Consider the following 57,671-nt stretch of genomic DNA (forward strand, 5'->3'; position numbering starts at 1 on the left):
TGATTATACGGCAGCCTATATACTAGGTATTACTCCACAGCTTAGACTTTCTGATCATATAGCTTTGTATGCCGATGTAAGTTTTACTGGCCATACACACCAAGATTTTACTTGGGATGGAACTACTGACCGGAATAAGGATCGTAACTTCGATGGCGGTATAGCGACCATAAGCGCTGGTCTTCAAATTTATCTAGGTAAAAATGAAAAGCACGCAGATTGGATAGATATGACTTCTGGAGAAGATTTCAACAAATTAGACAGCATCCAAAAAAGAGTTGCTAAGATTGAAGATGATATGTTAGATTCAGATATGGATGGTGTACCAAATTATTTGGATCGTGAGCCTAACACAATGAATGGTGTAACTGTTGACTCAAAAGGAGTTGCTGTTGATAAAAACAACAACGGTATTCCAGATGAAATTGAAGGTTCTTTGGATGAAAGATACGTAATGGCTAGTTCTGATGACGCAAATAGTGCAGGAGGTGGAATGATTAAAGACCTAATCAATAAAGGTTATGTAAATGTTTATTTTGAATTTAACAGTGCAAAACCTGAAACCTATTCTCTACAATCTATTAATTACTTAGTGAAGTATATGAATAGTAATTCTTCAGCTAACGCGGAATTAGTTGGATATGCTGATGAGATTGGAAATGCAGATTACAATATGCAACTTTCTGAGAAACGTGCTAAGAAAGTATATGATATCTTAATTGCTTCAGGTGTATCCGAAAATCGCTTAGAGTATAGAGGTGAAGGTAGTGATGATTCTGTTGACAAATCTTCTAAGGAAGCTCGTCAATTGGTAAGAAGAGTTACTTTTAAATTGAAATAATTTCAATTAGATAAAATTATAAAAGGCTATCAAAATTTGATAGCCTTTTTTTATGCTGAATAAATTACAACTAAATTTGAAAATCTTTATGCGAGAATAAAATTAAGCATGCTCTTTCAGCAATCTATATTTGAAAACTTTAAGATATAAACATTTCGGTCTATAAAATCTAGAATAGTTAAGGAGAATGTTTGCTTGAAGATATGAAACAAACAATTTTAGGTATGTCTGGGATAAAGAAAAAATGAAATATCAGATGAAAAATGAGCCTTACTATTTATTCGATATAAGCGGAAATATTAAACACCAGAATTTTAAATTTAAACTTTCAGAAAAAAAACTTTCCCAATTGATTTGGTAATTATTCCTGAGATAATGCTGCAGCTTCGTGGTCTAATACATATTCCACTTGTGGAAGGGTTTGTAGTATAGAAGCTGGAACTTGCGTAGTGATTTTGCCTTGAAGTGATTTTCGCATTACCTCTGACTTTCTTTCTCCTAATGCTAATAATACTATTTTCTTCGCCTGAGTAATAGTTTGTATCCCGATGCTTATAGCGTGATTAGGCACATTATCTATTGTTCCAAAATCACTTGCAGCATCCTCTCTAGTAAGCTCGTGTAAATTAACGAGGCGAGTCACCGAATCAAAACTAGAGCCTGGTTCATTAAATCCAATATGACCATTACGACCAATTCCCAATAGTTGAAAATCTAGACCTCCATACTTTGCTATTTTACTTTCGTAGTCTTTGCAATATTTCGCTATTCCATCTAAAGAGCAGTCGGTATAAGGTATATAAATATTCTGCGGTTCTATATCTATATGATCAAATAAATTCTCGCGCATGAAATGCGTGTAGCTCTGTTCGTCTTCTGGATAAATTGGATAATACTCATCTAAATTAAAACTGATTACATTTTTGAAACTTAAGCTTTCTTCCTTATGCAAGCGAATTAGCTCTTTATAAACTCTTTTAGGCGTATTACCAGTTGCCAAACCTAACACTGTAGGTTTAGATTGTTTTTGTTGCTCCCTTATGAGCTCCGCTATTTGCTTTGCCACGTAGAGAGATGCATGTTCTGGAGTAGCAAATAAATTGAGTTTCTTAGCTCGATTGGCTGTATGCAAATCTTTTGACATATTTATAGTAAAGAATTCATTTTTAGATATTGATTCTCAGGCAAAAAAAATCAGATATTAGCCAGAGTAAATAAGGAGTGATTATTTCAAGAAATATCAGGCTCAATTTTAATCCAATTCTTTTTACATAAAAGAAGCTTTCTCACAAAATTAAAATCAATTAAAAGCTTCAAATATATTATACTTTGTATTAGATAGCAACAAATTTTTAAACTGTGCTTAGGTTTCCCTAGAAAAATAGTGAGCTATGAAACAATTAATTTTCGTTATAACTTTTAAATGTTCTTCTTAATCCTCCCATCAATGTACTACTCGTCTCTATATCTTCCCCAATTAAGAAGGATTTCTCAAAAGGAAACATTTGTACTAGTAGATTCCAAGAACCATCTATTTTTTTTTAGAAGATGAATAAACTTTTGATCTTTTATTTCCGAAAAATCACCACTTTTATTTCCTTCCTAACTTAAATTATTTTTTTACTCCTGCGCTAGCAAAAACCTTATAATACGCTCACAAGCTTTTCCATCTCCGTAAGGATTATGCTTCCCGCTCATTTCATTATAATGTGCAACATCATTTAACAAAGAAAGCGTTTCGTCTACAATCTTTCGCGTATCCGTTCCTACTAAAATTACAGTACCAGCATCGACAGCTTCTGGACGCTCTGTGTTATTCCGCATGACTAAAACGGGCTTCCCAAGACTAGGGGCTTCTTCCTGCACGCCTCCACTATCTGTGATAATGAGTTTTGATTGATTCATCAACCATACAAATGCCGGATACCCTAAAGGGTCTATCAAATGAATATTAGTTATTTCTCCCAAAATTTCATTGACGGGCTCTTTTACTTTAGGATTTAAATGCACGGGATATACAATCTGTATATTTGGTTTTTCTAAAGCAATTTCTTTTAAAGCCGCACAAATATGTATAAAACCTTGCCCGTGATTTTCTCTTCTATGCCCCGTTACTAAAATAAGTTCTTTCTGTTCTGAAAGTATACTTTTTAAGTTAGATATTTCTTTATTCTGAATGTGTTTCACTCGCTCTGAACTTTCTAAAAGCGCGTCAATTACCGTATTCCCCGTAACTACAATTGCAGACTCTTGAATATTCTCTTTCAATAAATTGCTTTTTGATTTTGTAGTAGGAGCAAAATGAAAATCAGTTACTCTACCCGTAATTTGTCGGTTCATCTCTTCTGGGAATGGAGAGTCTTTTTTCCAAGTTCTCAATCCCGCTTCAATATGGCATATTTTAGCTCCGCTATAAAAGCTTGCAATAGCAGTAGCCATAGTAGTAGTAGTATCCCCATGCACAAAAACATAATCGGGTTGGAATTCTTCCAAAACCACTTTTAATTCCGTAATAATATCTGCGGTTAATTGGTGTAAGTTTTGATTTGGCTTCATTAAATCTAAGTCAAAATCTGGCGTGATATCAAAAAACTCTAACACCTGATCCAGCATTTCTCTATGCTGAGCGGTGACGCAAACTTTGGTCTCAAAACTATTTGTGTGTTTTTCTAATTCTTTTACCAAAGGTGCCATTTTGATAGCCTCAGGACGAGTTCCAAACACCAATAAGTTCTTTTTTTTCATGCTCATATTTAAAAAAAGTGAAGATACTTATTTTATTCGTATTATACAGGAAGAGACTTCGATACAAATTTCTTGTAGGAAAACTTCACCTTCTTTTTAATTTCTTCGCAATAGCTCTAAGAATTAATGTGCAAAGAAAACGTAAAAATGAGGTTGAAGTTGATATCTAAAATGCTAGGTTGCGAAAGTCCTAAATAAAATTTTCAAATCTAAAGCAAAAGAATAATTCTCGACATACTGTTTATTCAACCGTATTTTTTGTGGCCAAATTACTTCTCTGTTATAGGAAATAGGATTTTCCTGTTGAGCTAACAAAACTTCTTCCTCTTTGAACTTTAAAGTTGCCAACCCAGTAATGCCTGGTTTTACGCTTAGTATGATGCGGTCTTCGCCCTTTAATTCATCAGCAAAACCTTGTACATCTGGTCGTGGACCTACGAGACTCATATCGCCTTTTACGACATTCCAGAGTTGTGGAAGCTCATCGATCTTAAATTTTCTTAACCATCGTCCTGCCTTTGTAATGCGAGGATCGTTTAAAGTAGTTACCGTATTTTTATTAGAGACGCTCAAGTGCATACTCCGCAATTTATATATTTTGAATGGAATACCATTCTGCCCAATACGATATGGCGCATAAACTCCTGAAGCTTTGGTACTTGCCGTGGCCACAAAAAAACCGATGAGGATTATGGGTAATAATGAGATGATGGCCATCACGGAAATGATGATATCAAAACTTCTCTTAAAAAAACGTTCTTGCGTAGTCAATATTAGAATAATGCGATGAGTTATTCTTCAAAAGTAAACAATTTTAATTAGCTGTCCCCAGTAGATACATAGCAACACTTCACTATAAAACAGCAAGCGTAAGACTTAAAAAAAAGAAAAAATAGACTCACGATGCCTAGCCTCATTAAAATTTTAAATTGGATTGTCACCCTGGAAGAATGAGATGGAAAAAACGATTGTATTCTGAATCTCGAATGATGTCATTTTCTGTCATGTAGTGTAAATCGCAGCGAAACCAAGCAACTTTAGGTTATGGAAGCAAAAGATTTCTCAGTCATAAACACTTGAATCCTTTCATTCATAATGAAGTGAAACGGAATGAAGAATTTGTCCATTTTGGAAGCATGAGATTTCTCCATTCGTAGAAATGACAAATGATTACTGTCATACGTCTAGTTTCTAGCCTCTATATTCTAAGCTCTAATTTATAAGACACTATTTCCGCATCTCCTTTGCAGCTTCATGATCTAACACATACTCTACTTGGGCTAAGCTTTGCAAAAACGAAGCTGGAATCTCGGGCGTTATTTTACCTTCAAGCGCCTTACGCACAATTTCTGATTTTCGTTTCCCTAAGGCCAATAAGAAGATTTTTTTAGCTTGAAGAATGGTGTTTACTCCCATACTTATCGCTTGTTGAGGTACCCGGTCTAAACCACCAAAATCTGCTTGGGCATCTTCCCTAGTCACCAAATCTAAAGTAACTAAGCGCGTCTTAGATTCAAAGCTAGAGCCAGATTCATTAAAACCAATATGACCGTTACGACCAATTCCTAACAACTGCAGGTCCAAGCCCCCCAAAGCTCGCTATTTTATCTTCATAGTCTTTGCAATACTGCACAATTCCGTTTGCAGAATCCTCCACATGAGGGATGTGAATGTGTTGCGGTTTCATATCTATATGTCGAAATAAATTCTCACGCATAAAGTAAGTGTAGCTCTGGTTATCTTCTGGAAAAATAGGGTAGTATTCATCCAGATTAAAACTGATGACGTTAGCGAAACTTAGATTTTCAATTAGATGCAAACGAATGAGTTCTTGATATACCCTTTTGGGCGTATTTCCAGTTGCCAATCCCAAAAATGCCGGCTTGCCTTGCTTTTGTTGCTTCCAGATCAATTCTGCTATCTGATGCGCAACGTATATAGAAGCCTGCTCGGCATCAGCAAACAAACTAAGGTTATTAGAGCTAGCAGGTTTTTGAAAATTCTGTGACATATCTATTTATAGTTAATTTATAAAAGGTACTTGTAGTAATTGGAATTCACCTATGGAAAACGAATTTTTTTTCTGATTGGATGTAACTTATTTACCTAATCTTATCTAGCAGAATAGAAAACACCTTGCTTGATTTGTTACGAATAGAAAAAATGTAATAAACCAGAGCGAGGTGGGCCGTTAACTTACTTGCTTATTCTGGCATTACACTGTTAAAACCTATTATCACGGAATTTGGAACTTAGACGACAGCTTAAAAATCATCGTAAGTTAGACTCCACTTTCAAAATTTTCTAAATGTATTTTTACATATCCTTTTATTGTCCAGTTTAATCAAATAATAGTTTCAATGTAATATCGAGCCTATCGTCTTCTCTCAAAACAGGCTAAAAGTCGAGATACTTTTTTTAAGCTTTCGACTCCGCTCAAGGTGACAAAACTAGTTTTGGGAATGAAAGCGAATATATAATTACCTTTTACTCTAATTCAACAATTTTATCTTTACCGCTCTTTTTTTAAGTGCATTAAAAGCTACAGCAGCCAATATAAAAATTACGATCATAGCTAGTGTTAAGCCGATGCTCTTAAGAAATAATTGACTTAATATAATATAGAGACCAATCACCAATAAGTTTATTCCCCCTAACAAGAAGCTGGCTTGTTTATGTGTACGCCCATTATCCAGCAACACGTGATGCATATGGTTACGGTCGGCTTCAAAAGGAGTCTTTCCACTTCTCAAACGAATGATAATTACTCGCAGGGTATCAAAAATGGGAATAAATAGTACTGCCAAGACAAATAAGAGTCTATTTTCGGGAATAAAACCTTGTTCTGACAGCGGTTCAAAAGGCTCCATGGCTAGAAACTTTAAGCTTAAAAAAGCAATCATAAATCCCATCACCAAACTTCCCCCATCTCCCATAAACATTTTTCTGCCACCCCGAGAAAAATTAAAACGAAGAAAGGCTCCCAAAATTCCAACTACCATTAGACTCACCAACACGTAATAAGGGTGGCCAGTAGCATAAAAAACCGTAGCGTAAGTAAGAGAGATGATAATTCCGGCTATACTCGCTAGACCATCTATTCCATCTATTAGGTTATAGGCATTTATCAAAGCCACTACGATTAACGCCTTTAGAGTATAACCAAAAGCTGCAGGAATCAAGAAAATTCCCAAAAACCCGTGCAGATTGGTCAATTGCATTTCTGGAGAAAAAATGATAAAAGCAGACGCAAACAATTGACTCATAAACTTAAGTTTAGCAGTAGAAATTACCAGATCATCTTTTAAACCAGCCATAAACAAAAAGGTAATACCTATGATTAAGTGGTTTCCTGTTGCAGTGGTTCTAAGGGACTGGAGTAAGCTTAAAATAAGCACTAATACCAAAAAAAAGGCAACTCCTCCAAAAGGAGGAACAGCATCTTTGTGCGAGCTGCGCTCATTCACCTCTTTCATCAGGTTTTTTTCCCGGCTTACCCAAAGTACCTTTGGGGTAAAATACCATGTTAAAACAAAAGCCAGTAAAAACACACCACCAGTAAAGAATAGGTAATATCTATGGAATATATCCAAAAGGACTTCCTGATCTAATATATTCATAATTTATAAGTTTCTGGGTTTTGGTTTCTATTTCAGTGGTTTTGTAGACTTTTACTTTTTAGGACAGTGCTAAATTAGAAAATATTATTCATTTAGACGTTGATTTTGGTTCAAATGGATTTTAGCAAAGACTATTGGAGGAAGATTTTTTAAGCTATCGTGTGGCCTAAAATTATTGTAATCCTCCACCCAAACTGCTGTGATTTCTCTCATTTGATGTATGGTTTTAAAAATATGAGCATCTAAAACAACTTTACGGAATGAACCATTAAAACGCTCTATAAAAGCATTTTGTGTGGGTTTGCCAGGCTGTATATATTTAAAAACTATTCCGTAGGCCTCACTCCAATCTTTTGTTATCATTGCAATAAACTCCGGCCCGTTATCCATCCGAATATTTTTTGGTTTCCTTCGTTGTTTGATCAGGTGAGTTAACACCCAAAGCACTCGTTTACTAGCTAAAGAATAGTCAGACTCTACGAACAATACTTCGCGATTGGCATCATCAATCACATTAAAACTTCGGAACTTCTTTCCGTTTTCAAGACGGTCTTCTGTAAAATCAATTGACCAACATTGATTGAGACTTGTAGGCACCTCCAGAGGCTCTTTAATTCTAGCTGGAAGTCTTTTCTTGGTCTTGCGTCGCAACGGAAGGTCAAGTTTGGTATTAACACGATGAACGCGTTTATGATTCCATGGATTACCTTCTAAACGCAATCTGTGGTAAGCCTTCCAAAAGCCCTCAGATGGATGCTGCTCTACTTTTTCTTGGAGAGCCAGCTCTATTTTGTTGTCATCCTTTTTCTTGGGTTTGTAATAAAATAAAGAGCGAGCACATCCGAGTATACGACACACCTTGCTGATGCCGTAACGTTTTTTATGTCTGTGAGCTAAAGAACGTTTTTCGCAAGGTTTTAAGGCTTTTTTCCAATAATCTCTTTAGCTAGTTCGTGATCAAGAGCTAAGTCAGCATACTTTCGTTTAAGTCGCTGATTCTCTTTCTCCAAAGACTTTAAACGTTTAAGTTCTTCGGCCTCTAAGCCACCGTATTTCTTGCGCCAGTTGTATATTGTTCCTTGACTAACATTATACTTACGGCATAAGTCGCTCATTGAGGTGCCATCGCTAAACTCTTTTAGGATTTTTACAATCTGTTATAGACTAAATTTACTTTGTTTCATAGTTGACAAATTTAAAATTAATTATAACTTCTATTTGTCCTAATTTTGGGGAAGCTTACGTTTCGAATATCTATTAGCAAGCCCGTCAGATTAATATCTACTAAAAAAATGAAAAACGGCAATATTGAGGTATTGGATACAAATTTTAAGCCTTAAAAAAGTCAGCACGAATTCAAGGACATTTTAATTCTCCAGACTTAGAAAACCTGATTTTAAATTGATTAAATTTCCCGAATTTTTTCTTATATCAACCCTTCCGACTCCTTCCGCTTTCGCAGAAGAAGCCACCTTCCCTTCAAAGGGAAGGAGCGCTTTTAATTCACCTAATTAACCAGAAAAGCCTGCTCCCATCCTTGGCAAGGAGGGATGAATTCAGCTTTGCTGAAGAAGGGGTGGTTGCGTTTGTTTTTCGTCAAATGCAGTTTAAAATTAGCACATTACAAGTTTCGTAAATGCTAGCATGCCCAAGCCCTTAACAGTACTTTGTTTTTACTAATACAATAATAACTTCTAATTTAATGGATTGTAAAAAATATATTATTGTTGATTAAGCTAGCCTTCGACAGGTCTGTGGAGCTAAAATAACGTTAATTTGTAGCTGGAATTTTTAATTAATATATTCTTTCCAATTCATCCATAAATTTTCATCAAACCTAAATTGATCATTTTTTGCTGATTCCAAACCCTTATCGGAAAACACCAAAAGTTGAGCATCTGCATCCAGAGCTTTAAAACCATTGGCGTACCCTGCGGGTATTTGCAATACTTCGGTATTCTTAGCGTCTAACATAAATGTTTTTGCCTGAAGCTTTTTAGAAGGATTTTCCCAATTATCAATAGCCACGGCTGCTATTAAAAAGCGACCTTTGATGCATTTAAAATATTTCGACTCCATTTTATGGGCTTGCCATGCTCTCACAATAGAGGTTGAAGGATGCGTTATGGTATACATCCGCTTAATAGAAGACATATTAAAATCATTTATAAAACACAACGTGCCACGGTGATCGGTATGCTCGTTTCCTTTAATTAACTGTAATTTTTTATTGTCCATAATAGTTTTCTGCCGAAATAATTTAATCGAGAATGTATTAATCAGGTTAATTGTGCTTTTTCTAGACTTTTTTAGAATTGAAGAACTCTATGTTAGTCATTGCCGGATTTCTCAAACTTAGGAAAGGGTGCAAATCAAGCTAAAATTGTTTCAATGCATGATTGCACTGAAAATTTATCCTGTAACAATCTATTGGAATTTAAGCCTAGTTGCTTTCGTTCAGTATTATTTTGAAGTAACTTGAGTGCATTATCCTTAAACACCTCATCATCGCCGTTTAAACAAACATAACCGGCCTGAGCATTTTCAATAACTTCCAAAACATCGTTACCTTTATTCACGCTACCTAAAATAGGCAGGCCTTGTGCCATATATCCTAACAATTTACCAGGAAAATTATGCGTAGAATGACTTTTATGCAAGCTGAACAAGCCAATATCAAACTCACTTAGCATTTCGCGATATATTTTCTGGGAAACAGGCTTCAGGAGCGTTAGGTTAGATAATTCAAAAGTTTTTATGGCTTCTTCTACCAAATGAAACTCATTTCCCGAACCGGCAAAAACAAAATGAGCTTTATCTTCATTTTTAAGGTTTCTTGCAAGCCGCACCAAATTCATCATATCCTGTGCTTCGCCCATATTGCCTCCATAAAAGAAAACTACTTTATCCCCTAAATTGTTTTTTCTTTTAAAAGAGTCGGACGGGATATTTATTGGAGTTTCACTACTCCAATTAAAAAGAACTTCCGTCTTTTTTTGCAGCCCAAACTTCGCATTGAACCACTCAAGATTTTTTGGAGACTGCAATCCTATTCTATCCGCAGCTGCATAGTTTATCTTTTCAAATTTCCGAAAATAAGTTACCACAGGAGACTTCTCCTTAACAATTCCTTGATCAATAACCCATTGCGGAAAAATATCCCGCAGAATAAGATAGCTTTTGGCGTTCCATTTTTTCTTTAATTTTTTTATTAATGGCCCAAAAAATATGGAAGGGGAATATGCAACTATTTTGTCAAATTGTATGGAATTAAAAACCGGTCTTAGATTCCTATATGCGTTGAAGGAAAGTGCAGTTTCATTTAATGCACGTTTTACCTTAGATTCATGTTTAACATTGGGTGATCTAAACCTATAAACCCGAACACCATCTATCTTTTCTTCCTGGTATCCAGATTTTATCCTAAAATCTGGAGTAGCCACGGCGACTTCATGACCACGTTCAAGCAATCCCATAGCTAATTCATGCATCATTTTTGCACCAATTTTAGTACTATGTGGTAAATAATCGTCAACTAAAAGCAAGACTTTCATGCTATCCTAAGTTGTAATTTTTATATAAAGTTGGGTTCTCTTTCATAAATTGCACCATCTCCTGAACCATAATTGCATAGGATGGTATAATTCTTTTCAAATCTCTTTGGGTATCTACAAATGATTTATTTACAGCTTTTCCTTCAACTTCATTAATTTTAACCGCTTTACCGGTTTCTTTTTTAAACAGTTTTAAAAGCTCAAATTTATTAATAGACTTACTATTAGTAACGTGATATAAACCTTGCAGCTCTTGTTTTATACTTTGTTCTATTACTTTAGCAAGTTCTGTAGTCGTTACCCCACTCCATATTGCTTGGGTAAAACCATTGGTTTCTCCCTCCTGTTCCATAAACCAGTGAAAAAGACCTTCTCCATTCTCTTTCAATTCGGGGCCAATAATAGACGTTCTAAGGGTAAGATGTTTTGTGTTTTCCACTTCACCAAGCGCCTTTGTTTTAGCGTAAATATCTTTCCCGTCTTTCTCATCTTTCTCTGTATAGCCTCCTTTATCACCCGAGAACACACAATCTGTAGAAATATGAATTAATTTCGCATTGATGTCGTCACAAACCTGAGCCAGGAAATGAGGCAGATAAGAATTTAAATAAATAGCATTGGCCGGATTAGAATTCGCTCCTTTTATTAATACTCCAACACAATTTATTACATAAGTTGGTTTCTCATCTTTTAGCAAATCTTCAAGTTTAGATTTATTATTTAAATCCAGAATTATTGTATTGGAGTTTAGTTTATTTCTATAAGACACATTTACTACTTCAAAATCTGGATTATTATCCAAACGATACACTACCTGGTGTCCCAACATGCCGGTTGCTCCTAAAACTAAAACTTTCTTCTTCATTACATTTATTTTTTCCAAACTGTTCGGTTAATATAATCGGTATATGATAGGATGATTCGCAAAACTTTTTTTGAAACATTCTGGGTATCGTAATCTGCAACCAGTTTAATATTACGTTCTCCCTCGGTAAATTGTGAGATCACTACGGAAATACTTTCAAGAATACGTTCCTTTTTTAAGCCCGTCATGATTAAAGTACCTTCATCCATACCTTCAGGGCGTTCATGTGCCTGGCGAATAGTAATAGCCGGTAAATTTAAGATCGAAGACTCTTCGGTTATGGTACCACTGTCTGAAATGACACAAAACGCATTCTTTTGCAAATGGATATAGTCGTGAAAACCGAAGGGCTTTGAAAAGACTAAATTGGGGTTCTTGCTTACAAAACCTATTTCTTCTAACTTTTTCCGGGTTCTGGGATGCGTAGAGATAATCACCTTTTTATTAAAGTGTTCGCTTATCGCATTTAGAGATTCCATTAAATCATTAAAATTCTCTTCGGAATCTACATTTTCCTCGCGGTGAATGCTAACAATAAAATACCCTCTTTTTTCTAATTGCTCTCTATTCAAAACATCAGACGCGTTGATGGCCTTCATTTGTTTTTGCAAGACTTCCATCATTGGAGAGCCGGTTTTAATAACCGTTTCTGCAGGTAAGCCTTCAGCTACCAGGTATCTACGTGCGTGTTCTGAAAGTGGCATATTAATATCACTTAAATGATCTACAATCTTACGGTTTATTTCTTCCGGCACACGTTGGTCAAAACAACGATTTCCCGCTTCCATATGGAAAATTGGAATTTTCCTGCGTTTAGCAGAGATTACCGATAAACAAGAATTGGTATCGCCATATAGCAAAACGGCATCCGGTTTTTGCTCCTCCAGGATAGCATCAGACTTTGTGATCACATTTCCAATAGTTTCTGCAGCATTAGCACCCGCAGCTTCTAAAAAAAAGTCCGGCTTTCGCAGACCGAGATCTTTAAAGAAAACCTCATTTAATTCATAATCATAGTTTTGTCCAGAATGCACAAGAATATGTTCGGTGTGGGCATCGAGCTCTTTTATTACTTCACTTAACTTAATGATCTCGGGCCGCGTGCCCACAATGGTCATTACTTTTATCATATTTTTAATTTTTTGTTTTGAATTGTCGCCAGGTCGAGTGATTTTGTGAAACGATAGTGAAACAAAATTGTATCGAGACCTCTGGTTTTGTGTTTCACTCGGTTCTCGATACATTTTCTCTTCGTTATCACTCATAGAAAACACTCGAACTGACGGACGAGGATTTAATTCTTCAACTCCTCTTGAATATAACCAAGATTCAGCAAAGATTCTTCAATCTCTTGTACATTTAATCTTTTGGTGTTATGCGAGTTATAATCCTCGAATTCAGAAATTCCTTTTTGGCCTTTGTCAAAATACTTTCCGTAGTTCAAATCGCGATTATCTGCAGGGATACGGTAATAACCCCCAAGATCCTCTGCCTTTAACATTTCTTCACGGGTACAGAGCGTTTCAAAAAGTTTTTCCCCGTGCCGTGTACCAATAACTTGTACTTCATTATCGGCTTTAAAAACATTGCGCACCGCTTTGGCCAAATCTTCAATGGTGCTGGCAGGGGCTTTATGTACAAACAAATCGCCCTGATTGCCATTTTTGAAAGCGAAAATTACCAATTCTACCGCTTCTTCAAGAGACATTAAAAACCGCGTCATCTCAGGATCGGTAACGGTTAAATCTTTTCCTTCTTTAATTTGTTTGGCAAACAACGGAATTACAGAGCCTCGCGATGCCATAACGTTACCATACCGGGTAAGGCAAATGGTGGTGTCTTCTTTAGGTACATTTCGTGAAGCCGCGACAATAACCTTTTCCATTAATGCCTTGGTAATCCCCATGGCGTTTATAGGATAGGCCGCTTTATCTGTACTTAAACAAATTACTTTTTTTACTTTGTGTGCTATAGCTGCCTGTACCACATTCTCTGAACCTATTACATTGGTCTTGGTAGCCTCTAAAGGAAAAAACTCACAAGAGGGGACTTGTTTTAAAGCGGCGGCGTGAAATACGTAATCTACACCACGCATCGCATTATCTACACTACTTTTATTACGTACATCGCCTATATAAAACTTGATTTTATCATTTTTATACAGGTTACGCATATCGTCCTGTTTTTTTTCATCTCTGGAAAAAATCCTGATTTCCCCAATTTCTGAATCCAGAAAGCGGTCTAATACGGCATTACCAAAAGAACCGGTACCTCCGGTAATTAAAAGGGTTTTGTTTTTGAACATGGCTTTTTAATTTATTTCTTTATAAAAATCTGCCCAAACATTGCTATTTGAACCTATATCAAATTTTTCACTACAAAGTCTGTAAGCATTTTTACGGATTTCTTTATATTCAGCATCGCTCATATCCAAGAATCCTACTATTGTTTTAGACAATTCATCTACGCTAGGCAATACCCAAAATCCAGAATTCGTCTTTTCCAAACTTTCCCAGGGAGTGTTTTTAGAAGCGATTACAGGGGTTCCTTGCGCTAGGGCTTCTAAAACAACATTGCCGAAATTTTCGGATTCTGATGGTAGAACGAGGGCATACGAACGCGCTATTAATTTGTCTTTGTCTTCTCCCTGGACATGCCCTAAAAAAGTGACTGACTTTTGAAGCTCCAGATCTTTAACCAAGTGTTTTAACTTATTTTCGTATGCTATTTCATACGGCAATCGCGCCGAACCCGCTATAACTAATTTAACTTCCCTGCCTAAAGTTTTCTGTGCTTTGTCAATAGCTTTTATTAAAACATCTATATTCTTTATGGGATTAATCCTTCCTATAAACAATAGTTGATTCTCAACAATATCCAGCGGTTGTTTCTTAGGCATTTTAATGTAATTGGGAATTAATGCCACCCCGGCGGCCTTTGGAAAATATTTCTGAATAATTCCTTTTTCAAACTCATTGGTGGCGTGAAAATGAATTTTAGACTGAAAAACCTTTATAAGCTGTAACCATATTTTTTTCTTTTTAGATTTTATGGAAAGTGCTGCAGAATAAAGTTCTCCACGGGGCGAAATGATTACCTTTTTCTTCTGGATTACTGCTTTAACCAACAAAGGTAATGTGGGCGGAAAAAACAAGCTGGAAAATTGAATGATATCACTTTGCTTTACCGCGGTCAACCCTTTTTTTACAAAAGCAGTTCCGCCACTATCTAAAAATTGCACTTTATGGTGGGCAGTACTAATGTTTTGCCCAATGGCCTCTAAAGAAGCTTTATTCTCTAAGCCAAAATTGCTGCTTATTACTTTGGTTTCAAATTGTGCTTTATCTAAAGCCGTATTTAACCAATACAAGGTATTAGCAGGGCCACCAGCCTGCGAGGGATAATAACATAAAAGAGGATGGAAAATTTTCATTGAATGTCGCTGATCACAAATCTATTTTTACCTGCCGAATTATTGTTAATCTCTTCCACCTCATTAACCCTCAATGAAACAATATTATTGGTCTTCTGATTTATAATAGATTTGATATTTTTAATTATTTTATTGTTTAATTCACCTTTTGATTTAATATTAATGTCTATGCTATAATCAGTTTTCTGATGTACTTGAAATCCATCAACCTCATCAGGGTAATCGTCAAATATTGTAGTAAAATAATCTCCTGCAATAAATCCTCCATTAGGTAACTTCACTAAATCTGTAGTCCTACCATATATTTTTTCTAAAAGTGGATATGGCTTTCCACATCCACAATTTTCTTTTTTTATTAGCGATAAGTCACCATTTTTATATTTAATAATTGGAAATAAATAGTTATCCAGATCCGTTATCGCTAAATTCCCCAAAGTGCTATTTTTTACGCTATTATCCTTATCGTCTATTATGTCAACATGTCTTATGTCCGAATGAACATGTAATCCGTCATGATGGTCACATTCTGTTGCAATCCAATAAACCTCCCCAGACCCATATTGATCATAAACTTCAGCATCAAATGCTGATTTTAAATTGTTTCGAATTTTTTTTGTTAACGGTGAGGAGGTACACCAAACAGCCTGAATCCCTCCGACTTTAATCCTATTCTTTAACACATAATTAGCTACTTCATTCAATGCTCCAGTATAGCCTTGTAAAACAATAGTTTTATTCTCGATTAGTTGAGATATAAATTTTTCAATTTTTTTATCATTGACGCTACTGGCATCTAAAAAAATTCTTTTAGTGGGGAACCACATTAATTTATTTAGCAAAATGTTCATTTTCGAGCTTCGAGTTAATCTAAATACAAAGGCAATATTAGGACTTATAGATAAATTCCACCATTTCATTACCCGCCATCCATTTACATCATTGTAATTATTTTTATCATGCAACACTTTTAAAGGAGCACCAGAAGTTCCTCCTGTGCTCGAAACGATATGTCGCTTTTGATCAAAATTGGGGTTTATAATTTTATTATAGTTATCTCTAATATCTTCTTTAGTTATGATTGGAACCAAATCCCAATCATTTTGAACTTTTAATTGGTCTGGATGAAAATTGTGTTTATTATACCATTCCTTATAAAACGGGATATTTTCATAAGCATAATAAACTATATTCTTTCGCTTTTCCCAGTTTAATAATTCTAAATCTTTTTTAGACTTTAGATCATTCTCTTTGAATACTTTATATTTCTGAATTGCCTTATTCCGAAGTAAAGTATTTTTAAGAATAAATGAAAAGCTAGATAAGTGGCTCATAATTATAAACCAGTTTTTTTTGTTGATTTATCCCCATAATTTTTTAAAACATTTGTAAGCATTTCCCTATGCGATTCACAACGAATCAAGTTAAGCAAGAGCAACCTATTTCTTTCTTTGGTAAAGAAAATTTTAGGTAAAATTTTTCTATTCTGAAAAGCTTTCACGATTCGAGATGTTGGTTGAATAAGGGTTAGATATTGATCTATATTGAAATCAACGAACTTTTGCCATTCGTTCATTAATAATTCCTCCGATTGGATTACATCGTTAATTTTATTTAATTCTTTTAAAAATCTCTTTTTTTCCTCAGCTTTTAATAAACGTACCCCTGGCTCTGTATCTCCTTGTTTATAAGGAATAATCTCATAATTAATACTATTGTCCTGTTCAATATTCAATTTTACTGCGTACCCATCATTCCAGCCACTTTTTTTCATCTCTGGCCAGTCAAAACTGAAGTTACCTAAACTATAAAAAATTAATCCATTATTATATTTTTCAAAGCCACTGTGACAATGCGGATGATGACCTACAACGGCATCGACGCCAAATTCAATAAGCAACCGATATCTTTTTACTATTTCGGGACTCGGATATTTATAAAACTCATGTCCTCCATGAGCTATTACTATAATAACATCTACTTTTCCTTTTAGATCTGTAATAGTTTTATATACAACCGAAATATCGAAAGGGTTTGCTCCATAGTCTCCAGTGGATACTACAGAAAATTCCTCTTCAGCAATATTAATCAAACCAATTTTTTTTTGGTTTTTAATCAAAATCAAGGGCTTACTAACCTCATTCTTGCTTAATCCCCCACCAACGGTTTTTATCCCATTTTTTTTACAAGTTTCTATAGTTGTTTTTAAACCATCAAAACCATAATCCAAAATGTGATTATTAGCTAAAGTTACAATATCGAATTTACCTTCCTTTAAAATATTTATGCTTTCAACAGGAGCTTTTAAATATGGTCCTGTTTTTTGTATTTTTTCAGCTTTCGAAACTAATGGGCACTCTAAGTTTGTAATATTTATATCGGATGAACAAAGATAATCTTGGAAATCATTGAAAATTCCTTGGGCTTTTTCTTTCTGTATTGATTCTAATACTCTGCCTTGGGGAGCAAAATCGCCAGTAATAAGAATTGAAGTTGAATTCATTTTTAATTTGAATTAAAGTTTACTAAAAATTTCGATAGAACAAGAAAAGCTCCAATTCGAATTTGCAAATTATTGAAGCAATCTAAAAGTCACCTCTTGATTTCATGATACCTTTTATTTAAGGGAATTATTTTGCGATTAAATTTGCATTTAATCTATTCCTAACAAAAATTTAGAGTTTCATGTCTTCTGCTGTATTAATATTTCTTACTAACAAGTCTTCATGAGTTAAAAGGGAGCCATCAATAATTTTTTCTAGGGTTTTTTGCCCATTCCTACCAATTTCTTCCAACATCTTTTCATCAGTTAAATAATCGCTGATTATCGCTCCTGCCCCATTTGCATTCTTTACAGGAATTTCTATACAATTTTCAAGATGTTTCATCCTACCCGAAATGCCCCCAACAAAGGTGGTGAATATTGGCAGCCCACTGGCCATGGCTTCATAAAGCACCCTGGGAAAACCTTCATCATGCGAGGTAAATACAAAGGCATGAGCTTTGTCATATAGCTCCTTTAATTGATTCTTATCTGAAATCAAACCGTGGACAATAATTTCTTCCTGAAGATTTGAATTTATTATTTTTTTATTTACTTCCACAAATAAATCTCCTCCCCCAACAATATTTAGGGTAAAGTCAATAGAATTTGCTTTTAGGTCTTCTGCTATTTCTATCAGTTCATAAATTCCTTTTCGCTCTTCTACCCTGCCTACAAAAAGAAGGTTCCATTTTTCAGGAAGGCTATAAGCACGGTTCCGTTTAAAATCTCTTAAATCTATATCTATCATGGGTTTTATAACCTCTACCCTTCGACAAAACTTATACATGTCCTGTGCAAAGGACGGCGAAATAGTCAGTATGAATTTTGTTCTTTTAAGAATATATCGATCTGTTTTATTTTGATTATAATATTGTCCACGAATATAAAGACCAAAAGGTTTATTCAGAATAACCGCCATCATCCCCACCATTCTACTTAAAGTTGCCGGATAAAATAAATAAATATAATCAACTCTTGAAATCAAATAGATAAGCTTGAAATAAGAAAGTGGATTTCTTTTGTTGCCGAAAACAGCATGGCTAATTTCATTACTATTTAAATCAAAATTTAAAATATTATTATTATTATCATATTTACTTTGGAAGTCTAAAAAGTGTATATCGAATTTTGTTTTTAGTCTTTTTAGAAACTTACCAGTATTTTTAGTTATGTAAGCGGTGTTATTCTCATTGGAGACTCCAATGGAACCATTGCCGACTATAAGTGTTTTCATTGTTTTAAATTAAAAGTTAATCTTCAAAAGTTTAGGAAATTTAAACTGCTAAATTAAAGTTCTGGAGATTGTTGTTTTGATCGTATTGCTTGGAATTTTGGGTAAAACTCGCCGCAAACTCCTTATCCGGTTTTTGTAAAATACCGGTATGATTATTAATATAAAAATTGGTATTCCTATGGAACCGTTACCGACAATAAGTGTTTTCATATGATCTCTTTTATCTCACAACAAGATTTAGCCTTAGATAAAAGGCATAAAAAATAAAGAAAAGGAATGGTATGGTTCTAGAGTGAGAGGCATAGAAATGGGTGAAAAGCCCTAACATGGGAATACTAATTAAACAGAATAAAAATAACATTTCGTAAAATTGGTAATAAACTTTGTTTTTAAAATGTAATATTTTTTTTGAAAAGATAAATAAACAAAAACAGTATATAATCGCTGCCAATTTACCTGAAGCCACCATAATATCTCCAATAAAAGTAGAAAAAACACCAACATATGTGCCAGTTTTGCCCAATATTGCAGAATTTAATTCTACTGTACTGTTTATCCCATTATCAATAAATAAATTATAAAACCAAGGAAAAATTCTTTGCAACGAAAATTGTCCATAATCTACATTGTCAAAAAAGTAACAAAAATAAATATACGATTGACCAGCGTAAGAAATAATAGAATCTTGACTCCCATTTTCTCCTTCACCAAATCGGGAAAATGTAACCATTAAAAAATAGGAACCTATAAGACCTAATATAATACCCGTAATTTTAAAAATCTTTCTATGTTGTCTTTTAGTCATATGTGACCAAAAAATAACCAGCATCAATCCATAAGAAATTAACCAATAAATTGATTTTGATCGGTCTACTCCCAAAATTCCAATTATAATAATGGACATAGATGATAATAAAATAATAGTGTTGAATAATTTAGATTTATTTAAAAAGCAAATACTATAAAAGTAGAAAAGCAGCATTATGATTGAGAAACCTCCAAAAGAATTCGCTAAAACCATTACAGAATGAAATGGCCCACCGGTCGCAACATCTTCAGAAATGGCCTCCCCACGGGATTTTGCAATTCTAAGTGCTCCCAAATCCCCTTTTAGAATTTGAACAATATTGCCAGCCGCTGAAACTACTATTAACAAAAAACAACCAAAATAAAAATAAACAATTTTATTAAATGATTTAGGTTTATTAAGTCCTATTGTTAAGATTCTTTCACCTCTAAAATTGTAAAAAGGCCAAATTGTCAATGTTAACAAAAAACAATATAATACAGTAGGAACAACACCTATTTCGTAATTTTTTAGAACATAAGGACGAAGACTACTAATCTCCATCAATAAGGCAAAAAAGCTCGTAAGCGAATAAATAGAAACAACATACGCACCAATGTTAAACCCTCGTCTTTTATAGATAAATATTAATAAGAGAGTAAAGTATATAAAAGGAAGCACTACCATATATGCGAATTTGCGACTTTAATTTGATTACTATAAATACAATTTGGAACTTTCCTGTTTATTATTTCGCGAGTGTTAATTCTAATAAATCCTTTAGAAAGTAAAATGAAATTTTAAACTGTAGTTCCTAATACCTCCAACTCCCTATTCTTTGCTATGGTAGTCCTAAATATGTTATAGTCTTTCCAAAAAACAAACCCATAGTATCCAATGAGCACAAAGGAAATTAGTATTTTAAACCATATGTTTGGCAATTGGTACATGGAATAGATGGCTAGAAAAAACGCTGGTAAGGCTAACATTATAAACTTTGGTATCTTAAAAGGGATATAGTATAATTTATTGGATACAAACCAGCTTAAAGCCACTAAAACCGTATTGGTAATCAACATAGAATAGACCACTCCATATAACCCAAAGGAGCGTATTAAGAAATATAATGTTGAAATATTAATAATTACTGATACAAAAAATGTATAAGATAAAAATTTTGTTTTTTCTAAAACTTTGGGTCCTATATCTACAATTTCTTTAATAATAAATAAAGAAAAATATAGTGACAAGCCGCCTACAAAATGGTGTGATTCATAAAATTCTTGAGAAGCCACTAAAACAACTAGCTCTTTCGAGAACAGAGATATTAAAGACACCAAGAGAAAAAGTGGTCCTGAAGCTAGCCCTAAGGTATGTGCGAAAGTGGTTTTATGGTCTGGCTTTTTTAACTGTTCAAACATAAAAGGAGCCCAGGCCATAATAAAGGCTGAATAAATTAACTGGATAGCCGAAGCCAATTTTAACGATAATGAATATACACCTATTGAAGCGACGGTTAAGAAGCTTACCATAAAGAATCGGTTTGCATAAGATAGGGATACACTTCCCACACGAGCCGGAATTTGAGGCATGGCATATTTCCACGCTTTCTTAAAAAGTGGAATTGACATTTTTAATGCCAGATAATCTCTTACAGCGAGAAATATAAGTATTGAGGATACAGCGAGACTTACCAATTGCGCATAAAAAACACCTTCTATGCCTATTTTTAACCAAACTACCAAAACCAATACCAAAGCAAGCATTAAAAGTACCTTAGCTAACATAAGAAAAACAAAACTCTTATTTTTTTTCTCATACCTTAAAAGAATAAAAGCCAACATAGAAAAATTGGTGAACGGTAATTGAAAGGAAGCTAGCTCTATTAATCCTGAATATTCTACCGTTTTAAAAATAAGTGATGAAATTTGTGCCGAAAAAAAGAAGAGAACAAGGGTTAAAAAGATTGAAAAAGATACTATTACAATAAAAATAGTCGAAATAAATATTTTCTTTAATTTTCCCTTTAATTCGTAGTAATAACGCTGCATGGCCGTTTCTAGCTGTAAAATTGCAAATATGGAAGCGATACCCAAAATTACTTGAATGAGATCTATTACTCCAAATTCTACCGTTGTAAAATACCGCGTATAAACCGGTAATAATAAAAAGGCCATCATCTTTTGAATAGAGGTCGCCAAACCAAAAGAAAAGAAAGATTTAATAAACTCCTTCATATAAATTAACCTTATTTATTGTAATTCTCGTTAAAACGTTCTATCCAATAATCAACATCGTATCTTCTTGTAATTGACGCATCAAGAGAGACATATGGGGAATTTAAAAATTCTTTTAGGTTATTTAAGTCATCAACTCCCAGGATAAATACGTTTGAGGGGTTATAAAAATCTTCTTGTTTTACTGTTTCATCATTAGTTACTAATTTCTTTTTAAAGAAAATAGACTCCATCGGTCTAAGTGTTAACCCATTTTGGCCTTCTTGTACATAATCTAAAATAGCTTTACTTTGTCCTACGAGCTTTAAATAATCAGGATAATTAATTGGCGGATAATCACCTCTGTAGTTTCGGCTATTCCAATTATCATCAACAATATAAAAGTGGGGCTTTAAACCGCGCTCTTCCATTTTATCGCCTATTTTATCTAAGGCCGCTTTTCTTCCTTTGTTTACACCTACAAAAAATAGGTCAAAAAGAATCTCAGATTCTGGAATTTCAATGGTGTCAAAGTAAAACGTGGTATTGTGCTCCATGGAATAGTTGAGGCAATCTTCACGATCAAAAGACCATTTTTCACATAATTTATCTGGAATTGTATTAGGATGCACACATTTTTCAACTGGATTCCAGTACCAGTAGATGATCCTAATGTTTGGATTAGTTTCATTAATAAATTTAACTGGAGAAGGATGCTGAGAAGCAAAAATTATAACAGTATCAATTTCTGTAAGATTTTTTCTCCAATCATCAAACCAATAATTCTTAAATACCCCAAGTTTTAGTGAAATTTTCCGTGCTACTTTTTGCAATGTATCAATATCCCTAAGTGTTTTGTAGGTTGGGTAACCTTTGCCTCTAAAAAACGGGGCAAAATATTGAAAAGAATCGTAAATAATAAGTGTTTTATTTTTCTTGCTTAGCATCTTTGAAGTTTAAACTTTCACTTGAATCAATTTGGATTTTTTCTATGCATTTTTTTAAACTGCTTTTCCAATAAGGAATATCAATATTATAATCTTCTTTTATTTTGCTCTTATCTAAAAGCGAATAAAAAGGTCTTTGTGCAGGGGTGGGATAAGCAGAAGTAGGAATAGGCTTTACCTTACATTCCTTTTCTCCTAAACTCATGATCTCCAAGGCAAAATCATACCATGAACAAACCCCTTCATTGGTAAAGTGATAAACCATTGCTTCTTTATTTGTGGGATCCAATAAGTTTTGAAGAATACAAGATGCTAAATCACGAGCATAAGTTGGTGCTCCAACTTGATCGCAGATTACATTTAACTCCATTTTGTCTTCCCCCAGACGCAACATAGTTTTAACAAAGTTATTTCCAAAAGAAGAATACACCCATGATGTGCGAACAATTACTGCTCCTTCCGGGTTTATTTCCAGTAAAGCTTTTTCACCCTCCAATTTTGTTTTACCATAAACATTTAATGGGTTTTTATCGTCTTCATCGGTGTACGGTTTAAAACCCTTCCCGTCAAACACATAATCTGTTGAAATATGTATTAATTGTACGTGCTTTGCTTTGGCTACCTCTGCAAGATATTTTACTGCAAAATGATTTATTTCATCGGCTAACTGCTTTTCAGACTCCGCTTTGTCTACTGCTGTATAAGCTGCACAGTTAATAATAATATGTATTTTATTAGCAATTATAAAACTTTCTATATCTTGTTTATTAGTAATATCAAGTTCATCTACATCGGTAAACGTGAAGTGATAGTTCGATAAACTCTCAGAAAGTTGCTTTATTTCAGAGCCTAGTTGTCCGTTTGCTCCTGTAACCAGTATGTTCTTAATCATATAGATTTTTATTTATATCGAATACTTCCGCTTGAGAAAACGGTGGTTGTTTTTTATCTTTTTCGGATAATAGCAAATCGTTTTCAGGCACCTGCCAATCTATATTCAGACTCTCATCATTATATAGAAAACCGGTATCATAATTAGGAGCATAATAGTTATCGCATTTATAGGCAAAAGTAGCCGTAGCAGAAAGCACTATAAAACCATGAGCAAAACCTCTAGGAACAAATAATTGGTTTCCATCTTTAGCATTGAGTTCTATCGCCACACTTTTGCCAAAATGGGGAGATCCTTTTCTCATATCTACAGCAACATCTAGAACGCGTCCTTCTATAACCCTCACTAATTTTGACTGGGTAAACGGAGGTTTTTGATAATGCATCCCCCTCAAAACACCATAAGATGACTTGGATTCATTGTCCTGACAAAAGTTAACTTTATAACCTAAAAATTCTTCCAATTTATCCTTCCGATAAGTTTCTGTAAAATAACCTCGATGATCTCCAAAAATTTGTGGTTTACAAATAACCACGTCCGGGATTTCAGTTCTTATAAATTCCATTCTATTATCTTTTATCAGCACGCTTTAACAAATATTGACCGTAACCATTTTTCTTTAATGGTTCGGCCAATTTCAATAATTGTTCCCTTGAAATATATCCTTTCTCAAAAGCAATTTCTTCAAGACAACTAACCTTCAATCCTTGTCTTTTTTCTATAGTGTGTATGAAATTTGAGGCTTCAAGCATAGACTCGTGCGTACCGGTATCTAACCAGGCATATCCGCGACCCATCAACTCTACTTTTAAATTTTCTTGTTTTAGATAAGCTTCGTTAACCGAAGTAATCTCTAATTCCCCACGGTTACTAGGTTTTACATTTTTTGCTACCTCAACCACATCGTTCGGATAAAAATAAAGCCCTACCACTGCGTAATTGCTTTTTGGGTCATCAGGTTTTTCCTCTATACTTATAACATTTCCTTTTTCATCAAACTCCGCAACACCATATCGATTAGGATCATTTACGTAATATCCAAAAACAGTTGCCTTGTTATTCTCCTCAACATTTTTTACCGATTGTTTTAACAAATTGCTAAACCCATGGCCATAAAAAATATTATCTCCTAAAACTAAACACACATCGTCATCCCCTATAAAATCCTCCCCTAAGATAAAAGCCTGTGCTAAGCCATCTGGACTAGGTTGTTCCTTATACTGAAAATTCATTCCTAGATCGTTTCCATCACCCAATAATTTCTCAAAGTTTGGCAAATCATTAGGCGTTGAAATAATAAGAACTTCTTTGATTCCCGCTAACATCAAAACCGATAAAGGGTAATAGATCATCGGTTTATCGTATATATTCAAAAGTTGCTTAGAGACTCCTTTTGTTATGGGATATAAACGTGTGCCAGATCCTCCGGCTAAAATAATTCCTTTCATTTTGAATATTGTTTTTTATAATAATCCTGGTAATCGCCAGAAATTACATGGCTTAACCATTTCTCATTTTCCAGGTACCAATCGATAGTTTTTGATAAACCTTCTTCAAAAGTTACAGAAGGTTTCCAACCGAGTTGTTCGTTAATTTTTGTAGCATCTATAGCATACCGCTTATCATGGCCTGGCCTGTCTTTAACGTAAGTTATTAATTTGGCAGAACTCCCCTTTTTCTTCCCTAACTTTTCATCCATCAACTCACATAGAAGTTGGATTAGTTCAATATTTTGCCATTCATTAAAACCGCCAATATTATAAGTTTCCTTTAATTTTCCTTCACGAAAGATTAAATCTATTGCGATGGCGTGATCTAAAACATATAACCAGTCTCTGGTATATTTGCCGTCACCATAAACTGGAAGTGCTTCTTCTGTAAGAATATTATTGATAAAAAGTGGAATTAATTTTTCCAGAAATTGATTTGGGCCATAATTATTAGAGCAGTTTGAAATAATATACGGCAATCCGTAAGTTTCTCCATAAGCTCGCACAAAATGATCGCTACTTGCCTTGGAGGCAGAATATGGGGAATTTGGATCGTAGGAAGTTGTTTCGGTAAACAAGCCTGTTTCACCCAAGGTTCCATAAACTTCATCGGTACTGATATGGTAGAATAATTTATCAGAGAAATCTTCTTTCCATATTTCCAATGCTGCATTCAACAAGTTCATAGTCCCCATCACATTGGTTCGAACAAAAGCGAGGGGATCTGTTATAGAACGATCTACATGCGATTCAGCTGCCAAGTGAATTACGGTATCAAACTTATGTTTTTGAAATAGCTCAAAAATTCTATCTTCATCTGTGATATCTTCTTTTAGAAAGCTATAATTTTTTCTATTTTCTACATCCTTTAAATTCTCCATATTCCCCGCATAGGTAAGAGAATCTAAATTGTAAATATGGCAATCAGGATAATTATTCGCAAATAATCTAACGACATGCGAACCTATAAACCCGGCTCCGCCGGTTATTAATATCTTCTTATTCATAATAAAATCTTTCTTATTTACAATTACAAATTCTCCCAATACCAATCTACAGCTTCACCAATTCCCGCCTCTATTTTAAACTGCGGGTCATAGCCTAATTTTTCTTTTGCTTTTTCTATAGAAGCCAACGAATGCGGGATATCGCCGGCGCGGTTGGGGCCGTGTTTAATTTCAACCTCGGCAATTTTGGCGTCGTATTTAGCCAGGTTCTTTTTGAGCAATTGGGTAAGTTCTACTATAGTAGTTCGATCGCCAACTGCCGTGTTATAGACCTGGTTTACGGCTTCCTTGTTTTCGGCAGTCAGCGCCAAAAGGTTCATCTGAATCACGTTATCGATATACGTAAAATCACGCGAGTAGGTACCGTCACCATTAATCACTGGGCTTTCATGGTTCATAAGTTGGATCACAAATTTTGGGATCACTGCGGCATAGGCCCCATTTGGATCTTGCTTGCGGCCAAATACATTAAAATAGCGCAAGCCAATAGTATTTAAGCCATACGCATTATTAAAAATGTCGGCGTAGAGCTCATTTACATATTTGGTAATGGCATAGGGCGACAAGGGTTTTCCTATTACGTGCTCTACCTTGGGCAGGTTTTCTGAATCGCCATAAGTAGAGGAGCTTGCGGCATAAACAAAGCGCTTCACTTCCGCATCGCGGGCAGCTACCAACATATTTAGAAAGCCATTAACATTCACCTCGTTACTGGTAATAGGATCATTTATAGAACGTGGCACCGAGCCTAAAGCGGCTTCGTGCAACACATAATCCTGGTCTTTACAAGCCTTGTGACAAGTGTCCAAATCGCGAATATCACCTTCAATTAAGGTAAAGTCGGCGTTGTCGATAATCGCATCTAGGTTGTGTTTATGTCCTGTAGCAAAATTATCGAGACAGGTAACTTTGGCATGTTGGTTTAAAAGTTCTTCACATAAGTTGGAACCTATGAAGCCTGCACCTCCTGTTACTAGGACTTTTTTGTTTTTTAGACTGGTATAATTCATTTGTTGTGTTTTGTGTTCTCGTTCTCGATACAATTCTAAAATTTCTTGGGAAATTTTAGAATCACTCGAACTGACGCTGTTGATGTTCTGTTCAGACGTCAGGTCGAGTGATCCCGATTTTTCATCGGGATTGTATCGAGACCTAGAATTTCTTTTTAGCCAAATTGGGTAAATCTTCGTAACGACCTTCTATTAAGGCCTCTTTTTTGGCTTTGCCCCATTTCTTAATTTGTTTCTCTTTCAAAAAAGCAATATTTATATCGGTGAATTCAGCATAAAAAACCAATTCCAGAGGCCTTCTTTTATAAGTGTAACTGTCTTTATAAAATCCAGAATGATGTTTTTCCAAACGCTTCTCAAGGTTAGAAGTCACACCTGTATAATAAGTATCATCAGAACATTTTAAAATATATACGAATGATAGTTTCAGGTTTCAGGTTTCTGGTGTTCTAGTTCTCGTTCTCGATACAAAACTTAAAACCTCAGAACTTTATGTTTCTAATCGAACTGATGATGATGTGGTTTTGTGAAACGCTAGTGGAGCAAATTTAACATGGCTTCGCCTTTTCAGTCCCAGAGACCAAATTAAAATCAGGTTGCTAAACAGAAGAAAACTAAGTTGTTCTTCCTATTTTATTTTTGGCCAAAGTCACTTTAAAACAACAACCCAATACAGGCAAGCTTAAGATGACTTTGGTTTTATCATTTTTAAGTACCACTGCTTTCCGGTGTTGCAGTTTTCCTTTTTCAATATATACTTCTTCTCCTACTGCAAATGTTTCGTACTCTATGTTAGCACTCTTGTTTGTACTAAAAAACTGTATCACCTCCTGCATTTCTTTTTCATAGATCACTGCTGGTTTAGACAGCCAAAACAGCCTGCGAACGACACCTGCGGTAGCTAAAACTGTTGAGGCTTGTTTCTCCTCACATCGAATAAAAATATAGGATTTGAAATAAGGGACTTCTACTTTTCTAATTCGATCTGACCACTTGCGTTTCTCTATTTTTATGGGACAAAAAACCATAAAACCCTGCTCGTTTAATCGAGCGGCTACTTTTTTTTCTGCTCTGCTCTTTACATACAATACAAACCAGCTCATGAATGCTTACTATTGCTTTAAATTGCAAAGTTACACAAAAAAATGCCTTTGCAACTTTTAACTTACAATAGTTGCCTTCTTTTCTTTTTTAAAATTCATTTAATTTTTTAGAATAAAGACGTATTGCCCATAGTTCCTCTTTGAATCCAGAGTAACATATTTGTCTAGAATATTTTGATATGCAAAAATCTTAAAAGAAAACGGTACTATTTTGAAAAGAATAAAGAGTCTCGTTTAATTTATTATTTCAACGTCGTCTTTCCCCTTTCCCAAATTTCTTTCAAATCGTATTCGATTGCTTCTTTGGTCTGTAATTTCTCAAAATTGAGTTTTAAAACTGCTTTCGGGATACGATGCCAACGAAAGCGTCCTACTCAAGATAAGATTTTAAATCAAGTTTCGAATAAACTGTACTTAAAGAAATGAAAGATCTTTTTATAATGAAAAAATTAGACCGACAACGGTTTCAGCTAGAACTTATGGAAAAAAAGTGGAAGCTGGAAGTTAGAAATGGAGTTAAAAATTTCTCTTGTTTTATAGGGTTCAAAACAGCTTGAAACGACAGAATGAAAATCAAATTGAGGATGAAGAGGGAAAGGTAGTATTTGTCAATCCTGCTTATTTATTAAGATGGCAAGCCCTTTTTGGAAATCATAGAAGAGGTTTTTTAAATCCTATATTTAATCTAAATTTGTCCAATTATAGTTGAGTGTTTTTAATTAATTTTCATAGTCAAATATAAAAATTAATTTCGGAAAACTGAATTCAAACGTTTTTATGAGATAACCTAAAATTCTTTCTCGATCTAGTCCAGCTAATATTAAGAGCTTCTATCACCAGTACTATTTTAATCAAATTTATACTTATAAGTGAAACTACTTAAAGCTAATTATTATTTCGAATAATCTTAGCAGGATTCCCTATTACGATCACATTATCTTTAAAATTCCTAGTTATCACCGCTCCAGCACCTACTACCACCCTTTTTCCTATGGCGATACATTGCAGACTATTTGAACCTATTCCCAATTCAGTTAGCTCATTTATCGTTGTGTTACCTCCTAAAGAAACATTGGGAGCGAGACTCACATAATCTTTTAATACACAATCGTGGCCTACAGCACAGTTCATATTCATAACCACAAAATTTTCTATGATTGAATTATAGTTTACAGAAGTGCCAGGGTAAATTATACACCCTTCTCCAATACGCACTAAATTAGATATCCAAGCATTTTTTGAAATAAAATTCGGAAAATTATAATAGCCTTTTAATTTCAAGTTTTTGATGATTTCCGATTTAATGAATGGAAAAGCGATCCCTACGGCAATTTGAACTGTTGAATCATAATTAGTAATTGAATTTAAGTCTCCCAGCACCGGAAATCCTACAAACTCATTTCCAATCTTTTCTTTATCATCATCTAAAAACCCTAATACTTCAAAGCGATCATTATAATTTTTTAAATTAACGGCCAAATGCCCCCCCACACTTCCGGCTCCTATAATTAAAAGTTTATTTTTATTTTTATTTTTCATCTTCACTATTCACTATTCACTATTCAGCTTTTTTTAATTCCTTCCATTAAAAGGCTGCATGGGTCTTGAATCGCTTTGATTTACCCCTTCTTTTTTGAAAACTTTTATAAAAGTTAAATAAACAATTTTCAAATCTAGTAGAAAATTGACATTGTTTACATACTCTATATCTAACTCAAACTTTTTCGTCCAAGAAATCGAGTTTCTGCCGTTAACTTGCGCCCAGCCTGTAATACCAGGTTTAACTTCGTGCCGCCTGCGTTGTTCTTTTGAGAATAAAGAAATATATTTAAATAATAGCGGCCTAGGCCCTACCAAACTCATATCTCCCTTTATCACATTAAAAAGCTGCGGTAATTCATCTAAAGATAATTTTCTTACTGTCTTTCCTAACTTGGTTAACCTGTCTACATCAGGCAACAAATTGCCCCTCGCATCCTTCTCGTTAGTCATGGTTTTAAATTTAATGATTTTAAATGCTTTTTCGTTTTTTCCAGGACGAGTTTGATAAAAAAAAGGTGTTCCTTTATTCTGAAAAGCTATAGCTACAGCTATAAAAATAAGCAAGGGACTTAAACACAAAACTCCTACTAAAGCTACTAAAAGGTCTATAATAGTTTTAAAAAAATGCTTATACATCCAATCTATTTTTCAAACCCTTATTAATGGGTAATTGCCAAACCAATTTACACCAATCATGATTTCCTTCTATCAAACCCGGTCCTTGATCTGTAAGTACTACATCCCAACCAATAGATCGATTTTGTGAATGTTTTAAAGAAGCCTTTTTTACCATTGCTAAAATCTCTTCCCAATAAGGAATTTGAAAACCTACTATAGGGGTTTTGGTAATGGGATGAATTACTTCTGAAGCTTTAGTAACATTAGAGTAAATACCAGGACCATTAATCTTTCCTGTCTTCTCATTAATAGGAGCGGCCAAATTTCCTGCTGCCAAATTATCTACCTCACAGTTTACCGAAATACGCATACGGCAACCCAAAACTTCATAATCTCCGTTTTTACGTATTTGAGTAAAAATTCTTATAGTATTGACTGCAGATGGAGATAGTTCTTGAATTGCAGAATGCTGTTTTATATAGGTTTCTAAAATATCGAATTTTTCTTGCTCCATCATTTCTATGAGGCGTTGATGAGTTAAATCTATTGTACTACATATTTTAACTCCTACACCACATTTTCCACTGGCTTCTTTTAAAACTACTTTGTTCTCTTCAACCAGGAGCGAATCGATAAGTTCTGGCCTCTTTTTCAACTCTTCTAAAGTGTACATTTTATGAACAAAAAACTCCTTATACTTTATATAAAACAAGCGTTTATCATCTAAAATATTACGTTCTTTTATGGGATTAGCGATTTTTTGAAACTCATACATGGTACCCGTTCCTGCCCACTTATTTTTTTCTTCTTTAGTTTTATTATAAAAACCAAATTGAAAATACTCAAGAATAGAAATATTATATTGATATACAGATTGAATACTTTCTTTCATCAAAAAAGCTTTAGATTTCCCTGTATCTTTTGAAGCGTAGGCGAGGAATTCTTTTAATAAAGACCATTTCATCTTTTTTAAATAATATCCTAAATATGCGGTTCTTTTTAACATCATCGAACTAATTTGTTTTTCAGCAAAAAATTATACTCCTTTAGAAGTGCATCCCATATAATCGATTGTTTAAATTTTTTTTCTATGTTATTTCTTATCTCAATCCCAAACCTAATTCTGGTTTCTGAGTTTTCATAGAGAAATCTCATTTTTTCACACAAAGATTCTTCATCTTTTGAAGGTATTAAAAATCCTGTTTTATTATTTTCAATAATCTCATTGCATCCATTTATATTTGTTGCAATCAGCGGTAAACTCATTGCTCCTGCTTGTAGTAATGCATTGGGGAATCCTTCACGATAAGATGGAAAAACAAAAACATCTGCCAATCTTAAAAAGCCTCTTACATTATCCGTTCTTCCTGGATATATAATAGCTTCGGTATTTTTTATAACACTCAGAGTATCTTCAGGTAAAGAACTATTTTCTTGCTCTAAAGGTCCCACCAAAAGAAGTTTTAGATTCGAATCTTTTTTACTCAGCCTATTAAAAGCCGAAACAAGCTCTATTAATCCTTTATCTTTGGCTAATCTACCCAAGAATACAAACACAAAATCAGACGTTCTAATACCCAATTGTTGCTTTAATATACGAGTTTCTTCTTCGGCTCCAGCATAATCATTTTTGAAAAAATTAGTATCCACTCCATTAGAGCTTCCATTTCCCAAAACCTTGATTTTCTTCTCGTTTGTAAATTTACTTTGTACTATAAAGTCTTTTAGACCAAAAGAATTTGGAAAAATTCTATGTGCATATCTATAGGTTAGTTTCTCTGTATTTTCTAAAATTTTTAATTTTGTCCCTTTTACTCCCATTAATGGCATACCTCCTACGGTATGTAGCCTTACTGGAACCTTTGTTATTTTTGCAGCAATCATCCCCAAAAGCCCCGCTTTGGGTGTATGTGTATGAACAATATCTGGTTTTTCTTTTTTAAATAACCAAATTAGCTTCAGTAAAGAAATGATATCCTGAAATGGACTAATCGTTCTTCTAAAAGGAACGGCAATCATCTTTATGCCTTCTCGTTCTTTTATTTCCGTAAAGTCTTTTTCAACATATTGAGATACTCCTACCAAATCATAATAATTATTGATATAGGCCATTTGCCCTTCCAAGATCTTGTTCATAGATATAGGCACCGTTGTAATTCGTATAATTTTCTTTTTTTTCAATTGATCAGATTAATGATTTGTTTTGCAGCTTCTTGAAAACCAAAACAATTCCAATGCGCTACATCATTTTTAGAATTTCTCCATTTCAAATTATTTTTTGCATTGAATTTGTAATGCTGCAAGTTAAACTGATCAAATACATCAACAATTTCTTCACGCGTTTCAGGATGTAGGAAAAATAAAATATTCTTTGTATCGTAACTTGATGCTACATATTCTAATAATTTTTGGGCATCTTCTCTAACTTTATCCTCTTTGATACTTTTAGTTTGATTGCCTTTTCTGAAGGGAAGCTTCAAAATATCAATATCTAAAGCAGAACGAAAAAAATAAAGGGTTTTTATACTATATAAAAACTTTTTTAATGCTGGATTTTTTAATTCACCATCTATAATCTTTCTTTCTTTTAAATTAACTTGTGTTACATCTTGTCTGCGCCCTCTTTGCAGTAAACTTTCAGAAAAATCGGATTCTTTTACAAAAACAAATTGCAATTCAGGATTATACTTGGAATATAAGTATTTAGAAATTTCAAGATATTCTATAAAGGTTGCTCCAGATCTTCCTACTTCTAAAAAATTATATCTCATTTCTTCGTTATTCAGTATCGTTCCCAAATTACATTCATTAGGATTCATGAAGTTCTCTATGTGAGAATCTCCAATCAAAGTAATTAAATGATTCATACTTTGTGGTAACTTACCCGGCCAGCCTTCCGCATTTATTTGCCACGTATGTGCTCCTTTAGACCAATAACCTGTTTGGTTTGATTTATAAGCCTGAATACCTTGATCATTAATGGTACGTTGAGGAATATCAATCGTAAGATGGTTCATTCTAATATAAATTTCAACACTTACTAAAGCAATTATTAAAAAAATAAATAGTCTTAGAATAAAATTTTTCATAAGGTTTAAAATTGAAAATATATAAACTCTTGTTCTTCTCCCGCAAAAAATAGAATACTAAGAACTAAAAATGTGTAGAGCACCCATCTTCCAGATGTAAATGGTATGATCTTTTCAAGTTTACTAATCCCAAAGTTTCTTTCTCTATTTATCCATTCAATAAAAAACAAAAATAGGATAAACAAAGTCAACTGAATTGGAATATCAATAGTAACATTACTAAAATCTCCTGTAAACATATTGGTCAAATAACTAATCGCACTACTCATATCCTTAGCTCTAAAGAATACCCAAGCCAAAACAGTAAAACCAAAGGTTATTAAAATAGATGTGAATTCATTAAGACTAGGAAGAATTTTGCCTTGCGCAATAGAATCCAAATTCTTACGGTTATTGTTGGTTAATAATAGTGGTAAGAAATATATGGCGTTTAACGCACCCCAGACAATAAAAGTCCAATTCGCCCCGTGCCAAAAGCCACTGACAATGAATATAATAAAGGTGTTTCTTATTTTTATCCAAATTCCACCTCGACTTCCTCCTAAAGGAATATAGAGGTAATCTCGAAACCAAGTGGATAACGAAATATGCCATCGACGCCAAAACTCTGCGATATCTCTTGAAAAATAGGGATATGCGAAATTTCGCATTAATTTAAAGCCAAAAAGTTTTGAGGTTCCAATAGCTATATCAGAATAGCCAGAAAAATCGCAATAGATTTGAAAAGTAAACATTAATGCGCCTACGAATAATGTTACTCCTGAATATTCTGCTGAATTATTAAAAATAATATTTGCATATTCGGCGCAATTATCTGCAATAACTACTTTCTTAAAGAGTCCCCACAAAATTTGTCTTAAGCCTTCTCTTGCCGCCAAGGAGTTAAAAACTCGCTTTTTATAAAATTGCGGCAGTAAATTGGTAGCTCGTTCAATGGGACCAGCAACCAATTGCGGAAAGAACGAAACAAAAGCAGCAAATTCTATAAATCTTTTGCATGGCGCTAATCGATTCTTATACACATCTATCGTGTAACTCAAGGTTTGAAAAGTGTAAAAGCTTATTCCTACTGGTAAAATAATATTTAGAGAATTTGAATTAATAGGATAACCTAAGAATGTAAAAGCATCGACAAAGTTTTCAAGAAAAAAATTGTAGTATTTAAAAAATCCTAGAAACCCGAGATTAACAAGAATACTAATCCACAGTAAGACCTTTCTTTTAGATTGAACGCTAGTTTTTGAAAGACTAATACCAATGGTATAATCTACCAACGTACTAAAAACTATCAAGGTTAAAAACCTATAATCCCACCACCCATAAAATATATAACTAGCGAAAAGTAATAAGATGTTTTGTGATTTCGTTTTTCCTTTTAGAAAAAACCAATATATGGCAAAGACTATGGGTAGAAATATCGCAAAATCTAATGAATTGAATATCATTTAATAGGAGTTTTTAAGTATTGAAACTTTTTAGAATTCATTTTTCAGCAATGAAATATATTCACATTCTTGAAAAAATGATTTTCTTTAATCTTTCAATACTCAGCAAGAACAATCTCAATATAACTAACATTAGAAATAGTGTAGTTTTATTTTGAAAGTAAATCGGCAAAATACACCTTCAAATTCTTCTGCTAAAAGATCATTTAAGTTTTCATTAGTTTTTTAATTCTTTCTCTAGGTACTTTTTCGCCTAATCTTACCAAATTTAATAACAGAGTAGGAGATTTTAGTTTTAACAAAAGCAAAACGAATTTAGTCTTTTTGGGAACATTTTTCATACGATTCAATAAAAATAAATTCTCTGAAAATTTACTATCATTAAATAATTTTTTCAATAGGTCTCTTTTTTCTATAGGACTCAAATTGTTATTTCTATAAATATTTAAGGGTATAACGAAAGCAAACCATGAGATAAACATATTTAGTAAATAGATGCTATTTTCTTTATTAGGATTTTCTCTAAGAAGCTCTTTTAATTTTTCATATAAATCTATGTGATTATTAATTAAACTACCATCAAATTTACTATTACTATAATGAGAAGAGTGGTAATATAAAACATCTGAAATAACAACAATGTTGTTAGCACGTTTTATATAATCCAACAAAAAAAACATATCCTCGGTTCTTTTTTTTTGAGGAAATTTTATAGTGTTATCTTGTAATAATTCCCTTCTAAAAACCTTATTCCAGACTGACAATCTCGCTTCCATCGCCATTAAACGATGAAAATCATTTAAAATGCTTACTTTATTATTTTGCTGATAATCCAAAAGTTTAGAAGTATAGCTTCCTGTCTTCTCCCCATTTTTAATAATTTTTTTTGTATATCCAAAAACCAATAAGTCCAATTGTTTTTCCTTCTCGGTTTTGAGATATTTAAAAAAGACCTTAATTAAATCATCACTAAACGAATCATCTGCATCCAGAAAATAAATATAGGTACCAGAAGCATTTGAAATACCGTAATTTCTTGCGCTACCAGGCCCCGCATTTTCTGTTGTGAAAAATTTATAATTGTTGAATTTTTCTAAGTAAGAATGTAATTTTTCAATCGTTTTATCTGTAGAGCCATCGTTCACAACAACTATTTCCAATCTAGGATGATCTTGCTTTTTTAAAAGCTGTAGAAGATGTTCAATTTTATCTTCCTCATTATATACAGGAATAACAATTGATATTAATGGCGTATGTTTCATAAATCCATGTTTAAAAAACTTAAAATTTTATCTGCGATAATATTTCTATTTAAATGTTTTCTAATTTCCTTGGCATTATTACTCAAAATTTGTCTCTTTTCAGGCTGCAAAATTAGCAAATCAATTGCTTCTGCTAAAGCTTTAACATTTCTATCTTCAACAATGATTCCATTTTCTCCAGAATTAATCATATCCCGCGGACCTGCGATAAAATCAAACGCAATACAAAGGCAGCCGGCCGCCATCGCCTCTGCTAAAGCATTTGGAAAACCTTCACTTCGCGAGGGGATAACAAATATACTGGCATAAGCATATATTTTATCTATATCTTTTACTTTTCCCAAAAATTTAATTCTATGTATAACTCCCAGTTTAGATGCCAAGGTTTTTACTTCTTGACCGTTCTCGTCACCTCCTGCTATATGCAATTCCCAATTTTTATCTTTTAACAGCGCAAAGCTTTCAATTAATAAATCAAATCCTTTTAGGTAATCTCCCAGTCGTCCTACAGCGAGAATAACCTTCTTTCTCTCAATTTCTGGATAAATACTAACTTCGCGTAATATGTTAGGAATTACTTGAACTTGTGATTTCTTAAAATATTTCTTTTGATATTGAGCAGCTATAGAAGTTTGAGCTATAATCCCTTTGGGCGGTCTCAACTTAAATGCTGTACTATTTATCAAATTCATGGGCTGTCTCCAAACAAATAAAGGACTAGATCTTTCTGATATATACAAAGGTGTTTTATTGCCAATCATCGCTAGAGCCGTTATTGCTCCATAAAACTTACTAAATACCAAAACCCTACAAGGCTTATGATCACTAAGCAATCTCTTGATCCACCGTATGCTTTTAAGCAATGACAACTTATTACTATTAAAACCAACAGGCTCTTCTAATTGAATTCCATTATCTAATTTAAAAAAATGTGTTTTTTTAAACAAGGATATAAATATAACCTCTACTCCCTTTTCATTAAAAGCTTGGGCTGTGTTCACAGAAGCCCGCTCCATACCTCCCATTGCCAAACAAGGAGCTACAATTAATATTTTGTTTTTTGAGTCCAATTTGGTTTTTTAATTCGTTGATATGTTAAGAAACTTCTTTATTATTTGATTTTCATATTCTTCATTAATAATATCTTCTACTATTCTGCCTCCTTTTGCTTCACTGGTATATTTGCCTTCAATTTTCACTTTTGATTTCGCCTTCTGTAAAAACCATTCATATTCCACATCAAGATTCCCTATATCTATAGCTTGAAACCCAAGAAGAGCTAATTCATATGCCAGAGGCTTAGCTGTAGGTCCCATTGCTATTAAAACGAGATGCTTTTTGTATTGTTCTTTTGCAAAATTTAATAAATCATCAAATTGATCAAAAGCATTATGAGCCGGACCTAAAACTCTTTTTACACTTCTAGAATTTTTAAAAAGATCATTACCAACTCCCAATCTACTCTTCTCTCCCTCAATTAAGAGTATATCTTTTTCTTCCCAAATAGATCTTACTTTTCTAAACCAAGCTTCACTATGAGAGGTGTCGTCATAATCCATATATAACCTTGTCATCGATGCATTATAATACTCCTTGTCTTTTCTTAAAAAACCTCTAACTCGAGGATAAGTCCACGAGATAATTGCGCGCCAAGTTCTTTTAGAGTTGGGTTTTAAATTCTCTAAAGAATAGTATCCTATAGGTAAGCCAACTAGAATCTTAGGATTTTCTGAATTTAAAATTTTAATAAAATAATCTCTCAATCTATCATCTTGCCTTTGAAATGGTAAAGATCTTTTCTCGGCAATATATAGCAATTCTCCATCTCCAAACCTGCAAATAGAACAATCGTCATCCAAAATTTTATCTATAGTTTCAGGAATAGATTTTACTTTTGGCAAGGGATATATTTTAATCACTAAAGGATAGCTTACACTTAAAAAATGCTTAAAAGCCTTCCTAGGATACTTAAAAAACTTACCGTACTGTAAATTCATTTTTCATTATTTTAGTTATACCCTCTGAAGTCATAAATTCAATGTTTGGATACTCTTTAATCAATGAAGATAGTAAAAGATGAAATTGTTTAAGATTACTTGACCTATTTTTTTCGCATAAGCCTCCAACAAAATTTAACCTATGCGTAGAAATTATGAGTGGGGTTCTAAGCAAGAATGCAATCTTAGCCTTTCCCATAACTTGTTTTATCCAGTCAGTTTTAGAATTATATGCTGGCTCGAAATGTGCATTTCTTACTGAAAAATACATTTTATTTTTCTTTTCACCTGTATGATGCCATATATCAGTATAGTTACCTAAAGTAGATTTCTTTTGCACTACTGCCGTTTGCATCAAGTTTACTCCATTTTTTTTAAAAATATCTTCAATATCATTATTCCAAACATATCTAGGGGCCACAGTAGTGTCTGAGTCATATCCAAAAAAATTTTTAAAAAGACTTAATCCCTCTACAATACTCTTATCCACAAAAGCTTTACCTTCTTGCATAGTGTAGTCATAAGATGCCATTAAGTTACTTTTATTTTCATCTAAAGTTTTTGAATCGATTGCGTAACAATTTAAATCGAATGCATTTCTAAAATCGAGATTGTTTTTTTTTAATAAATCTAACCAAGTTAAGACATTTATATGCTCTCTCCCGTGAAATTGAGGTTTAATAAAACCATTTTTAATACCATCATAAAGCATTTTTTCCGTTGAATTGTTTCGGTCTTTCTTAGCATAAGTATCACTAAACTGTTCATAATGATATTCTTGAAAACGAGCTTCTTTAATCCGATCAAAGTCGGGGTTTGCCATGATAAAATTTGCTGTTAATACTGGTTTTTTATCTATAAACTCTTGATTAATCTTGTGTAAAACCTCATATAATGCGTTAAAGTCATCTTCTCGTTCTAAGATATCATAACGACTATGCGGATTTTGTTTTATATCAATACCCTTATTCTCTAACTCCTGCTGAACTCTTTTTGAAGGAATTCTTTCGGCTCCCCAGTCATCTGATTCTATAACCACAATCTTTCGTGATGTTTTATATCCTCTAATTTGAGAGTTTAAAAATTTTAGTTTATTCCACATGATTTTACTTTTCTTCTTTTGCTAAATCTTGCAGATTGATAAACTCCACCTCTGGCCATTTTTTCAGAATTTGAGTTAATAAAGTATCTAAGGCTTTTAATCCTTTAATTCTATTTTGTTCCTCTATACCACCAACAAAAGACACGCGATGATTAGATATTATTGCTGGTTGTTTACAATCAAAAGCATCTTGAATATTTTTTAAACAAGAGTCAACTCCATCGCTATCGTTTGAAAGATTACTCTCAAAAACTGCATTCCGCACCAAATACCTAAACCCATAAGATGATTTCTGCCCTAAAATACGGAAGGATTGTTTTGGCTTTTTATGTAAACGTGCTACTTTTTGAGTGCGCGCCACATCCAACCATTTTATATCACGACTGGATAAGATTGGTAAAATACTTTCTGGGTAAAACTGTGCAGGCGGACAAAAATAATCGGATTTATATCCATAAATTTCTTTAAAAGTCTCTAAGGCCGAATTGGTTATTTTTGCTGCAGAAGTAAAATCTTCAGAATATTTTGCTTGCAAACTACCTCCCAAACCGCTTAGTTCTTTATTTACCAAATGATTATTCCGCAAAAAGAAGAATTCTTCCTTAAAAACCTTTCGAGCCATAGAATTCTCTTTTTGTAGTTCTGCCATCCACCAATTTACTTGCAGGTGTTCTCTCGCATGAGACTGCGGCATAAATATCTTAGCAGCTATTCCATCCTTAACTAAACTAAATACGCGATTTGAATTAGGATATCTTTTATAAGTATTTATATTCTTCTCAAAATGATACTGTTTAAAACCGCTATTTTTAATAGCCTCAAAGTTAGGATTCGCTACATTGGTTACTGCCGTAATACAGGGATGATTCCCTAAGTGATCCTTATACTTAGTCAATACTTCAAATAAGTCTTCTACATCTTTATTAGACTCCAAGCAATCAAATTGATCAAATCGATTTGCATCTACATCAATACCCTTATTTCTTATAGCTTGTCTTGCCGCTAAAGATTTTAGTCGCACAGAACCCCAGTCATCAGAAAGGATAAGGATTTGTTTCTTATGGGTTTGATAACCAAACTTGGAAGTTATTTTTTTTATTAATTGCTTCATATACCGCAAACAAATTAATTCAATGCGAAGGCCATTTTATAAATTTCTATAAAAAAATTACTCGTAAAAAAAATAAAAGACACCATGAAGTGCGAAGCTAATAATGTCATAAATCCAGTGAGCAAAACCGTGGGCATCAAGACGTGCAAATATTTATTAAGCCAAGTGTTTGTTATTTCTCCTCTTGTTTTTACGTAAACATTATAAAACAATCCTATGGCCAAAAAACAGTAGATATTTAAAAACCGTTCCCCTTGAGAAATGTTAAGCATCAAATTAGAAATCCCCCAAGTTAATAAAACCAGATTAAAAAGTCTTATAAGATCATATTTGTATAGAATTGTTTTTCGTTTAAAGTATAAAAGAACTAAACCCAGTGGCACTAAAACATAATGAATGCCATCTTTAAAAAAAAATAACGTCTTTAACTTGATATTGGCATTTTGCTCTCCTAGTTCATAACGCTTTTCCATTCTTTCTCGTCCTTTTTCAGAAGCGTAGACTTTATACTTAGACTCGATAATGGTTCCTGAATTACTAGAGGCTATGTTTTCTATGACTTCCACAAAATTTGATTGTCCCAAACCAAACGTAAATAGTAAAAAAATCACGTAGTAGAGAAGTTTATTTTTAAACACAAGCACAAATAAGGGCACCACAACAAAAAGACTCAAGCCTAAATGAAATAATGGAGCTAAAAAAATGAAATATAAATATTTTTTTTGTTGCGTATTGTAATACTTAATTAAACTGTAAATTACAAAGATTCCTCCTGTATAGAAAGCCAAATTAAGAATATTAAAAACGGAGTAATAGAGAGCAAAAGCTATAAACAATAAAAGTCCATATCTGCTATGTTGCTTGATTTTCAGACTTTTAAAAGAGCTAATACTGCCCACTAAAAAATATCCATATATCAAAAAAAGAAGCATAAAATACACATGATGTGAATTAGAAAAGATCCCAACAACTACAGATAAAAAGTCATTATAAAATTTTCCTGTTTGCAAGGAAAAGAGGTCTGCTACAATTAATGAAAAATCTTTACCCGTAAGATCGTAAAATGACGCTTCATAACGTTCTAGATCACCATGACTTAAAGCTGTAAAGCCTAAAAACCCAAACAGTGCGATTAGTAAGTTTTTTCCGAATTTAAAATCAAAATATTTTATCCCTAACCATAAGGCTGAAAACGGCCAAATGAGGTATAAAATGATCGCATATGCTTTACTTTGATTATTCATTAGGAAATTGCATTTGTCCAGGCGAGGTAATAATATTAATATGATCTAAATCTATAAAATTGGATTGATCTATGGCTTTTGCATCACAGTTTTTATAAATAGGGTAATTAAAATAATAGTTACATTTTTTATTCTCTGTTAATAAAACGGTAGACCAACCAGAAAAAACAATACAGTTCTTTAATTTAACTAATATAAGTTCTGCTGGCGCTTTTGAAGATATGATACTCACCCTAGGAAATTCTTTATATAAGTCTATGGTGGTTTGCGGCGTCAAAGGATGCAATTTAATAAACATCATATTGTCTTTAAAAGCCTCTAGAGTATCTTTTAAAAACCTCATCTCTCTGTCAATTAATTTCTCTGTCCAAAACGGTTGATTAAAGTAATAAATTACATTTTGAGTCTCCATATCAAATTGAAAATGAAAGATTTTCTCTAATGTTTTTATGGTTTCCTTCGTAAAAGTTGGCAACTTAAGTAAGTTAACTTTATTAGAAGTAGTGTGTGTGTATTGTTCGGGATGGGAAAGCCATAGATTATCTATAAAAGAATAACTTCCATACCTATAATAACGTATCTTATAAAACTTTCTTAGAAAAAGACCTTCTCTAAAAAGTTTCTTATAGTTTGAAAATGAATCTTTTAGCATACTTAAAAACTCATGCTTTTTTTTATAGATCACATACGATACATAGCCATCTGGTCCCAAAGATATTTCAGCGCCTCGTTTTTTTAATAGATGACAGAGGTAAATATTAAAAATCGAGATGGCTTGGAAAAATATAAACCGGTGTACGTTCAAAGAAAGGATTTTTTCTACATATTCTTTGGAAGTACTATCTTCTAGAATAATCAAATCTACGTTGCCATAAGTCCTAGTATCATCTACGGAAAAATTTGACAACCGCGTATTATTTTTAACAAAATACACTGTATTTTGATTCTCCTGAGAAGAATAATTGTTGAATGCTATATTTAAACTTTGCATTAAATGATATTCTGTGTGAGCGAGAAATACATTTCTACTTATTTTCATCCTCGTTGTTTTATTAACTCAATCATATCACTTAATGTTCTTAACTTTGCAACATAGGAGATAGCACCATATAAGATGAAGGCACTTGCTCCTATTATTAGTAAAATAAGCATATCGCTCATATCATACAACACGTTTTTGTAAAATATAAATGTAAAAAACGCCACAATTATATTGACGGCAAAAATAGGAATTAAGTCTTTTACTTGCTGACCAATACCATAGTTTATTAAATTACCCGAAATAGAAGCATTCGTGCCCGTTACTATTATGTTTATTACTAGCAAGCTGTATAACAATCCATAGATTCCAAACCAGATTGCAGACAAGGCTCCTATAACCAATAATCCATTTTGAAAAATGGATAGTTTTAATACCAAATCACTTCTTCCTTTTAATTGACAAATATTCAAATTATATTTATAAATAGGGTAAAAAACACCAGACAGAATTAAAATTTGAAAATATGGTACAGCTGGCAGCCACTTTTCAGTCAAAAGCCATCTAAAAAAAGGTTCTGCCACTACACCTAAATAAACAAGGATGGGTGTCACCAAGAATACCACAAGCCTCATCAATTTGGCATAAGTTTCTTTTAACTGTTTTTCGTTCTCTATTTTTGCTAATAATGGATAGGCTACTCGATTAAAAGCATTGTAAAAAAAACTAGAAGGTAATTGCTCTAAAGATCTTGCTCTAGTATAGTAACCAAGCTGTGCTGCGGAAAAGAATTTTCCAATCACTACTTTATACAAATTGTCAAAAGTAGTATTAACAATTTGTGTAAGGGATAATTTATAACCGAAATTAAAATGGTACTTAAATTTTTCTTTATCAAAAACCATCGAGGGCGTCCATTTACTGTATAACCACAATTGTAAAGTAGTTAATAGCGCATAAATTAAATCTTTAGCTACCAAACTCCAAACTCCGTAATTATTGTAGGCCATCCAAATAGATATAACCGCACTTATGATTAAGGAAGGTAGTTGTAGTTTAAATTGAGTTTTAAATAACAGTGCTTTGTTCAATTTGGTTGATTGCACTAAAGAAAAGGCATTAATAATTAAGATTAGCCCAAGGATTCTAAGAATAGAGATTAAAATCTCTTGATTATAAAAATTTGCGATATATGGAGCTGTGAAAAATAAAACTCCGTAAAGTATAATTGCACTCACCATATTGGTGAAAAATACCGTAGAGTAATCTATATTATCTACTTCTTTAGTCCTGATTAAACTGGACACAAATCCTCCATCTACCAATGCTCTAGCAATAGCAATAAAAATGGCAATCATTCCTATTAATCCAAACTCTTCAGGCAATAAGAGCCGAGCGAGTAATATAGTTACTATAAAGTTTATTGCCTGAGTACCTCCTTGAATCATAAAAGACCAGCCAAAGCTGGAGGCAGAACTAACTCTTGGCTTTTTAGTCATCTCATTTCAAATTCTTTATTAAAACCTCAGCGATTTGCCAATCTAAAATTGAATCTATATCATGCGATGATATTTCATCCATCTCATATTTTTTCACGTATTTAAACTGGCTCATTGGCTTAGCTTTAAGAGATTTAGTATTTATAATATAAATAGCTCCATTCAACTCCCAAACTTTTGGCACATCTTGTCTTCTAGTTACAGAGGATGTTTTGCTAGGAATTAAAAAACCATTTTTATCTTCTTCTCTTAAAACATAATAAGGATTTGCCTTTGTCTCTTTTACCGAAACTACCATATCTAACGTATCATTATACTCCTGCAAGGCTTCTTGGATGTGATGTACTTTACGCAAAGGAGACGTAGGTTGTAATAAAATGAAATATTCAAAAGATCTATTTTGTCTCTCCACTTTTTCAATTTCATACGAAAGCACCTCGTAGGTTCCTGCCGTATCAGTAGCCAATTCTGTAGGTCTCAGTTCTGGCACTGATATACCCAAACTTTCTACTACATCTTTTATTTCTTTACTATCTGTACTTACAATAATATTTTCTTTTTTAGTTATAGCGAGAGCAGCCTCAATGCTATATTGTATAAGAGGCTTACCTCCAAGCAACTTAATATTTTTACCAGGCACCCCTTTAGATCCTCCTCTTGCAGTTATAATAATTAAGGGCTTCATACTAAAGCTTTACGTGTTTAATATCTTCCTGTGCTTTTATAAAATCTTCATGCTTTCCTATGTCTAACCAATAGCCGTTAATGGGGTAAGTTATTAACTTTAGCTTCATCGCTAGAACTTTATCCATCAAATCAGTGATATCATAAAATTGGTTCCTAGGGATCATTTTTAAAAGTCTTCTATTTAAAATATAGATGCCAGCGTTAGAATAATAAGTATATTTTGGTTTTTCCTTTAGAGAGGTAACCTGATAGTCTTGATTGGTTTCTAAGACTGCATAGGGTATATCTACCTGATAAGAAGTTGCAGCTACAGCCATATCTGCTCCAGATTTTTTGTAAGACTCATAAAAATCCTTAAAATCAATATTTGTCAATAAATCACTATTCATTACCACAATATCTTCGTGTTCAAACTCTTCACAAAGTAATATCGCTCCAATGGTTCCCAAAGGCTGGTCTTCTTTTATGTATTTTATATGGAGTTTTTTAGCGCTTCCGTCACCAAAATAATCTTCCAATTGCTCTCCTAAATACCTAATGCTAAGATTAATATTCTTAACACCCACCTGTTTTAAACGATCAATGTTGTATTCTATAATAGGTTTACCACCCACTTTTAGTAAGGGCTTAGGGGTGTTAGCCGTGAGCGGGCGTAAACGTTTTCCTTCTCCTCCCGCCATAATTACCGCATCTACCGGAATAATGGTGGTTTGTTCTTTGAAATTTAGAATCTCTACTATGCGATGTTCGTCATCTAAAATGGGAATGATTTTAAAATTTTTAGCTTTAAAATCTTCTAGCTTTTCCATCGTAAACTCCTCTCCTCTTCTCACATAAGAGGGATTCTTCTGAATAAAATCTTCTATTTTATCTTCAAATCCAAGACCTTTAATAAACCCTCTTCGCAGATCACCATCAGTCAAAGACCCTTTCAAGCCATTCTTATGGTCTACCACAAATAAAATAGCGTCTGCAGCCAAAACATCCAATTTCTTCAAGGCTTCACGAACTCTTACGTCTTTTAAAATGGTATGTTTATCTAATCTGTCCATTTATTTATCTATCCATTTAATTAGTTGAAATGCTTCTGCATACTCTACACCTACACTTGCGCCACGAAAGGTAGCTAATGCTTCTATATTGCGTTCGGACCTGGGGAAAGGATGTTCCCCCAATTCCGATTCATAAATTCTCATTATCTCTATTTTTTTATTTAAAAAATTGGAGATATCTACGTAATAATTTGGTAAAAATGCTTTCTCTGCTAATACTGGTGCAAATTCTGTTTCTGAGATACATTCATACATTAGTACCTTTTTTATGAAAGGATAACGAAATGACTTAGTACAAGCCATAACGGCATCAAAGGTAATGCGATGATCTGAGTGGGCATCAGATCTATTTAGACAATATATAATTTCAGGTTTAACTTCATTAAAAATAGAAGATATTTCTGGCACCATAGTTTGCAAAGAGGAAGTCGATAATACCATTGTAGAATAATTAAGCCTAAATACTTTCTCTATCTCTAATTCTTTTGCCACGTTATTAATTTCTTCTTCTCGTGATTCTACACGTTCTTTACTAAAGCCGTCTTTTTCATATATATTTGTTGTGATTAACCAAAAGATGGTATCACCGTTTTTTGCATGCTTTAATAAAGTTCCTCCAACCCCCAATATTTCATCATCAGGATGAGCAGATATAACTATTACATTTTTACTCATAAGTATGTATTTATCTCAGGGATCTCTAAAAATTCGTGATTTGTTAAAATTATTGCCCCATCGTAAGTCTTTACAACAATTTTATTTTTATCTAATATATCTAAAACTTTTCCAGGTTCAAAATTTATAGGATATTCCATCTCTGCAGTAGAGACTTCCCAAACCTTTATATCACCCTGTTCTGTTTCTATATGAGCACCCACATAAGGATGAGTTAAAGCTCTCACCAAATTATAAATTGCTATTGTGCACATTCTAAAATCTATCCTACCATCAATCAAGCCTCTTTTTCTCCAACTGTTTCCCGTATTCTTATCTTGACTCCTTTTTTGAGCTATCTTTCCCTCTTTTTCGTAGCGCATAGAAAACTCTATTATTTGCTCTAGAGCTGTAGTTTTTATTTTAGCATATAAACTAGAAGCGTCATCTTGTGTGGTTATTTTTATCTCTCGTTGAGAGATAATATCACCTGTATCAGCCCCTTCATCCATTTCAAAAAATGTAGAACCCGTATTCTCTAAACCTAGAAATATAGCCCATATAATAGGATGTCTGCCTCTATTATTTGGTAAAAGTGCAGGATGAAATCCAATTACGCCGTATTTTGCACCTTTAAGAACACTTTGGGGAAGTAAGTAAGACCAACCGAAACAATAAATTATATCTGGACTATTATTGGCAATAAATTCTTCTTTGGTTTGTTTATTCGCCTTTTCGTCAAAAAAATATGGAATGTTGTTTTTCTCGCAAAGCGGAGTTAAATCTTTAAAATCTGAATTAAACTTTGATTGCTTTTTTGTGATTACTCCACATAATTTAAAGTTATGTTTTATTAAGTGCTCCAAGCAAGAGTAAGAAAAATCTACCGTACCAATAAATAGGATTTTCATTTTATTTAAGGTCATAAAACCTCTTTTTAATCAAATTATCCAATTCTACGTTTCGCAATACTTCAACTATACATTCAGAGGAGTTTTCTTGCGCATATGGATTTTTAACTTCCTTAAGAGATTCTTGAAAATCTAAAGAAACCGCTTTTTCTATAGCGCTATTTATACTCTCCTTTTCAGGAAGACAATCAATGACACTTTTAGCTTTCATTCTTCCCATTTGTCTATCCCCTATGTTTACGGTTGCCGTATTAAAGGAAGGTACTTCTATTAAGCCGCTAGAAGAATTCCCTATTACTGCGTCTACAAATTGAAGTGCAGATAAGTATCTGAGTTGACCTAAAGAGGTAAAAACTATAGATTTCTTAGGGTTCTTTTTTACGAACTCGTCTATTTTGCTATTTATTATTCTTCCGTCTGTATCTGAATTCGCTTTGGTGAATATTACTTTAATATCATCTCTTTCTTCCAATGCTTTTAATAACTGCTGAATTTGCATCTTAGCAGATGAATTCTCAAGGGTTACGGGATGAAACGTAACTAAAAAAGTAAATTTAGCATCAAGTTTCATTTTTATAGATTCTTCAAACTCTTCTTTGTTAAGAAGTGTCAATTTTCTAATATTCTCAATTCCTAAAGCTCCTACATTGAAAACACTTGAAGGATTTTCGCCCAATTGAATTATTCTATTTTTATAAGTTTCAGTAGAAGCGAAATGTATATGTGACATCTTTGTTATAGAATGTCTAATAGGCTCATCAATGAGACCCTGAGTCGTTTCTCCACCATGACAGTGCGCAACAGGTATTCGTGCAATCATAGCCGCACTTATAGCCGAAAATATTTCAAATCTATCTCCTAAAACAAGTACAATATCTGGCTTTAAGTCTTCAAAAACTTCTGAAAAAGAAATCATCGCTAAGCCCATACTCTTAGAAATCCCAATGGTCGAATCGGAAGATAAGAGCATTTCTACTTTCTTATCAATAACAAAACCGTCTTTCTCAATTTCTTTGTACGTGTATCCAAATTCAGGAGACAAATGCATCCCTGTCACTATGATTTGTAATTCTAAATCTATAGCATCTTCTATAGCTTTCATCGTACAGTTTAAAAGACCATATTCTGCTCGCGTTCCCGTAATTACACAAATTTTTCTCATTTAAGGCTTATTAATTGATCAACATCAAAATTCCTAATTGCAGGCGTACCTATTACTTTCTCATAGAGCATAGGAGATAAACCAGTTCCTGGTCTTTTTATAGTTATATTCTCTTCTCTAAAGACTTCTCCCTTTACGATAGCTCTAGATGCCACAATACTCTTTCTTACGATTTCCTTGTTCTTTAATTCAGAAGCAGAAGGTTCTTTTTTACCGCTTCCGCCTATCGCTTTCTCTATATTCCGAATAGCGGTTACCATCGCTTTTAATTCTAGTGGCTCTAAAGATGCTTTATGATCTGGTCCTGGCAAATTCCTATCTAAAGTAAAATGCTTTTCAATTAGCACAGCTCCCAAAGCCACAGCCGCTATAGGCACTTCAATACCCAAAGTATGGTCTGAATAGCCTACAGAAACTCCCAACTCATCTTGGATATGTTTCATTGCTTTTAGATTTACATCTATCATGGGAGTAGGATACTCTGTATTGCAATGAAGTATGCTGATGTTTTCTTGTTTTGCGCCATTGTTTATTAATACTCTAAAAGCATCTTTAATCTCTTGCATGTTAGCCATTCCTGTAGACATTACAATCTTAGGAAACAAACCTGCTAATTTTTTTAAATAAGGATAATTGGTAATCTCACCAGAAGGTATTTTCGCTAGATCAATTCCTATTTCTTTTAAATAATCTAAACTCTCTAAATCAAATGCAGTAGAAAGAAACTTTACTCCTCTTTTAGTGGCATAGCTCTTTAGTTCTTGATGATTTTCATGGCTCAATTCTAACTTTTTCAACATCTCATATTGAGAATCTCCATCACCAGTATTTTGATCTTGATATTTAGCGCGTTTGGCAGTTTTAGTAACTATTTTGTCTGCAATAAAGGTTTGAAACTTCACATAATCTACCTGAGCTTCCGCAGCAGCATCTATTAACTCTTTAGCTCTTGCTAGATCTCCATTATGATTCACTCCAGCTTCTGCTATAATAATTACTTTTTCTGCCATTACTTAATTCTTTTTGCGGGATTACCCACCCATATACTATTTTCTTCTTTAATATCTTTAATTACCACTGCTCCAGCACCTATAACTACGTGAGCCGCGATAGACACACCTTCTTTTACTACTGCTCTTGCACCAATGAAGGTACTTTCACCTACACTTACATTACCCGCAAGAACAGCTCCAGGGGCAATATGCACGAAATCTTGAAGTTTATTATCGTGCTCAACTATCGCGCCTGTATTAATTATACAAGCATCTCCGATATATGTGCCACTATTAATTACCGCATGCTGTGAAATAAAATTGCAAGTTCCTAATTGAATTTTTGGACTTACATAAGCGGTATCTGCTATGAGATTAATTTTTGGAAAAAGATTTTTAATAAATTGTGTAAATAACTTTTCTCTTAACCCATTATCTCCCACAGTTGGAAATAAAAATCCTGTTTCTTTTAAATGACTTAAATCTTCCTCCTGCTCAAATCCCAAGTAACTTAGATTATATTCATTGCTTTGAGCTTTTTGTTTATCAAAATATCCTTTAACAGCATATCCGCTTTCCATGGCCACATCGACAACGACTTTGGAATGTCCTGAATATCCTAAAATATAAAGTTCTTTAGACAACACTACTCGGTATATTTATAACACGTTCTGCCAAATATTCGGCATTTTTTAAATCGGTTTTTGGGCAATCTTTAAACATGGGCAAAGTATTCATTAACTTCCAAATAGGTCGGGTCATAACACCCGCCTCGTTGGTTGTCTTTAAAATAATATCCCGTTCTTCTTTATTTTTTGTAATGATCGCATTAAGCCAAAAATTACATTTTTCATCAGGACGCTCCATAAAAAAATCTATTCCTAATTCTTGAAATTTAACAGCATAATTTTGAGCCAATTGTCTTTTCTTTTCTAAGAAATTATCCAATTGTTCCAATTGTGCTAATCCTAAAGCTGCATTTAAGTTAGGCATTCTATAGTTATAGCCTATCTGGTCGTGTTCATACTCCCATGCGTGAGGTATTTTAGCTTGTGTACTCAAGTGTTTCGCTTTCTTGGCCAAGTTTGCGTCTTGTGTTAAGATGACTCCACCACCACCAGTGGTCATGATTTTATTTCCATTAAAACTAATGGCAGCCAATCTTCCAAAAGTCCCCAAATGCTTTCCGTTAAGACGAGACCCCATAGCTTCTGCAGCGTCTTCAATCACCTCAATTTCATAGGCTTTACAAATAGCCAAAATTTCTTCTATACGACAAGCATGTCCAAAGGTATGCATGGGCAAACAAGCTTTGATCCTACGACCCGTAATTTTGTTATAACATACTCCTTTTTTAAGATGAGCATTCTCCCTTAAAAATTCTTCTAAAGAATCTGGAGATAAGCCCAAAGTGTCCTTATCTACATCTATAAAAATAGGAATCCCTCCTGCATATGCAATAGCATTGGTGGTAGCGATAAAAGTAAGCGGTTGAGTAAGCACTTCATCTCCTGTTTGCACACCTGCAAGCTCCAAGCACAAATGAATAGCATTCGTACCATTTACACACACTACGGCATAAGCCGATCTCGTATATGCAGCAAGAGCCTGCTCGAAATCATCTACAAATTTACCTACGCTCGAAACAAAAGTAGAATCTATACATTCATTTAAATACTCTTTTTCATTTCCTAGAAAAGTGGGAACATGTAAAGGAATAAAAGCTTCCTCTTCGTTAAAAAGCTTACGTACGTTATGTATGAGACAATTCACATCTTTCATTACATCTTACTATCTAAGTATTTACCAGTTTCTTTATGCATAAAATTAGGAATCATCTTTTGAAATAAACTCACAATAGAAGTTTTATCCCAAAGTTTAGCTTCTCTCCAATTTTTAATCTCTTTTTCAAAATTTTGTAATTTCTCTTGCTCTATATTTAATTCATTTTTAATAATCCCCAACTTATTAAAGCGGGTCGTATCCAATGTTTCATCATCGGTATAAAACTCTTCAAAATCCTTTTCTCCTGTAGTATCACTTTTAGTAAATAAACACGGCCATTTTCCTTCTTGCGGCACCGTGTTCATAAGCGTTCTAGCTTCCTCTTCATCCTTGCATAAGTGTGGCTGGTACCCTAAATGCTTCAGATACTTTACAGCAATATCTGCAAATGAAATAAGATGCAAGCCTTCCTCCAGTTTCGGAAAAAAAATGTCTCTATTCTCTCCAAATATGCAGGACATTAGACAAAGTTGACCAGCTTCTTTTGGAATTACGAAATAACGCTTAATATCATGAGGCGCAACAATAGGTTGCTTTTTTTGTATTCGTTGATTAAACCCATGCAATAAAGAACCATCAGAAAAAGCTACATTAGCGAAACGAGCTGTAGAAATACAAATCTCCTGACTTCTACGCATCAAAAACATCTCCATAATACGCTTAGAGGCTCCCATCATATTTACGGGATTGGCTGCTTTGTCTGTAGAAACACAAAAATATTTCTTTGTTCCTTTGGCTATCGATTGCTGAATGGTTTTATCTGTATTCGTAATGTTTACGTCAATCATCCTCATGAGCGTAAAAGGATCTTTTTCACTACGGACATGTTTTAAGGCCGAAAGATTAAGCACATAATCATAGTTTCCATCCTGCTGAATAAAAGTATCGTATTCTATAGAACCTATATCTAAAGCATAGGTTTTAAAGTCTCCTGAAATATATCCAAAAGAACTCCTAATATCTCGTACCAGTTCTACTAAATTATTCTCGCTAATATCTACCACGTGCAGTTTCTGCGGCTTGCGCTTAAAAATTTCTTTAACCACAGCTTGCCCTATAGATCCCGCGCCACCCAAAACCAAAAAAGAGGAACTAGATACTCGCTGAGATAATTCTTCTGCTGAATTATTTATATCAGTATCAAACAATTCTCTACTTCTTCCTATAAGTGATAAAATATCCATATGTCTTATTTACCCTACTTATTCCTCACTCCGCAAAAATCTATCACCAATTGATCTTTACCGAAGCTTAGATCCTTAAACTCATTATGCGCCACTAGAAAAGCAATGATATCTGCCTTTTTTGCCGCTTCTTTATAATTAGTGATTTTAAACACCTGATGAGAATCTATATTAGGTTCTACAATAAAATAGTCTTCATCTTGCGCATCTTGCAGTACTTTTTGCACGATGTATTTTGCAGGAGATTCTCTTAAGTCATCTATATTGGGCTTAAAAGCTAATCCCATTAAGGCGATGGCGGGTTGACGTCCATGCTTAATTTGAAAATCGTGTTTTGCTTTTTTGATCTGCTCTGCACACCAAAAACTTTTATAATTATTGATTTCTCGAGCTTTTCCAATAATCTGAGATTCCATAGGAAATTCAGATGTAATAAAATAAGGATCTACCGCAATACAGTGACCGCCCACGCCACAACCAGGTTGCAAAATATTTACTCTAGGATGCTTATTGGCTAAGTGTATGAGCTCCCACACATTAATATCTGCCTTATCACAAATAAGAGACAATTCGTTGGCAAAAGCAATTTGAACATCTCTGCTAGAATTTTCAGTGAGTTTACACATTTCTGCCGTTCGTGCATTGGTGGCGTGCAACTCGCCTGTTACAAATGCTTTATAAAATTCGATAGCTTTTTGAGTACTTGCCTCATCCACACCGCCAATCACGCGATCATTATGCACCAACTCATGCATTACATTTCCTGGCAATACGCGCTCAGGACAATAAGCGATATGAATTTCTCCTTTCAACTCTGGACGTTCGCTATAAATTAGCTTCATCATTTTTTCAGTTGTTCCCACGGGAGAAGTGGATTCTATGATGTATAAATCTCCTTTTTTTAATAAAGGTAGCACTGCTTTTGTTGCAGCTTCCACATAAGAAATGTCTGGCTCGTGATCACCTTTAAAAGGCGTTGGAACCACAATTAAATAAGTGTTTGCTTCTTTAGGTTTAGTACCGGCTTTAAAATATCCTTCTTTTACCGCAGCAGCTAATACATCTTCTAAATCGGGTTCTACAATATGTATTTTTCCTTGATTAAGGGTTTCTACTACTTTTGGATTGATATCTACTCCCCAAACTTGCACCTTATTAGAAGCTATTAAAGCCGACGTGGGCAAGCCTATATATCCTAGACCGATTGTTGTTACTGCTGGTTTCAAAAGACTGATTTGATTTTAATTAATTTGCAAAGTTAAGAACTTTTGTGTTAGAAGAGGATGGATTTTTTAGTTAATCATTTTTTCGTTCTCCGTTTTTAGTTGGTCGTTGTTGGTTTTTAGTTTTTTTTGTGTAGTCATGGGTCAAAGAGTCGATGAGTGGTGAGTGGTGACTCAATGGGGCTTGTTGGTCGTTTTTCCTGTATTGGTATAGTCGTGTAGTCTTGGATCAAAAAGTCTTGGGTCGTGTTTCTTGAGTCTAGGTTCTATTTTCTTACCTCTCAATACTAACTTATCAAATCTAATTACTCACTTTCTATAGCTATTATTCCAGTTGAAATTCCTTTTCCCAATCATGCCATTTCCACAAGTGGAAACCCCCACTCCTTTTTTAAGGAGGGGGAACTTTTTAAACCGTGAAAAGCGAAGTAGCTTTTCTTTTCTTAACTATGAGACCCTGAACAAAACCCTCCTTAAAGTCGGGTTTTTTCAGTATGACAGGAACGGAACAATATTGAAGTTGAAAATGAAACCGAAATTGAAACTCTGCTAAGTCTAAAAGTCGTGAGGCTTGGATCGTGTTGTTCGTTTTTCGTTTTTCGTTTATTCAAGTATTGGTGTAGTCGTGGGTCAAAAAGTCTTGAATCGTGTTTCTTGATTCTAGGCTCTATTTTCCCACCTCTCAATACTAACTACTCAATTCTAATTACTCACTACTCTCCGGAAGCTCCTCAAACCCCATATTCCATAACGTAAACCCGTAAATGTCGGCGTATTGCTCTATGGTTTTGCTAACGGGGGTTCCAGCGCCGTGACCTGCATTGGTTTCTATTCTAATTAGTGCTGGGTTTTCACCACTTTGCTTGGCTTGTAGCTCGGCTGCGAACTTAAAACTATGTGCGGGCACTACACGATCATCATGATCTCCTGTAGTAACCATAGTTGCTGGATATTCTACTCCTTTTTTTAGATTGTGAAGAGGTGAATACCCTTTTAAATATTTAAACATTTCTTTAGAATCTTCAGCAGTACCATAATCATAAGCCCACCCTGCACCTGCAGTAAACGTGTGGTAACGTAGCATATCTAGAACCCCAACAGCAGGCAAGGCTACTTTCATTAGCTTAGGACGTTGCGTCATCGTCGCTCCTACTAACAAACCACCGTTGGAACCTCCACGAATGGCTAAATAATCACTAGAAGTATACTTTTTATTTATTAAAAATTCCGCGGCAGCGATAAAATCATCAAACACATTTTGCTTCTTCATCTTGATCCCTGCATTGTGCCATTCTTTTCCATATTCCCCACCTCCACGTAAGTTAGCCACAGCATAAATCCCGCCTTGCTCCATCCAAACCGCATTGCTGATGCTAAAGGAAGGTGTTAAACTGATGTTGAAACCGCCGTAACCGTAAAGAATCGTGGGATTCTTACCATTAAGTTTCACTCCTTTTTTGTGAGTAATGATCATAGGAATCTTCGTCCCGTCTTTGGAAGTATAAAAAACTTGCTTGCTTTCATAATCTTCTGACTTAAAGTCGATCTCTGGTTTTCTATACACTTCTGAAGTTCCCTCTTTGATATCATACTTATAAATACTGCCCGGAGTGGTGTAGTTGGTGAAAGAATAATAGAGTTCTTTCTCCTCCTTTTTGGTACCAAAACCAGCAACGCTTCCTAATCCTGGCAGCTCTACTTTTCTAATCATTTTTCCTTGGTCATCATATTGCTTTACTTCAGAAACGGCATCTACCATATATTCTGCAAAGAAATAGCCTCCTCCCGTAGACGGACTTAAGACGTTTTTCGTTTCTGAAATAAAATCTTTCCAATTTTCTGGCTTCGGATTTGCAGCGTCTACGGTAACAATCTTTTTATTGGGTGCATCTTTATTGGTGACTAGAAAGAGTTTGCTTCCTTTATTTTCAATCACATAGGTATCTGTATTTGTATTCCCGATGATGGTTTTTAATTCGCTATTAGGCTTCGATAAATCTTTTAAAAATAATTTGTTTCCTGATGTAGAGGTACTCGCTCTAATGATAAGATATTTATTGTCTTCGGTAACGCTACCGCCTACGTAGCGGTGTTTCTGTGCTTGAGTTCCTCCAAAAATAAGCTTATCTTCTTTTTGTGAAGTTCCCAATTTGTGATAATATAATTTATGCTGATCTGTTTTTGCTGAAAGTTCACTTCCTTTTGGTTTGTCATAACTAGAATAATAGAAACCTTCATTGGCTTTCCAAGACATTCCGCTGAATTTCACATCAATCAAGGTATCTTCTACTATTTCTTTGGTTTCAGTATTCATTACCAAAATCTTTCTCCAATCGCTTCCCCCTTCAGAAATAGCATAAGACAAGATTTTGCCGTCATCAGAAAAACTCATTCCGCCTAAAGAAGTCGTCCCATCTTCACTGAATTTATTGGGATCTAGAAAGACTTCTGCTGTAGAAGGCTCCTCCCCAGTTTTATACCGATAAATCACGTACTGATTTTGGAGTCCGTCATTTTTGCTGAAATAAGTATAATCTCCTTCTTTATAGGGCGCTCCTACTTTTTCGTAATTCCATAATTTAGAAAGACGTTTTTTTAAGGCGTCTCGATAAGGAATTTGCTTTAAATAATTGAAGGTAATCTTATTTTCTGCTTGTACCCAAGCTTCTGTCTCTACACTGCGGTCGTCTTCTAACCAGCGGTATGGATCTTTTACTTCCTCACCGAAGTAAGTATCTATCGTATCTACTTTATTGGTTTTAGGATAATTCAAAGTGATTTCTTTTTGAGTGTGATTTTTTTCTTTATTGATTTCTTGACCTTGACTTGTGATAAAAGCCAGACCTAGAATAGGTAAGATGATCTTTTTCATAGTACAGAATTTGAATAGAAACCAAAGATAATTAATCTATGGGAGTTGGGGAAATTAGTTTTTTGTTGCTGGTTGTTCATTTTTAGTTGATCGTTTTTCGTTGTTGGTTTACCGTTTTTCGTTATTCGTAGAATCGTTTAATCGTGTATTGGTTTAGTCGCGGGTCAAAGAGTCGTGGGTCGTGGGTCGTGTTGTTCGTTGAAGGTTGTTAGTTTTTAGTCGTTTGTGAAATCGTGTAGTCGTGTATTGGTGTAGTCGTGGGTCAAAGAGTCGTGGGTTGTTATTACTTTTCAAATTGCTCCTTACAACCACCCCTCCCGATGACTTCGGAACCACAAGTGAAAACACCCCTCCTTTTTTAAGGAGGGGTGTTCTTTGATTTTATTTTTTTTCAGCATTCATAATCACGAAATTCTGAAAAAGTCTTGCTTCTAGTTTCTCAGTCACGGTGGCTGAGTGATTTTCGAGAGAAAATTGTATCGAAGCCCTGCTATTCGTTTTTCGTGTATTCGATTAGTCTTAAAGTCATGAATCAAAAAGTCTTGCATCTAAAAGTCTAGTTTCTAGATTCTAAGCTCTTGAATCTAATCTCTGGTTTCTCACATCTATTCAATCACTTCCACTTCAAAGCTTACTTGAGCATCTGTTTCTCCTCCAGTGAAGGATCCTTCGGCGGGAGTAGTTATTTTTTCTGTAGCTTGATGAATAAGTCTTAATGTAAGCGTTCCATCTCCTGGCTCTCCCACTTGCCATTGCGTAGAAAGCCCAATTTGTATCCCATTAGTATCAGTAGAAAGCGGACCGTCAGTTCTAGATAAATCTACATTTATTTCCGTAAAGGCATAGGTTAAAAAGTGATCGTCTCTTTCTTCCTGAATTTCTTCCGTTAGTAATTCTGGTTCTTCAGGATTTGAAATATTATAAAAATTAGCTTCTACCTGATAGGTTTTTCCGCTTTCTAGACTTATCACTGGC

General features: G+C 34.0%; 53 protein-coding genes (2 of these 53 cut by a window edge). 1 reads left to right on the forward strand and 52 read right to left on the reverse strand.

All coding sequences use genetic code 11. The features are described from left to right. Window positions 1-841 carry the 3' portion of an OmpA family protein gene (locus tag RLT85_RS05225; RefSeq protein ID WP_311400983.1) on the forward strand. Its footprint begins 422 nt before the window's first position, so only the last 841 of its 1,263 coding nucleotides appear in the window; the start codon falls outside the window, past its left edge; its stop codon occupies window positions 839-841. Window positions 842-1,202: 361 nt separating this feature from the next. Here the strand turns inward: RLT85_RS05225 and nagB are convergent, their stop codons facing one another. The 52 genes from nagB to RLT85_RS05485 form a co-directional block, all read right to left on the reverse strand. Further along, entirely contained in the window at window positions 1,203-1,985 is a 783-nt protein-coding gene (nagB, locus tag RLT85_RS05230; protein ID WP_311400984.1) for a glucosamine-6-phosphate deaminase, read from the reverse strand. A gap of 476 nt (window positions 1,986-2,461) precedes the next feature. Beyond that, a complete protein-coding gene (gene wecB / locus RLT85_RS05235; protein ID WP_311400985.1) occupies window positions 2,462-3,586 on the reverse strand; it encodes a non-hydrolyzing UDP-N-acetylglucosamine 2-epimerase in 1,125 nt (374 codons plus the stop codon). 174 nt (window positions 3,587-3,760) lie between these two features. Beyond that, complete coding sequence (locus RLT85_RS05240) at window positions 3,761-4,357, reverse strand: sugar transferase (protein WP_311400986.1); 597 nt, start codon at window positions 4,355-4,357, stop codon at window positions 3,761-3,763. A 456-nt stretch (window positions 4,358-4,813) separates the two neighbouring features. Then, window positions 4,814-5,179, reverse strand: a complete 366-nt coding sequence (locus RLT85_RS05245; RefSeq protein WP_311400987.1) for a 6-phosphogluconolactonase — start codon at window positions 5,177-5,179, stop codon at window positions 4,814-4,816. Then, window positions 5,139-5,597 (reverse strand): 6-phosphogluconolactonase, encoded by a 459-nt coding sequence (locus RLT85_RS05250; protein ID WP_311400988.1) that lies wholly within the window; start codon window positions 5,595-5,597, stop codon window positions 5,139-5,141. Before RLT85_RS05250 ends, RLT85_RS05245 begins: the two co-directional genes overlap by 41 nt. Before the next feature lie 481 nt (window positions 5,598-6,078). Continuing rightward, window positions 6,079-7,206, reverse strand: coding sequence for a glycosyltransferase family 4 protein (locus RLT85_RS05255; protein ID WP_311400989.1), 1,128 nt, complete (start codon window positions 7,204-7,206; stop codon window positions 6,079-6,081). Window positions 7,207-7,290: 84 nt separating this feature from the next. After that, a protein-coding gene (locus tag RLT85_RS05260; protein WP_311401151.1) for an IS3 family transposase occupies window positions 7,291-8,360 on the reverse strand; the annotation gives its coding sequence in 2 pieces (ribosomal slippage) (window positions 7,291-8,138 and window positions 8,138-8,360; 1,071 coding nt in all). Between the two features lie 637 nt (window positions 8,361-8,997). After that, the gene (locus RLT85_RS05265) at window positions 8,998-9,444 is read right to left on the reverse strand and encodes a dTDP-4-dehydrorhamnose 3,5-epimerase family protein (RefSeq protein WP_311400990.1); all 447 of its coding nucleotides are present in this window, start codon (window positions 9,442-9,444) and stop codon (window positions 8,998-9,000) included. A 134-nt stretch (window positions 9,445-9,578) separates the two neighbouring features. Beyond that, the gene (locus RLT85_RS05270; RefSeq protein WP_311400991.1) at window positions 9,579-10,760 is read right to left on the reverse strand and encodes a glycosyltransferase family 4 protein; all 1,182 of its coding nucleotides are present in this window, start codon (window positions 10,758-10,760) and stop codon (window positions 9,579-9,581) included. Between the two features lies 1 nt (window position 10,761). Next, window positions 10,762-11,625, reverse strand: a complete 864-nt coding sequence (locus tag RLT85_RS05275; RefSeq protein WP_311400992.1) for a dTDP-4-dehydrorhamnose reductase family protein — start codon at window positions 11,623-11,625, stop codon at window positions 10,762-10,764. A gap of 5 nt (window positions 11,626-11,630) precedes the next feature. Continuing rightward, complete coding sequence (wecB, locus tag RLT85_RS05280) at window positions 11,631-12,755, reverse strand: non-hydrolyzing UDP-N-acetylglucosamine 2-epimerase (RefSeq protein WP_311400993.1); 1,125 nt, start codon at window positions 12,753-12,755, stop codon at window positions 11,631-11,633. Between the two features lie 164 nt (window positions 12,756-12,919). Beyond that, on the reverse strand, window positions 12,920-13,930 hold the full coding sequence (locus RLT85_RS05285) for a polysaccharide biosynthesis protein (protein ID WP_311400994.1): 1,011 nt from the start codon (window positions 13,928-13,930) through the stop codon (window positions 12,920-12,922). A 6-nt stretch (window positions 13,931-13,936) separates the two neighbouring features. After that, window positions 13,937-15,058, reverse strand: a complete 1,122-nt coding sequence (locus RLT85_RS05290) for a glycosyltransferase (RefSeq protein WP_311400995.1) — start codon at window positions 15,056-15,058, stop codon at window positions 13,937-13,939. Further along, window positions 15,055-16,389: a phenylacetate--CoA ligase family protein gene (locus RLT85_RS05295; protein WP_311400996.1), complete on the reverse strand. Its 1,335-nt coding sequence runs from the start codon at window positions 16,387-16,389 to the stop codon at window positions 15,055-15,057. The genes RLT85_RS05290 and RLT85_RS05295 overlap by 4 nt, the downstream gene beginning before the upstream one ends. A 2-nt stretch (window positions 16,390-16,391) precedes the next feature. Continuing rightward, window positions 16,392-17,558 (reverse strand): CapA family protein, encoded by a 1,167-nt coding sequence (locus RLT85_RS05300; RefSeq protein WP_311400997.1) that lies wholly within the window; start codon window positions 17,556-17,558, stop codon window positions 16,392-16,394. Between the two features lie 172 nt (window positions 17,559-17,730). Then, entirely contained in the window at window positions 17,731-18,834 is a 1,104-nt protein-coding gene (locus RLT85_RS05305) for a glycosyltransferase family 4 protein (protein WP_311400998.1), read from the reverse strand. 220 nt (window positions 18,835-19,054) lie between these two features. Then, complete coding sequence (locus RLT85_RS05310) at window positions 19,055-20,308, reverse strand: oligosaccharide repeat unit polymerase (protein ID WP_311400999.1); 1,254 nt, start codon at window positions 20,306-20,308, stop codon at window positions 19,055-19,057. A 113-nt stretch (window positions 20,309-20,421) separates the two neighbouring features. Further along, on the reverse strand, window positions 20,422-21,858 hold the full coding sequence (locus tag RLT85_RS05315) for a lipopolysaccharide biosynthesis protein (protein ID WP_311401000.1): 1,437 nt from the start codon (window positions 21,856-21,858) through the stop codon (window positions 20,422-20,424). Between the two features lie 11 nt (window positions 21,859-21,869). Then, window positions 21,870-22,784, reverse strand: coding sequence for a WaaS/CpsH family glycosyltransferase (locus tag RLT85_RS05320; protein WP_311401001.1), 915 nt, complete (start codon window positions 22,782-22,784; stop codon window positions 21,870-21,872). Continuing rightward, window positions 22,765-23,676, reverse strand: a complete 912-nt coding sequence (gene rfbD, locus RLT85_RS05325) for a dTDP-4-dehydrorhamnose reductase (RefSeq protein WP_311401002.1) — start codon at window positions 23,674-23,676, stop codon at window positions 22,765-22,767. The genes RLT85_RS05320 and rfbD overlap by 20 nt, the downstream gene beginning before the upstream one ends. Further along, window positions 23,669-24,241, reverse strand: coding sequence for a dTDP-4-dehydrorhamnose 3,5-epimerase (rfbC, locus tag RLT85_RS05330; RefSeq protein WP_311401003.1), 573 nt, complete (start codon window positions 24,239-24,241; stop codon window positions 23,669-23,671). The genes rfbD and rfbC overlap by 8 nt, the downstream gene beginning before the upstream one ends. Before the next feature lie 4 nt (window positions 24,242-24,245). After that, window positions 24,246-25,124 (reverse strand): glucose-1-phosphate thymidylyltransferase RfbA, encoded by an 879-nt coding sequence (rfbA, locus tag RLT85_RS05335; RefSeq protein WP_311401004.1) that lies wholly within the window; start codon window positions 25,122-25,124, stop codon window positions 24,246-24,248. Next, complete coding sequence (gene rfbB / locus RLT85_RS05340) at window positions 25,121-26,173, reverse strand: dTDP-glucose 4,6-dehydratase (protein WP_311401005.1); 1,053 nt, start codon at window positions 26,171-26,173, stop codon at window positions 25,121-25,123. The genes rfbA and rfbB overlap by 4 nt, the downstream gene beginning before the upstream one ends. A 23-nt stretch (window positions 26,174-26,196) precedes the next feature. After that, window positions 26,197-27,183, reverse strand: a complete 987-nt coding sequence (locus RLT85_RS05345; RefSeq protein WP_311401152.1) for an SDR family oxidoreductase — start codon at window positions 27,181-27,183, stop codon at window positions 26,197-26,199. A 142-nt stretch (window positions 27,184-27,325) separates the two neighbouring features. Continuing rightward, entirely contained in the window at window positions 27,326-27,613 is a 288-nt protein-coding gene (locus RLT85_RS05350; protein WP_311401153.1) for a GIY-YIG nuclease family protein, read from the reverse strand. Between the two features lie 184 nt (window positions 27,614-27,797). Next, the gene (locus RLT85_RS05355; protein ID WP_311401006.1) at window positions 27,798-28,286 is read right to left on the reverse strand and encodes a UpxY family transcription antiterminator; all 489 of its coding nucleotides are present in this window, start codon (window positions 28,284-28,286) and stop codon (window positions 27,798-27,800) included. A gap of 885 nt (window positions 28,287-29,171) precedes the next feature. Further along, window positions 29,172-29,825: an acetyltransferase gene (locus RLT85_RS05360; RefSeq protein ID WP_311401007.1), complete on the reverse strand. Its 654-nt coding sequence runs from the start codon at window positions 29,823-29,825 to the stop codon at window positions 29,172-29,174. Between the two features lie 33 nt (window positions 29,826-29,858). Further along, window positions 29,859-30,464 (reverse strand): sugar transferase, encoded by a 606-nt coding sequence (locus tag RLT85_RS05365; RefSeq protein WP_311401008.1) that lies wholly within the window; start codon window positions 30,462-30,464, stop codon window positions 29,859-29,861. Continuing rightward, window positions 30,457-31,455 carry a sugar-transfer associated ATP-grasp domain-containing protein gene (locus RLT85_RS05370; RefSeq protein WP_311401009.1) on the reverse strand — a complete coding sequence of 333 codons (999 nt, stop codon included), beginning with the start codon at window positions 31,453-31,455 and terminating at the stop codon, window positions 30,457-30,459. Before RLT85_RS05370 ends, RLT85_RS05365 begins: the two co-directional genes overlap by 8 nt. Further along, window positions 31,452-32,627 carry a glycosyltransferase family 4 protein gene (locus RLT85_RS05375; RefSeq protein WP_311401010.1) on the reverse strand — a complete coding sequence of 392 codons (1,176 nt, stop codon included), beginning with the start codon at window positions 32,625-32,627 and terminating at the stop codon, window positions 31,452-31,454. Before RLT85_RS05375 ends, RLT85_RS05370 begins: the two co-directional genes overlap by 4 nt. Continuing rightward, window positions 32,624-33,535, reverse strand: a complete 912-nt coding sequence (locus RLT85_RS05380; RefSeq protein WP_311401011.1) for a hypothetical protein — start codon at window positions 33,533-33,535, stop codon at window positions 32,624-32,626. Before RLT85_RS05380 ends, RLT85_RS05375 begins: the two co-directional genes overlap by 4 nt. 5 nt (window positions 33,536-33,540) lie before the next feature. Next, a complete protein-coding gene (locus RLT85_RS05385; RefSeq protein ID WP_311401012.1) occupies window positions 33,541-34,980 on the reverse strand; it encodes an MBOAT family O-acyltransferase in 1,440 nt (479 codons plus the stop codon). A gap of 206 nt (window positions 34,981-35,186) precedes the next feature. After that, window positions 35,187-36,242, reverse strand: a complete 1,056-nt coding sequence (locus RLT85_RS05390) for a glycosyltransferase family 2 protein (RefSeq protein ID WP_311401013.1) — start codon at window positions 36,240-36,242, stop codon at window positions 35,187-35,189. Then, complete coding sequence (locus tag RLT85_RS05395; protein WP_311401014.1) at window positions 36,239-37,312, reverse strand: glycosyltransferase; 1,074 nt, start codon at window positions 37,310-37,312, stop codon at window positions 36,239-36,241. Before RLT85_RS05395 ends, RLT85_RS05390 begins: the two co-directional genes overlap by 4 nt. Before the next feature lie 9 nt (window positions 37,313-37,321). Continuing rightward, complete coding sequence (locus RLT85_RS05400; protein ID WP_311401015.1) at window positions 37,322-38,239, reverse strand: GT-D fold domain-containing glycosyltransferase; 918 nt, start codon at window positions 38,237-38,239, stop codon at window positions 37,322-37,324. Beyond that, window positions 38,220-39,341, reverse strand: a complete 1,122-nt coding sequence (locus tag RLT85_RS05405; protein WP_311401016.1) for a hypothetical protein — start codon at window positions 39,339-39,341, stop codon at window positions 38,220-38,222. The genes RLT85_RS05400 and RLT85_RS05405 overlap by 20 nt, the downstream gene beginning before the upstream one ends. A gap of 4 nt (window positions 39,342-39,345) precedes the next feature. Then, on the reverse strand, window positions 39,346-40,452 hold the full coding sequence (locus tag RLT85_RS05410) for a hypothetical protein (RefSeq protein ID WP_311401017.1): 1,107 nt from the start codon (window positions 40,450-40,452) through the stop codon (window positions 39,346-39,348). A 14-nt stretch (window positions 40,453-40,466) separates the two neighbouring features. Continuing rightward, the gene (locus RLT85_RS05415) at window positions 40,467-41,696 is read right to left on the reverse strand and encodes a hypothetical protein (protein ID WP_311401018.1); all 1,230 of its coding nucleotides are present in this window, start codon (window positions 41,694-41,696) and stop codon (window positions 40,467-40,469) included. Beyond that, a complete protein-coding gene (locus RLT85_RS05420) occupies window positions 41,689-42,735 on the reverse strand; it encodes a polysialyltransferase family glycosyltransferase (RefSeq protein ID WP_311401019.1) in 1,047 nt (348 codons plus the stop codon). Before RLT85_RS05420 ends, RLT85_RS05415 begins: the two co-directional genes overlap by 8 nt. Continuing rightward, window positions 42,732-44,174: a lipopolysaccharide biosynthesis protein gene (locus RLT85_RS05425; protein ID WP_311401020.1), complete on the reverse strand. Its 1,443-nt coding sequence runs from the start codon at window positions 44,172-44,174 to the stop codon at window positions 42,732-42,734. Before RLT85_RS05425 ends, RLT85_RS05420 begins: the two co-directional genes overlap by 4 nt. A gap of 1 nt (window position 44,175) precedes the next feature. Continuing rightward, window positions 44,176-44,859: an acylneuraminate cytidylyltransferase family protein gene (locus tag RLT85_RS05430; RefSeq protein WP_311401021.1), complete on the reverse strand. Its 684-nt coding sequence runs from the start codon at window positions 44,857-44,859 to the stop codon at window positions 44,176-44,178. 1 nt (window position 44,860) lies between these two features. Then, window positions 44,861-45,913, reverse strand: coding sequence for a nucleotidyltransferase family protein (locus tag RLT85_RS05435; RefSeq protein WP_311401022.1), 1,053 nt, complete (start codon window positions 45,911-45,913; stop codon window positions 44,861-44,863). Then, complete coding sequence (locus RLT85_RS05440; protein ID WP_311401023.1) at window positions 45,914-46,588, reverse strand: PIG-L deacetylase family protein; 675 nt, start codon at window positions 46,586-46,588, stop codon at window positions 45,914-45,916. It lies immediately after the preceding gene. After that, window positions 46,585-47,493 carry a formyltransferase family protein gene (locus RLT85_RS05445; protein WP_311401024.1) on the reverse strand — a complete coding sequence of 303 codons (909 nt, stop codon included), beginning with the start codon at window positions 47,491-47,493 and terminating at the stop codon, window positions 46,585-46,587. Before RLT85_RS05445 ends, RLT85_RS05440 begins: the two co-directional genes overlap by 4 nt. Beyond that, complete coding sequence (gene neuC, locus RLT85_RS05450; protein WP_311401025.1) at window positions 47,480-48,640, reverse strand: UDP-N-acetylglucosamine 2-epimerase; 1,161 nt, start codon at window positions 48,638-48,640, stop codon at window positions 47,480-47,482. Before neuC ends, RLT85_RS05445 begins: the two co-directional genes overlap by 14 nt. Then, complete coding sequence (gene neuB, locus RLT85_RS05455) at window positions 48,637-49,650, reverse strand: N-acetylneuraminate synthase (RefSeq protein WP_311401026.1); 1,014 nt, start codon at window positions 49,648-49,650, stop codon at window positions 48,637-48,639. Before neuB ends, neuC begins: the two co-directional genes overlap by 4 nt. After that, window positions 49,650-50,276 carry an acetyltransferase gene (locus RLT85_RS05460; RefSeq protein WP_311401027.1) on the reverse strand — a complete coding sequence of 209 codons (627 nt, stop codon included), beginning with the start codon at window positions 50,274-50,276 and terminating at the stop codon, window positions 49,650-49,652. Before RLT85_RS05460 ends, neuB begins: the two co-directional genes overlap by 1 nt. Next, entirely contained in the window at window positions 50,269-51,414 is a 1,146-nt protein-coding gene (locus tag RLT85_RS05465; protein WP_311401028.1) for a LegC family aminotransferase, read from the reverse strand. Before RLT85_RS05465 ends, RLT85_RS05460 begins: the two co-directional genes overlap by 8 nt. Then, window positions 51,414-52,601 (reverse strand): UDP-N-acetylglucosamine 4,6-dehydratase, encoded by a 1,188-nt coding sequence (locus RLT85_RS05470; RefSeq protein ID WP_311401029.1) that lies wholly within the window; start codon window positions 52,599-52,601, stop codon window positions 51,414-51,416. Before RLT85_RS05470 ends, RLT85_RS05465 begins: the two co-directional genes overlap by 1 nt. A gap of 14 nt (window positions 52,602-52,615) precedes the next feature. Then, window positions 52,616-53,827 (reverse strand): UDP-N-acetyl-D-mannosamine dehydrogenase, encoded by a 1,212-nt coding sequence (gene wecC / locus RLT85_RS05475; protein ID WP_311401030.1) that lies wholly within the window; start codon window positions 53,825-53,827, stop codon window positions 52,616-52,618. 703 nt (window positions 53,828-54,530) lie between these two features. Next, entirely contained in the window at window positions 54,531-56,696 is a 2,166-nt protein-coding gene (locus RLT85_RS05480) for a prolyl oligopeptidase family serine peptidase (RefSeq protein ID WP_311401031.1), read from the reverse strand. Window positions 56,697-57,301: 605 nt separating this feature from the next. Further along, a protein-coding gene (locus RLT85_RS05485) for a hypothetical protein (RefSeq protein WP_311401032.1) crosses the window boundary here: on the reverse strand, window positions 57,302-57,671 show its 3' portion. Its footprint extends 200 nt past the window's final position; 370 of the gene's 570 nt are visible here — the last part of the coding sequence; the start codon falls outside the window, past its right edge; its stop codon occupies window positions 57,302-57,304.

Origin of the sequence: Mesonia ostreae (genome assembly GCF_031845265.1) — a bacterium.
In the GTDB taxonomy this organism is placed as follows: domain Bacteria; phylum Bacteroidota; class Bacteroidia; order Flavobacteriales; family Flavobacteriaceae; genus Mesonia; species Mesonia ostreae.

Bases quoted from the DNA above. Each gene is read 5' to 3' on its own strand.
- RLT85_RS05415 (WP_311401018.1), bottom strand. From the start codon at position 41,696: ATGAATAATCAAAGTAAAGCATATGCGATCATTTTATACCTCATTTGG.
- RLT85_RS05310 (WP_311400999.1), bottom strand. From the start codon at position 20,308: ATGGTAGTGCTTCCTTTTATATACTTTACTCTCTTATTAATATTTATC.
- neuC (WP_311401025.1), bottom strand. From the start codon at position 48,640: ATGAGAAAAATTTGTGTAATTACGGGAACGCGAGCAGAATATGGTCTT.
- RLT85_RS05380 (WP_311401011.1), bottom strand. From the start codon at position 33,535: ATGAAAAATTTTATTCTAAGACTATTTATTTTTTTAATAATTGCTTTA.
- RLT85_RS05405 (WP_311401016.1), bottom strand. From the start codon at position 39,341: ATGTGGAATAAACTAAAATTTTTAAACTCTCAAATTAGAGGATATAAA.
- RLT85_RS05300 (WP_311400997.1), bottom strand. From the start codon at position 17,558: ATGAATTCAACTTCAATTCTTATTACTGGCGATTTTGCTCCCCAAGGC.
- RLT85_RS05445 (WP_311401024.1), bottom strand. From the start codon at position 47,493: ATGACCTTAAATAAAATGAAAATCCTATTTATTGGTACGGTAGATTTT.
- RLT85_RS05355 (WP_311401006.1), bottom strand. From the start codon at position 28,286: ATGAGCTGGTTTGTATTGTATGTAAAGAGCAGAGCAGAAAAAAAAGTA.
- RLT85_RS05365 (WP_311401008.1), bottom strand. From the start codon at position 30,464: ATGTATAAGCATTTTTTTAAAACTATTATAGACCTTTTAGTAGCTTTA.
- RLT85_RS05315 (WP_311401000.1), bottom strand. From the start codon at position 21,858: ATGAAGGAGTTTATTAAATCTTTCTTTTCTTTTGGTTTGGCGACCTCT.
- RLT85_RS05470 (WP_311401029.1), bottom strand. From the start codon at position 52,601: ATGGATATTTTATCACTTATAGGAAGAAGTAGAGAATTGTTTGATACT.
- RLT85_RS05360 (WP_311401007.1), bottom strand. From the start codon at position 29,825: ATGAAAAATAAAAATAAAAATAAACTTTTAATTATAGGAGCCGGAAGT.
- RLT85_RS05265 (WP_311400990.1), bottom strand. From the start codon at position 9,444: ATGGACAATAAAAAATTACAGTTAATTAAAGGAAACGAGCATACCGAT.
- RLT85_RS05390 (WP_311401013.1), bottom strand. From the start codon at position 36,242: ATGAAACATACGCCATTAATATCAATTGTTATTCCTGTATATAATGAG.
- RLT85_RS05255 (WP_311400989.1), bottom strand. From the start codon at position 7,206: ATGAATATATTAGATCAGGAAGTCCTTTTGGATATATTCCATAGATAT.
- RLT85_RS05430 (WP_311401021.1), bottom strand. From the start codon at position 44,859: ATGAAGCCCTTAATTATTATAACTGCAAGAGGAGGATCTAAAGGGGTG.
- RLT85_RS05295 (WP_311400996.1), bottom strand. From the start codon at position 16,389: ATGAGCCACTTATCTAGCTTTTCATTTATTCTTAAAAATACTTTACTT.
- RLT85_RS05385 (WP_311401012.1), bottom strand. From the start codon at position 34,980: ATGATATTCAATTCATTAGATTTTGCGATATTTCTACCCATAGTCTTT.
- rfbD (WP_311401002.1), bottom strand. From the start codon at position 23,676: ATGATTAAGAACATACTGGTTACAGGAGCAAACGGACAACTAGGCTCT.
- RLT85_RS05440 (WP_311401023.1), bottom strand. From the start codon at position 46,588: ATGAGTAAAAATGTAATAGTTATATCTGCTCATCCTGATGATGAAATA.
- nagB (WP_311400984.1), bottom strand. From the start codon at position 1,985: ATGTCAAAAGATTTGCATACAGCCAATCGAGCTAAGAAACTCAATTTA.
- RLT85_RS05370 (WP_311401009.1), bottom strand. From the start codon at position 31,455: ATGATGTTAAAAAGAACCGCATATTTAGGATATTATTTAAAAAAGATG.
- RLT85_RS05250 (WP_311400988.1), bottom strand. From the start codon at position 5,597: ATGTCACAGAATTTTCAAAAACCTGCTAGCTCTAATAACCTTAGTTTG.
- neuB (WP_311401026.1), bottom strand. From the start codon at position 49,650: ATGGCAGAAAAAGTAATTATTATAGCAGAAGCTGGAGTGAATCATAAT.
- RLT85_RS05275 (WP_311400992.1), bottom strand. From the start codon at position 11,625: ATGAAGAAGAAAGTTTTAGTTTTAGGAGCAACCGGCATGTTGGGACAC.
- RLT85_RS05320 (WP_311401001.1), bottom strand. From the start codon at position 22,784: ATGCTAAGCAAGAAAAATAAAACACTTATTATTTACGATTCTTTTCAA.
- RLT85_RS05400 (WP_311401015.1), bottom strand. From the start codon at position 38,239: ATGAATTTACAGTACGGTAAGTTTTTTAAGTATCCTAGGAAGGCTTTT.
- RLT85_RS05285 (WP_311400994.1), bottom strand. From the start codon at position 13,930: ATGTTCAAAAACAAAACCCTTTTAATTACCGGAGGTACCGGTTCTTTT.
- RLT85_RS05465 (WP_311401028.1), bottom strand. From the start codon at position 51,414: ATGAAAGATGTGAATTGTCTCATACATAACGTACGTAAGCTTTTTAAC.
- RLT85_RS05345 (WP_311401152.1), bottom strand. From the start codon at position 27,183: ATGAATTATACCAGTCTAAAAAACAAAAAAGTCCTAGTAACAGGAGGT.
- RLT85_RS05425 (WP_311401020.1), bottom strand. From the start codon at position 44,174: ATGACTAAAAAGCCAAGAGTTAGTTCTGCCTCCAGCTTTGGCTGGTCT.
- RLT85_RS05435 (WP_311401022.1), bottom strand. From the start codon at position 45,913: ATGGACAGATTAGATAAACATACCATTTTAAAAGACGTAAGAGTTCGT.
- rfbA (WP_311401004.1), bottom strand. From the start codon at position 25,124: ATGAAAGGAATTATTTTAGCCGGAGGATCTGGCACACGTTTATATCCC.
- RLT85_RS05270 (WP_311400991.1), bottom strand. From the start codon at position 10,760: ATGAAAGTCTTGCTTTTAGTTGACGATTATTTACCACATAGTACTAAA.
- rfbB (WP_311401005.1), bottom strand. From the start codon at position 26,173: ATGAATAAGAAGATATTAATAACCGGCGGAGCCGGGTTTATAGGTTCG.
- wecB (WP_311400993.1), bottom strand. From the start codon at position 12,755: ATGATAAAAGTAATGACCATTGTGGGCACGCGGCCCGAGATCATTAAG.
- RLT85_RS05305 (WP_311400998.1), bottom strand. From the start codon at position 18,834: ATGAAAACACTTATAGTCGGCAATGGTTCCATTGGAGTCTCCAATGAG.
- rfbC (WP_311401003.1), bottom strand. From the start codon at position 24,241: ATGGAATTTATAAGAACTGAAATCCCGGACGTGGTTATTTGTAAACCA.
- RLT85_RS05290 (WP_311400995.1), bottom strand. From the start codon at position 15,058: ATGAAAATTTTCCATCCTCTTTTATGTTATTATCCCTCGCAGGCTGGT.
- RLT85_RS05420 (WP_311401019.1), bottom strand. From the start codon at position 42,735: ATGAAAATAAGTAGAAATGTATTTCTCGCTCACACAGAATATCATTTA.
- wecB (WP_311400985.1), bottom strand. From the start codon at position 3,586: ATGAAAAAAAAGAACTTATTGGTGTTTGGAACTCGTCCTGAGGCTATC.
- RLT85_RS05480 (WP_311401031.1), bottom strand. From the start codon at position 56,696: ATGAAAAAGATCATCTTACCTATTCTAGGTCTGGCTTTTATCACAAGT.
- RLT85_RS05410 (WP_311401017.1), bottom strand. From the start codon at position 40,452: ATGAAGCAATTAATAAAAAAAATAACTTCCAAGTTTGGTTATCAAACC.